Genomic DNA, 57,671 nt, shown 5'->3' with positions numbered 1-57,671 from the left:
AGGTGTCGTGTTCTTGGCACTATCTTTTGTCGGCATCCGTTCGATTTTGACGTTTGCAGGCATCTTGTAATTAGGGGGAATTTTACATGGCAAATCAAAGTTTGATCGTCATCGGTGGCGGTCTAGCTGGACTCATGGCGACAATCAAGTCGGCAGAGATGGGTGTTCCGGTAAAACTATTCTCGCTTGTACCGGTCAAGCGTTCACATTCAGTTTGTGCCCAAGGTGGCATCAACGGGGCCGTCAACACGAAAGGGGAAGGCGATTCTCCTTGGCAACACTTTGACGACACGGTCTACGGAGGCGACTTCCTCGCCAACCAACCACCTGTTCAAAAAATGGCAGAGAATGCACCGAAAATCATCCACATGTTCGACCGGATGGGTGTCATGTTCAACCGTACGCCAGAAGGTCTCTTAGACTTCCGTCGTTTCGGTGGAACGCTTCACCACCGTACGGCATACGCTGGAGCGACAACAGGTCAACAACTTCTCTATGCACTCGATGAGCAGGTCCGTCGCTATGAAGCACAAGGTCTTGTCGAGAAATATGAGGGATGGGAATTCCTTCGTGCCGTCATCGATGAAGAAGGCATCTGCCGCGGTGCGGTCTGTCAGGATTTGCGCTCGATGGAAATTAAAGCGTTCCCATCGGACGCGGTGATTTTGGCGACAGGTGGCCCAGGGGTCATCTTCGGTAAGTCGACAAACTCGGTCATCAACACAGGACAAGCAGCGGCAGCGGTTTACCGCCAAGGTGCTGTCTACGCGAACGGGGAGTTCATCCAAATTCACCCGACTGCGATTCCTGGGGACGACAAACTTCGTCTCATGAGTGAATCGGCTCGTGGGGAGGGTGGACGTGTCTGGACATACAAAGACGGGAAGCCATGGTACTTCCTCGAAGAGAAATATCCAGCATACGGAAACCTCGTACCGCGTGACATCGCGACACGTGAGATCTTCGATGTATGTGTTAACCAAAAACTCGGCGTCAACGGCGAGAACATGGTGTACCTCGACTTGTCTCACAAAGATTCGAAAGAACTCGACATCAAACTTGGTGGGATCCTCGAAATCTACGAGAAATTCGTAGGGGACGACCCGCGTAAAGTACCGATGAAGATCTTCCCGGCAGTCCACTATTCGATGGGCGGACTGTGGGTCGACTACGATCAAATGACAAACATCCCTGGACTCTTCGCAGCCGGTGAATGTGACTACTCGATGCACGGTGCGAACCGTCTAGGTGCGAACTCACTTCTCTCAGCCGTTCACGGCGGAATGGAAGCAGGTCCTGCAGCAGTCAACTATATGCGTGGTCTCGACCAAGCGACAGAAAGCGTCTCAGACGCACTCTTCAACTTCAACGAGCGTGAAGAGATCGAACGCTTTAACGACATCCTTGCGATGGACGGGACAGAGAACGCGTATCAAATCCACCGTGAACTCGGTGAACTCATGACGGACAACGTCACGGTCGTCCGTTATAACGACAAGCTCGAAGCGACGGATAAGAAAATCCAAGAATTGCGTGAACGTTTCCATAACATCTCGGCTACGGATACGGCACGCTGGAGCAACCAAGGGGCATCGTTCATTCGACAGCTCGACCACATGCTCGACCTCGCACGCGTCATCACACTCGGCGCACTTAAACGGGACGAGAGCCGTGGAGCCCATTACAAACCGGAATTCCCGGAACGTAATGACGAACAGTTCATGAAGACGACGATGGCACGTTACAAAGATGGGGAAGTCGATATCTCGTATGAAGACATCGATGTTTCGTTAATCCCGCCACGTAAACGGGATTACTCGAAGAAAGGGGCGAAGACGAAATGACGACGCCAATGCAATCTGAACAAAAAGACATCCGCTTCATCATCGAACGCCAAGATGGACCGGATCAAGCGACATATACTGAAGAATTCACGGTGCCGTACCGTCCGAACATGAACGTGATTTCGGCATTGATGGAAATCCGCCGAAACCCGGTCAACGCGAACGGCGACAAGACCACACCGATCAACTGGGACATGAACTGTCTCGAGGAAGTGTGTGGTGCCTGCTCGATGATCATCAACGGGAAGCCACGCCAGTCGTGTACAGCGCTCGTCGATAAACTCGAGCAACCGATTCGCCTCGCGCCGATGAAGACGTTCCCGGTCATCCGTGACCTTCAAGTCGACCGTCAGCGTATGTTCGACGCGTTGAAAAAAGTGAAGGCATGGGTTCCGATCGATGGAACGTATGACCTCGGTCCAGGACCGCGTATGCCAGAAAACAAACGTCAATGGGCGTACGAGTTATCAAAATGTATGACATGTGGGGTTTGTCTTGAAGCGTGTCCGAACGTCAACGACAAATCGGACTTCATCGGTCCAGCGGCAATCTCGCAAGTCCGTCTCTTCAACTCGCATCCAACAGGTGCCTTCCACGCGGAAGACCGCCTCGAAGCACTTATGGAAGACGGCGGCATCATGCAGTGCGGAAACGCACAAAACTGTGTCGAAGTTTGCCCGAAAGGCATTCCGCTCACGACGTCTATCGCTTCGATGAACCGTCAAACGACGCTTCACTCGTTCAAACAGTTCTTCGGTAGTGACAAAGGTCGCACCGGTTCTGCGGTCGAGGCGTAAGCGAGCCGATGACCAAGTACTTTCGAGAGCCAGGTTGGGAAACACGTGTCAAAGCAGGGGTCGCGCTCGATGTAAAAGTCCGCTTTTCGGAGTGCGATCCGTACGGTCACATGAATAACACGATCCCGTTCATCTATTTCGAAGATGCGCGAATCGAGTTGCTAGAAGCGACAGGATTCTCCTTAAAGGACGGGTTTGTCGTCGTCGCCGATGCGCAATGTGACTATGTTCGACAAGTCATGCCACGTCAACAGCTGACCGTGCATGCCAATATCTTGACGGTCGGAAACACTTCATGTGATATTCATTACGGGGCATATGACGGAGAACAACTCCTCTTTGCGGGACGAACGAGCCTCGTTCATTTGACGAAGGAAGGTCGTCCAACGGAATGGACTCCGGAATATAAAAACCGCTTGCAGAATTTTTGCGAATCCGCTATCATTTGATAATGAGTTCACAAACAAAAAATATTCTGCCGGTTCGCCTGTAGAATTGAATTTTGAAGGGAGACCATCATCTCATGGAAAAAACGTTCACAGTCGTTGCTGATTCAGGAATTCACGCTCGTCCAGCTACTCAGTTGGTTAACACAGCTTCTAAGTTCCAGTCAGACATCAACCTCGAGTACAATGGTAAAACAGTTAACTTGAAGTCGATCATGGGTGTACTTTCACTCGGTATCGCAAAAGATTCTACAATCAAGATCACTGCTGAAGGTGAAGATGCAGAAGAAGCGATCAACACGCTTTCTGACATGCTCACTAGCGAAGGTCTTGCTCAGTAATTCGGGTAAGGGACGAGGCGCCACTGGCGACCTCGTCTTTTTTTGTCATGGGAACGTTTCTTTTTCCGTCTGATGTTTTTTGGTAAGATAGGTGAGAATGGAAGTGATGCAAATGAAACGAGCGATTGGAGTCCTCGATTCAGGAGTCGGCGGGTTGACGGTAGTCAAAGAATTGATGCGCCAGCTCCCTAAAGAAGAAATTATCTATATCGGGGATACGGAACGCTGTCCATACGGGCCGCGTCCGCACGATGAGATTGAAGCTTATACATGGGAACTCATTGAGTTTTTATTGAAGAAAGACGTCAAAATGATTGTCATCGCCTGTAACACGGCGACGGCGGTCGTTTTGAAAGAGGCGCGGAAACGCCTCGATATCCCGGTCATCGGTGTCATCGACCCAGGTGCCCGCGCGGCCGTCAAAGGGACGCGAAATAAACATATCGGTGTCATCGGTACGAAGATGACGATTGAGAGCGCTTCGTATGAGAAGGCGCTTCGTCACGTAGCTGGTGAGGTCGACGTGTACTCACTCGCTTGCCCACCTTTTGTCCCGCTCGTCGAAACGGGGGACGTGTCGGGAGACCGCGTCCGTCAAATCGTGGAAGAGACGCTGCGTCCGCTACAACCTTCCGAGATGGATACACTCATTCTCGGTTGTACGCATTATCCGATCCTTGCGCCTGTCATCCAGGACGTGGTCGGACCGAACGTGCACCTCATCTCGTCGGGTGACGAGACGGCGCTCGAAGTCGCAGCGATGCTTGATTATCAAGAGCTCGAGAACGGATTAGATACCGTCCCATCCCATGCCTTTTATGCGACGGGGGATATTGAACTATTTGACCGATTGGCGAGCGAATGGCTCGGTCGTCCGGTCCATGCGGAGAAAGTCGAGGTGACCGGCATTGCGTGATACGAGACGATTTGATGAATTACGAACAGTCGAGATCGTACCTCATGTGAATAAGCATGCGGAAGGGTCTGTCCTCATTTCGATTGGTGATACGAAAGTGATTTGTACAGCGACTGTCGAAGAACGTGTTCCGAACTTCCTTCGCGGGAAGAAGCAAGGCTGGATCAATGCCGAGTATGCGATGTTGCCACGTGCGACAGGTGACCGGACTGTCCGAGAAGCGGTACGTGGGAAACAATCGGGTCGGACGATGGAGATTCAGCGTCTCATCGCCCGATCACTCCGCTCGGTCGTGGACTTGGAACGTCTTGGCGAACGAACGATTTGGATTGACTGTGACGTCATCCAAGCGGATGGCGGTACGCGTACGGCATCCATCACGGGTGGTTTTTGTGCCCTCGTCCTCGCTGTCGACCGTTTGATCCGTCAAGGGAAACTCGATGATACACCAATCAAAGAAGGTGTCGCGGCCATCTCGGTCGGACGGACCGATGAACTCGTTCTCGACTTGGACTATATGGAAGACGCGGCGGCTGAGGTCGACATGAACGTCGTCATGACGGCGAGCGGTCGGTTCGTCGAAGTTCAGGGGACAGGTGAAGAGGCGACGTTCACGCTTCAAGAGATGAACGAGATGCTCGCGCTTGCACAACACGGAATCGAATCATTATTCAAGACGGCTGAAGAGGCACTCGGTGCTTCTTGGTGGTACGTCGGAGAACGTTCGGAGGAGACATTATGAAGTTGATCATTGCGACACACAATCCCGGGAAAGTAAAAGAACTAGAAGGGATGTTGACACCGCTCGGATTTGAGGTCGAATCACTACTCGACTATCCGGATGCGCCGGAAACAGATGAGACAGGTACGACATTTGAAGAAAATGCGGCATTAAAAGCGACGGAAGCTGCTGCCTATTTCGGGCATGCCGTACTCGCGGACGACTCCGGTCTTGAAGTTGACGCGCTCGACGGAGCACCTGGTGTATATTCGGCTCGCTTCGCCGGTCCTGAAAAGTCGGATGAGGCGAACAATGCGCTTCTTCTTGAAAAATTGAACGGCGAAACGAATCGCGTGGCCCGCTTCGTCTGTGCCCTCTGTCTGGCGAAACCGACAGGAGAGACGTTGACCGTTCGTGGAACAATTGAAGGGACAATCGGCTATTCTCCACGTGGCGAGAACGGTTTCGGATACGACCCGCTCTTTATCGTTCCATCGCTCCACAAGACGGCGGCCGAACTAGAACGTGAAGAAAAAGCGGTCGTCAGTCACCGTGGACAGGCATTACGAAAACTGGAGGCAGAAATCATTCCATTCATGAAAGGATGAAGCTTATGCGTTTTCTAATAGTGAGTGATAGTCATGGTCTGACGGAAGAATTGACAACGATTTTTGAACGACACGAGGCGGAGATTGATGACGCGTTCCATTGCGGCGATTCACAACTCGCACTTGTCGATGAACATCTATTGCCGTATCGAACGGTCCGTGGGAATTGTGATTTTGGTGGAGACCTTCCGCTCGAACGGATTGAGACGACGGATGCCGGTACGATCCTCATCGTCCACGGGCATCATCACGACGTCAAATTCGACTTGAATCGGCTGCGTTACCGGGCGGAAGAAGTTGGCGCGAACGTTGTCTTGTTCGGTCACTCGCATGTGGCGGGTGCTTTGATCGAGGACGGGGTCGTCTACATCAACCCGGGTTCGATTCGGATGCCACGGGGACGTTCCGATAAAACGTATGCGCTTCTTGACTTAGAAAACGGGGAAGCAGCGGTACGTTTTTATCGCTCGGAAGACGGTTCTCACGTCGAAGATTTGGACATCGCAGGAAAACTATGAGTTTCGAATGGGAAATCGATTGACAGGAAACCATTTTTCTATTATAGTTTTCATGTCAATGTCCCAATAGCTCAGCAGGATAGAGCAACGGCCTTCTAAGCCGTCGGTCGGGGGTTCGAATCCCTCTTGGGACGCTTCCATTAAAATAGAGACGCTCTCTACGGAGAACGTCTCTTTTTTCATTTTCCGGGAAATCGATTGACAAGGAATCGCGTCCTAACGGAAGATGAAAGGGAATGGAAGAGAGGGTGAGGGAAGATGGAGAAGGAAAAGGACCAGGACTATCCGTTCCCTGGGAATTGGTCGCGTCTGCATAAGATGATTCAAGAAGCAGATGCTTCTGGGGAGCGACAGCGGATCGAACCGATTTTATGGGATTGGTATCAGGCGATTCCAGGTGACCCGTTTATTTTCATGGAAATCTTCCAATGTGCGATGGAAAAACCGGACGACCCAGAAACGCTCGAGAAGTTGCAGGAACTCGTCGCCATCCAGATGGCGGAAGCGGAAGAACCGGCTTCGGGCGGATTACAGATCGCGCAGTATTACATCATGCGAGACCAGCCGTTTGAAGCGGCGCACTGGATCAACCAGTACCTCGAATGGCAAGACAAAAAAGATACGGTCAACACACAGGCACATCAAGTGCTTCAAGTGTTGAAGATGACGGAGTTTCCGGCGGCAATCGCCAAATTGAAACGGACGTTGACGCGAGGCAGTACAGGGGAACAAATCGAGGCGTTGCAACATGTCCATTTCAATATCGATTCGGTACTCGACAATGTGCTGCATGAGCTACTCGTATCCAAGCGACCGAAGCTCGTCAAATTAATCGTGTTAGAGAAGGCTTTTGCCGAACTTGCGGTCATCAAGTGGTCGGATGGGGATTCGACGAACGAGATGTCGCAAATGGAGGCAACATCGCACATCGAGACGTGGGAGAAGACCGTCCTCTCGCTTCAGAAATCAGTAGAGGGCGATGAGATCGGGACTCAGTTGTTGATGAACTATATGTATACGCATTATCCGTATGTGCCGGCTGAAAAAGCGGACGTGGAACAGGCGCTCGTACAGGCGAAACAAGCGATTTTGCATGACGAGGCAGTCGACGGTTTGGCAGCTGCGATTTTAGAGGCGGATCTGCGCTTCACACAGGCGTTATTAGACTAAATCCTTGTGTGCATACCGAGGATTTATGCTATAATACGGATTGTTGTACATTTTTGTACGGTATAAACGAATTGTTGGAGGGACTTAGCATGACAGCAAAATGGGAAAAAACATCAGGTAGCCAAGGCGTACTCACGTACGAAGCTCCTGCAGAAGCTTTTGATAAAGCAGTTGACGCCGCATTTAAAACAGTCGTCAAAGACTTGAACGTGCCTGGCTTCCGTAAAGGGAAATTGCCACGCCCAATGTTCAACAAAATGTATGGAGAAGAAGCACTCTATCAAGATGCGCTCGACATTCTCTACCGCGACACAATCCAAGGTGCGGTTGAAGAAGCTGGTTTCGAACCAATCGCGCTCGAAAACATCGATGTAGACGGCACGCTCGAGAAAGGCAAACCAGTCGCTTTCAAAGTGACATTCGTGGTTGAGCCAGAAGCTGAGCTTGGCGAATACAAAGGCCTCGAGTACGAAGCTGTTTCAACTGAAGTAACAGAAGACGAAGTAACAGCAGAACTTGAAGCACTTCAACAGCAAGGCGCAGAACTCGCTGTTAAAGAAGGTGCAATCGAAAACGGCGATACAGCTGTATTTGATTTCGCAGGTTTCGCTGACGGTGAGCAGTTCGAAGGCGGCACAGCTGAGAACTACACACTCGAAATCGGTTCTGGTCAATTCATCCCAGGATTCGAAGAGCAAATGGTCGGCATGACTGCTGGTGAAGAAAAAGACGTTGAAGTAACATTCCCTGAAGAGTACCACGCTGAAAACTTAGCGGGTAAACCAGCGACATTCAAAGTCAAACTTCACGAAGTGAAAACAAAACAAGTTCCTGAACTCGACGACGAGTTCGCAAAAGACATCGACGAGTCTGTTTCGACACTCGACGAGTTGAAAGCGAGCATCCGTGAGCGTTTAGAAGCTGGTAAGAAACAAGAAGCTGAAGGTACAATGCGCGACCAACTCGTTGAGCAGGCAACTGCTAACGCGACAATCGACGTACCACAAGTTCTCGTTGACCAAGAAGTAGACCGCATGGTACAAGAGTTCGGTTCACGTGTATCTTCACAAGGAATCGACCTTAACATGTACTTCGAACTCACTGGTACTTCTGAAGAAGCAATGCGCGAAGAGATGAAAGAGCAAGCTGAAGAGCGCGTTAAAGCTCGTCTCGTCTTGAAAGCAATCGCTGACAAAGAAGCAATCGAAGTATCTGACGAAGATGCTGAGAAAGAGCTTGAAGAAATGTCTAAACTTTACAACATCGCACCGGACCAACTCCGTACGATGCTCGCTCCACAAGGCGGTCTTGAGACACTTAAAGGTGACCTCAAATTCCGTAAAGCGATCGACATCCTCGTTGAAAACGGTAAAGCGAAGTAAGTTGATTTTTAGTGGGACGACTGCTTAGCGGTCGTCCTTTTTTCTGTCACAACACTTTGGATGTGTAATTCTTTGAAGTCGCAATATGTTCATGCTACAATTATTTCAACGCAGAGATGTAAAATGTCTTTTCACGGTGCATCGCACCAGAAAATACAAATCGCGATTTATCGCACTTACATCCATTTTCACCACAGAAGGGGTGTATCGAATGTTCAAATTTAACGAGGAAAAGGGGCAACTCAAGTGCTCGTTTTGCGGAAAATCGCAAGAACAAGTTCGTAAGTTAGTCGCCGGACCAGGCGTATACATTTGCGATGAGTGTATCGAACTTTGCAATGAAATCGTTGAGGAAGAGCTCGGTGTAGAGGAAGAAGTCGAATTCAAAGACATTCCGAAACCACAAGAGATTCGTAACATCCTAGACGATTATGTCATTGGACAAGACCGCGCGAAACGTGCGCTTTCAGTCGCTGTCTATAACCACTATAAACGCATCAACGCCGGCGGTCGTTCGGATGATGTCGAACTTGCGAAGTCGAACATCGTCATGATCGGACCAACTGGTAGCGGGAAGACGCTTCTCGCCCAAACGATGGCTCGCGTCTTGAACGTCCCATTCGCAATTGCGGATGCGACGAGCTTGACGGAAGCGGGTTACGTCGGCGAAGACGTCGAAAATATCTTGCTCAAATTGATTCAATCAGCTGACTACGATGTCGAGAAGGCTGAAAAAGGAATCATCTATATTGATGAGATCGATAAGATTGCTCGTAAGTCTGAAAACCCATCGATTACGCGCGACGTATCCGGTGAAGGCGTTCAGCAGGCACTCCTTAAAATTCTTGAAGGCACGACAGCAAGCGTACCGCCACAAGGTGGACGTAAGCATCCGCATCAAGAATTCATCCAAATCGATACGACAAACATTCTCTTCATCGTCGGCGGAGCATTCGCTGGGATTGAATCGGTCGTCAAACGCCGAATCGGGAAGAAAGTCATCGGTTTCGGAAACGATCAAGAGAATCGCGAGTTGACGCAAGAAGACTTGCTCGCCCGCGCACTTCCTGAAGACCTTCAAAAATTCGGTTTGATTCCTGAGTTCATCGGTCGTTTGCCAGTCATGGCGACGCTCACGACACTCGATGAGGAAGCACTCGTTGAAATCTTGACGAAGCCGAAAAATGCCCTCGTTCGTCAGTACGAGAAAATGCTCGAGCTTGACGATGTCGAATTGACGTTCACAGACGAGGCATTGATCGAAATCGCCAAACTTGCGATCAAACGTAAGACTGGCGCGCGCGGTCTCCGCTCGATTATCGAAGAAATGATGCTCGATGTGATGTTCACCGTCCCATCGCGTGACGATATCGAGAAAGTCATCATCACAGATGAAACGATTACGGGTCTTGCCGGTCCGAAATACGTCCTTCGTGATGGTACTGTCGAACAGACAGGGGACAACAAAGAGACAGCATAATTTGTTAACGAAGAAGGCTCAAACACTCGGCACACTCCGAGTTTTGGGCCTTTTTGCACAGGAGGCGTTGTAGATGGAAAAATTACCAATCCTTCCGTTGCGAGGAGTCGTCGTATATCCGCTCATCGGTGTGACAATCGATGTCGGACGCCCGTTATCACTTCGGGCGCTCCTTGCTGCAAAGGAGCATGAGACGGATTTAATTGTCGTCACTCAAAAAGAGACCGGAAACGAATCACCAGAACCGGAAGACTTGTACACGATTGGAACGCGTGTCCATATCGCCAAGATGAGCGAATTGTCGAACGAGACGATTCGGGTTCGCATCGTCGGGAAAGAGCGAGTCCGCGTCGACTCGGTCGAATCGACGGATGAAGGCTGGTTCGCCAACGTCGAACCACTCGAGCTTGCTGAAGGGGAAGAGGTCGAGCGTACGGCGCTCGTCCGTCTGTTGAAAGAGCAGTTCGGAAAACTTGTCGCCAACATCAAAGGCATGTCCCCGGACGAACGTCGTCGTTTCGAGATGTATGAGCGACTTGAGTCGCTCACGGACTATATCACGTCGAAACTTGATGTCGATGTCGAACTTCGCCAAGCGATGCTCGAAGAAGCAGATGCGGTCAAACGAGGGCTAGAACTGCTTGAAATCATCGCACATGAGGTGGAAGTGATCGAACTCGAGCAAGAGATGCGTGAGCGGACGAAGAAGTCGATTGAGCAGTCGCAGCGCGAGTATTACTTACGGGAACAGATGAAGACGATTCAACAAGAGCTCGGCGACCAGACGCAAGAGTCTGAGCCGAACCGCCTCCGCGAGAAGTTAGAGGCGCTCGACTTGCCAGAGACGACTCGAAAGAACGTCATGCGTGAAGCAGAGCGATTGAACGTCGTCCCACAAACGTCGCCGGAGTATGCGGTCATCCGTAACTACCTTGACTGGGTCGCATCCCTTCCATGGGGCATCGAGACGGAAGACAAGCTCGATGTGAAACATGCGGCAGACGTCCTTGACGATGACCATTACGGTTTAGAGTCAGTAAAAGACCGAATCCTCGAATACTTGGCCGTCCGTCAGTTGACGAACTCGCTTCGTGGACCAATCCTTTGTCTCGCCGGACCTCCAGGGGTCGGGAAGACTTCGCTCGCCCGTTCCATCGCCTCGGCGCTTGAACGTCACTTCGTTCGTGTCTCACTTGGTGGGGTACGCGATGAGGCAGAAATCCGTGGTCACCGCCGGACGTATATCGGCGCGATGCCAGGACGTGTCATCCGCGGGTTGAAGCAAGCGGAAAGCAAGAACCCCGTCTTCTTACTCGATGAAATCGACAAGATGGCTTCTGACTTCAGAGGAGACCCGGCGTCGGCGATGCTCGAAGTACTCGACCCAGAGCAAAACGTATCGTTCTCGGACCACTACATCGAAGAACCGTTCGATTTGTCGAACGTCCTCTTCATCGCGACAGCGAACGATGTCTCGCAAATTCCGGCACCGCTCCTTGACCGGATGGAACTCATCCAAATCGGTGGGTATACGGAGCTCGAGAAAGTCGAAATCGCGAAGCGTCACTTAGTGCCGAAACAGTTGAAAGAGCACGGATTGAAGAAGAGCCAATTGACGATCAAAGAAGATGCACTCTATGAAGTCGTACGCCGCTACACACGTGAAGCGGGTGTCCGAAACTTAGAACGCGTCATCGGTTCGCTCTGCCGTAAAGCAGCAAAACAAATCGCAATCGGTGAGAAGAAACGGGTCACGATTTCGAAGAAAGCCATCAGCACGTATCTCGGAAAACCGAAGTATCGTTACGGAAAAGGGGAGACCGAGGATTCAATCGGTGCAGTGACAGGTCTTGCCTACACGGCGTTCGGTGGAGACACGCTCACAATCGAAGTGGCGCTCGCGCCAGGGAAAGGCAAACTTCAGTTGACGGGTAAACTCGGTGACGTGATGCAGGAGTCTGCACAGACAGCATATAGCTATGTCCGCGCGAATGCGGAGCGATTCGGGATTGACCCGACGTTCTATGAGCGACAAGACATCCACATCCACGTTCCGGAAGGGGCCGTACCGAAAGATGGACCATCGGCCGGGATCACGATTGCGACAGCACTCATTTCCGCGTTGACCGGGAAGAAAGTCCATCGTGATGTCGGGATGACAGGCGAGATCACGCTCCGTGGACGCGTCTTGCCGATTGGTGGATTGAAAGAAAAAGCGCTCGCTGCTCATCGGGCCGGGTTGACGACCATCGTCATTCCGAAAGATAATGAGCGAGACATCGATGACATTCAAGAAACGGTGCGTGAGAAACTGACGTTCGTTCCCGTGACGACACTCGATGAAGTACTAGATGTAGCATTTGGAGGAAATTAAATGAAGATCAACAAAGCAGAATTCGTGACGAGTGCCGTCGCGCCAGACCATTATCCGGTCCATGAGTTGCCGGAAGTGGCGCTTGCCGGACGGTCGAACGTCGGGAAGTCGTCGTTCATCAATAAGATTTGCCAACGGAAGGCGCTCGCACGGACGTCTTCGAAACCAGGAAAGACTCAGACCCTCAACTTCTTTAACATCAATGATGAAATCATGTTCGTTGACGTTCCAGGATACGGTTACGCGAAAGTATCAAAGACGGAGCGTGAGAAGTGGGGCGTCATGATGGAGCAATATTTGACGAGCCAAGAGGCGCTTCGCGGCGTCGTCTTACTCGTCGATATCCGTCATGAGCCGACGGGTGACGATGTGACGATGTACAACTTCTTGAAGCACTATGAGATTCCGGTCATCGTCGTAGCGACGAAGCTCGATAAGATCAAGAAGAGCCAGCGTCAAAAGCACGAGGCAGCGGTAAAACGTAAGCTTCAGTTCGATCCATCTGACCGTTTCGTCGCTTTCTCAGCCGAAACAGCAGAAGGAAAAGACGATGCGTGGAAAGCAATTTATGCACTCATCACGGAAGGTGAATGAAGTATGGGCGAAGGGATTCCTTCGCCTTTTTGTTTTTCTCATCCCGCAAGCGGGTAATTATCGTATAATCATAGTTAGTACATAGTCATAATCGTAAACGAGGTGGAGAAATGCAGCGCATGTTTGAAAACAAATGGTACCGCGCCCTCTTTTGGACGCTGACCATCTTTTTAGTCATTTGGGTCGGAACAGAGATCTCATTCGTGTTTGAACCGATTCAAGTCATTTTGGCACTCGTCACGGTCCCACTCATTGTGGCCGGACTCTTCTTTTATTTCTTGGTCGGCATCGTCGACTTTTTAGAAAAACGGTTGAAAGGGAAACGCGCACTTGCGGTCGCGATGACACTGATCGGTCTCGTACTCATCTTTACCATCGTCTTCAGTATTCTCGGACCGGTCCTTGCTGAACAGGTTACGTCGCTCATCAATGCGATGCCGAGTATCGCGAAAGAGCTTCAGCAACAAGCGTTCGCCGTTCGTGACACGTTGCTCCAAAATGAGTTCTTGTCGCGCTTCATGGCACAAAATGATGAGATGTTCCGCAATTTGACGACGAACATCACGTCGTATTTAGGAGATTTGTTCGGAAACATCGCGTCGTCATTCGGGCAAGTCGTCGGATTCGTGACGTCGGCGGTCATCACAATCGTCGTCATTCCGTTCATGCTTCTTTACATGTTGCTTGACGGGAAGCGTCTACCGGACGCTATCGTCAAACTCTTGCCATCGAGCTATGAGAAAGAGACACGCCACATCTTGCATGACATGCACGAGACGGTGCGAAGCTATGTCAACGCACAGTTGCTCGTCGCGTTCTTCGTCGGGATCACGTCGCTCATCGGACTTTGGATCGTCGGGGTAGATTATGCCATCTTGCTCGCGCTCTTCATGATGGTGACGAACATCATCCCATACGTCGGACCGTTCTTAGGTGCCGTACCGGCTGTCATCGTGGCGTTCATTCAAGATCCGATTAAAGTCATCTGGGTCATCGTTGTCATCATCATTGTGCAGCAAATCGAATCGAACGTCATCTCACCGCTCATTCAAGGGAAGTCCTTGAAAGTCCACCCGCTCACGATCATCATCGTCTTGCTCGTGGCTGGGAATTTGGCTGGGATCATCGGGATGCTCATCGCCGTACCGTTCTATGCGGTCGCCAAAACGGTTGTCCAGAATATCGTTCGCATCTATAAACTAAAAGAGCGCGAACAATATTTAGACAAAGAAGAGACGGAAAGCTCTATTATTACGGATCCAAACTCACCACATTCATAAGAAGAAGGGTAGAAATGGGGTTTCGCCATTTCTACTTCTTTTTGTCACAAAAAGTTCTTATTTTATTTCAGGAAAATCAAACAGAAGATTATAGTTACCAGATAAGAACTGTTATAATGTACGGTAGAGATTGAAAAAAGAAGAGACAACCGTCGGTGGATTTTAGATGAGGGGAAGAGATACATGCATATTGTCGTCGTTGGACTAAATAACAAGACAGCCCCTGTCGCGATTCGGGAGCAGTTCTCGTTTGGGGAGCAAGAAATCGTGGATGCGATGATTGCACTTCGCGAAGAGAAGAGCATTTTCGAGTCGGTTATTTTGTCTACGTGTAACCGGACGGAGCTGTACGTCGTGACAGATCAACTCCATACTGGACGTTATTACACGAAACGTTTCTTGGCGAACTGGTTCAACCTAGAGATGGAGCAGTTCACACCATACTTGTCGATTCGAGAAGGGGAAGAGGCGATTCGTCACTTATTCCGTGTCACATCGGGCCTCGACTCGATGATCATCGGGGAAACACAAATTTTAGGTCAGGTGAAGACAAGTTTCTTCCGTGCCCAAGAGCATGGAACGACAGGAACGGTCTTCAACAAATTATTCAAAGAAGCGGTCACACTCGCCAAGCGCGCCCATACGGACACGCAAATTGGGGAAATGTCTGTATCGGTCAGCTCGGCTGCCGTGACGCTCGCACAAGAGATGTACCAACAGCTCGACGATAAGCAAGTTGTCGTCGTCGGAGCCGGAGAAACGGGTGAATTGACGACACTCAATTTGTTCGAGGCTGGTGCGAAACAAATCGCCGTCTTCAACCGAACGGAGAGCAAAGCGAAAGCTGTTGCGGATAAGTTCAAAGGTCGTGCCCATTCGATTCGTGAAATCGCATGCGGCTTACTCGATGCGGATATTTTGATCAGTTCGACCGGAGCGAAAGACGCCGTCATCGGATATGACGATGTGGCAGCGGCACAATTGTTGCGCCGTGAACGTCCACTTCTTCTCATTGACATTGCTGTGCCGCGAGATATCGATCCAGCGGTCGCGACACTTCCAGGTGTTCATTTGTTCGATGTCGATGATTTGAATGGAATCGTCAACAAGAATCTCGAAGCTCGTCTCCTCGAGGCCGAGAAGATCGAGATGAAAATCGATGAAGCGATTCAAGAGTTCCAAACATGGCTCGTCACACTCGGTGTCGTACCGATCATGAACGAGTTGCGTGCCCGTGCTCTTGATATTCAAGAAGACACGATGACGAGTCTAGAGCGTAAGCTCGATCACTTGTCGGCGCGCGACAAGAAAGTCATCGGGAAGCACATGAAGTCGATCATCAACCAGATGCTTCGTGACCCAATCGACTACATCAAAGACGCAGCGGCACAGCCGGACGCGAACGTTCGGATCGCCCAGTTTGTCGAGACGTTCGGACTCGATGTCGAGTTACCAGAACAGCCGGTAGACGAAGTGGAAGAAACGGATGCCACTTCTGCCAAAGCACCACTTCGCGCATTGATGCGCTAACAAGATATAAAAGGCGACGTGTGTCGCCTTTTTCTATGAAGGAGAGACTCAACATGCGAAAAATCATCGTCGGCTCACGCCGTTCCCAACTCGCCATGACTCAAACGAAATGGGTCATCGAACAATTGAAGAAAGCCGGAGCACAAAACGAGTTCGAAATTAAAGAAATCGTGACGAAAGGGGACCAAATCGTCGACGTACAATTGTCAAAAGTCGGCGGGAAAGGTCTATTCGTCAAAGAGATTCAACAACAGATGCTCGACGGGGACATCGACTTCGCCGTCCACAGCATGAAGGACGTTCCAGCCGAACTTCCGGAAGAACTCTATATCAGCTGCATGCCGAAACGAGTCGACGCGCGTGACGTCCTCATCTGCGAGAACGGCTACACGTTCGAGACGCTTCCGAAAGGTTCAATCGTCGGAACGAGTTCACTCCGTCGCGGTGCACAGATTTTAGCGGCACGTCCTGACCTTGAAATTCAATGGATTCGCGGAAACATCGACACGCGTCTGAAGAAGTTGGATTCGGAGAACTACAACGCCATCTTGCTCGCGAAAGCCGGGCTCGAACGGATGGGTTGGACGGACCGTGTCGACTTCGAAGCGCTTGACCCGGACGTCATGGTACCTGCTGTCGGACAAGGCGTTCTTGCGATTGAGAGCCGAAAAGACGATGCAGAAGTAACGGCAGTGCTTCAGTTGTTACACGATGATGTGACGGCAAAAGCCGCGACAGCGGAACGGACTTTCTTAAAAGCCATCGAAGGAAGCTGTCACGTCCCAGTCGGCGGTTACGCGACGGTCGACGGTGACGAAGTGACGCTCACGGGCCTCATCGCGTCAGTGGACGGGAAAGAAGTGCTTCGTGTGACGAAAACGTCAACGGACGGAGTCGCACTCGGAATGGACGTCGCAGAAGAATTGCTCGGACGTGGCGGACGTGAAATCCTCGCCTCGGTCAATGAGTGACGTCTGGTACACGGGAACGAAACGAATGACCGCTTCGCAACGGGCGCTGCTCGAGGCGAGCGGTCTTTCCGTTCATCATGTCCCGCTTATTCAGACGAGAGAGACGCACGTCCCACCACCCGTGGAACGATTCGACTGGCTCGTCGTCACGAGTCAAAACGCGGTGCCCGCGCTTCGAAATCTGATGCGTGACGTCAAAGTCGCTGCTGTCGGTGAGAAGACGAAACGGGCGCTTGAAGCGGAAGGATTTACCGTCTCGCTCATGCCGGAGACGTATACGGGTGAGGCACTCTTTGAGCAGTTACGCGATGTCGTTTCCGCCGATGAGGTCGTCTTGTTCGCGCGTGGGAATTTGGCGAACACGAAGCACATGACGATGCTCTCTCACGTGCAGGACTGGGTCGTCTACGAGACGATCCCCGTGCCGTTGACACCGGCGCAACAGCAACAACTCGAGACCGTGAAGGCGCTGCTCGTCTTGAGCCCGTCGGCCGTCGAGGCGCTCACACCGCACTTGTCCCGCTTCAATGGGACGTGGTACGCCATCGGCGAAGTGACCGAACGTGCCGTCCGACAAGTGTCGACGTTACCGGTACGAGTGCCAGAATGTTATACTATGGATGCATTAATACAGTGTGTAGGGGAGGATTTTTCATGAACCAGTTTGACCGTCACCGTCGTCTTCGCTCATCGAAGTCGATGCGTGCCCTCGTACGTGAAAATCATGTTCGGAAAGAAGATTTGATTTACCCACTCTTCATCATTGAAGGGACTAACATTAAACGTGAAGTCAGCTCGATGCCTGGCGTCTTTAATTATTCACTTGACCGACTCGAAGAAGAGATCAAAGAAATCGTCGACCTCGGTCTCCAATCCGTGCTCTTGTTCGGCGTGCCGGAACATAAAGACCCGGAAGGCAGTGAAGCGTATCACGACCACGGTATCGTCCAAGAAGCGATCCGTAAAGTGAAAGAGTGGGCGCCACAGCTCACAGTCATCGCCGATACGTGCCTGTGTGAATACACGTCTACAGGTCACTGTGGTCTCGTGAAGGACGGGGACGTCGATAACGACGCATCGCTTCCACTTCACGTCCAGACAGCGATCACGCAAGCACAAGCGGGTGCCGATATCATCGCGCCGAGCTCGATGATGGACGGATTCGTCGCAGCCATCCGTGAAGGTCTCGACCAAAACGGATTCAGCCACATCCCAATCATGAGCTATGGCGTAAAATATGCGTCGGCGTATTACGGACCGTTCCGTGACGCTGCCCAATCGGCTCCAGGTGAAGGCGACCGTAAAGGCTATCAGATGGACCCGGCGAACCGTCGTGAGGCGTTCCGCGAGTCACAATCGGACGTCGAACAAGGTGCCGACTTCATGATCGTCAAACCGGCTCTCGCGTTCATGGACATCATCCGTGATATGCGCGACTCACTCGATATGCCAATCGTGGCGTATAACGTGAGCGGAGAGTACGCGATGATCAAAGCCGCGTCACTCAACGACTGGGTTGACGAAGAACGCATCGTCATGGAGACGATGGTCGGATTCAAGCGTGCCGGTGCCGATCTCATCGTCACGTATTTCGCAAAAGACGTCTGTCGCTATTTGGAAGGAGACTACGCATGACATACAACCAAACACGCTCACAAGAAGCGTTCGAACAAGCCCGCCCACTCATGCCAGGCGGTGTCAACAGTCCGGTCCGTGCCTACAAATCGGTCGGTATGACGCCGATTTTCGCCGAACGTGGTGAAGGTTCACGCGTCTATGACATCGACGGCAACGAGTATATCGATTACGTCCTCTCATGGGGACCCCTCATCCTCGGTCACCGTGACCCTGTCGTCACGAAAGCGATTCAAGAACAAGCTGAAAAAGGCTGGACGTTCGGTACGCCGACCGAGCTCGAGACGAAGATGGCAGAACTCGTCATCGACCGCGTCCCATCAATCGAGATGGTCCGCATGGTCAACTCGGGTACGGAAGCGACGATGGCGGCACTTCGCCTCGCACGCGGCTATACAGGGAAGACGAAGATCTTGAAGTTCGAAGGATGCTACCACGGACACGGCGACTCGCTTCTCATTAAAGCCGGTTCTGGTGTCGCAACACTCGGTCTCCCGGACTCACCAGGTGTACCGAAAGAGCTCGCGAGCCATACGCTCACCGTTCCTTACAACGACTTGGACGCTGTCCGCGTCGCGTTTGAGAAATACGGTGACGACCTCGCTGGTGTCATCGTCGAACCAGCAGCTGGAAACATGGGCTTCGTGCCACCACAACCAGGGTTCCTCGAAGGACTTCGTGAAATCACGGAACAAAATGGCGCGCTTCTCATCTTTGATGAGGTCATGACGGGCTTCCGTGTCGGGTACAACTGTGCACAAGGATACTTCGGTGTCACACCGGACCTCACATGTCTCGGTAAGGTCATCGGTGGTGGACTTCCGGTCGGTGCTTACGGCGGGAAACGTGAAATCATGGAACAGATCGCGCCGCAAGGTCCGATCTATCAAGCGGGTACGCTCTCAGGTAACCCACTCGCGATGATTGCCGGTTACACGACACTCTCTCAACTCAAACCAGAGCACTATGCGGAGTTCGAGCGTAAGGCAGACCGTCTCGCGGAAGGTTTCACGCAAGCTGGTGAGAAATACAACATCCCGCACGACACGAACCGTGCCGGCTCGATGTTTGGTTTCTTCTTCACGAATGAGAAAGTGACGAACTTCGAGAAAGCGAAATCGGCGAACCTCGAGATGTTCCGTTCGTACTATCAGAAGATGGCAGCGCGCGGCGTATTCTTGCCACCATCACAGTTCGAAGGATTGTTCCTCTCGACGGCGCATACGGATGAGGATATCGAGAAGACGATCGCAGCGGTCGAAGCGACGTTCAAGGAGCTTCAAGAAGAGTTTTCACTCTAATCTTGACTGCTGACGTTTCTGTCGCTACAATTATTTAACAGATATGATGAATTGCTTTGATGAGGAGTAGTACGCATCATCCATTCCTTTTTAGAGACGCGACCGCTTGGTGAAAGGTTGCGAGGGATGGACGCGGAAGTCGCCTCGGAGCTGACTTTCTGAATGGAGTAAGAAAGTTCGGTCCATCGACCGTTATTCGATTTTGAGTGCGCCACTTGTTGGCGAACTAAGGTGGTACCGCGGAAGATCACGGCTTCTTTCGTCCTTAGCGTATAGGACGAGAGAAGCCGTTTTTGTGTTCATTAAGAAATAGAGGAGGCGCCACACATGGCCCATGAGACAAATGAAATTACCATGCCGACGAAGTACGACCCAAGTGCGACGGAGTCAAAATGGTACGACTACTGGTTAGAAAACGATGTATTTAAAGCAGACGAGGACGATTCGAAACAACCGTACACAATCGTCATCCCACCACCGAACGTTACGGGGAAACTACACCTCGGTCACGCTTGGGACACGACGCTCCAAGACTTGTTGACGCGCCTCAAGCGCATGCAAGGTTATGACGTGCTCTGGCTTCCAGGGATGGACCATGCCGGCATCGCGACACAGGCGAAAGTTGAACAAAAACTCCGCGAAGAAGGCGTCATGCGTTACGACCTCGGACGTGAGAAATTCCTCGAGAAGACGTGGGAATGGAAAGACGAGTACGCGAAGACGATTCGTGACCAATGGTCTAAACTCGGTCTCGGCCTCGACTATTCACGTGAACGCTTCACACTCGACGAAGGGCTCTCAAAAGCCGTTCAAGAAGTATTCGTTCGCTTGTATGAAAAAGGTTTGATCTACCGTGGCGAATATATCGTCAACTGGGACCCGGCTCAAAAGACGGCCGTTTCGGATATCGAAGTTATTTACCAAGAAGTCGAGGGTGCGTTCTATCACATGAAGTATCCACTCGCTGATGGTTCAGGTCACATCGAAATCGCGACGACACGTCCTGAGACGATGCTCGGGGATACGGCGGTTGCCGTCAACCCGAAAGATGAGCGTTACACACACCTCATCGGCAAGACGATCATGCTTCCGGTCATGAACCGTGAGATTCCGATTGTTGCGGACGACTACGTTGACATGGAGTTCGGTACAGGTTGCGTGAAAATTACGCCAGCCCACGACCCGAACGACTTTGAAATCGGAAACCGTCACGAACTTCCACGCATCCTCGTCATGGACGAAGGCGGGAAGATGAACGAGAACGCTGGCAAGTACGAAGGGCTCGACCGCTTCGAGTGCCGCAAGCAACTCGTCAAAGACTTAGAGGCGGACGGCACACTCGTGAAGATTGAGCCGCACACGCACTCGGTCGGTCACTCAGAGCGTTCAGGCGCAGTCATCGAGCCATACCTTTCGAAACAATGGTTCGTTGATATGGAGCCACTCGCGAAAGCGGCACTTGAAGCACAAGGAAACGCCGACACGAAAGTCAACTTCGTCCCAGAACGCTTCGAAGGCACATACCTCCGTTGGATGGAGAACATCCGCGACTGGTGTATCAGCCGTCAACTTTGGTGGGGCCACCGCATCCCGGCTTGGTATCATAACGAGACAGGCGAAGTGTATGTAGGAAAAGAAGCACCAGCGGACAGTGAGAACTGGACACAAGACGAAGACGTCCTCGACACATGGTTCTCGTCAGCGCTTTGGCCGTTCTCAACGATGGGCTGGCCGGATACGGACGCACCGGACTTCAACCGCTACTTCCCGACGAGCGCGCTCGTTACGGGATACGACATCATCTTCTTCTGGGTATCACGCATGATCTTCCAATCACTCGAGTTCACAGGGAAGCAACCGTTCAACGATGTCCTCATCCACGGTCTCATCCGTGACTCGGAAGGACGCAAGATGTCGAAATCACTCGGTAACGGCGTTGACCCGATGGAAGTCATCGACCAGTACGGAGCCGATTCACTCCGTTGGTTCCTCCTCACAGGTTCGACACCAGGGAACGACCTTCGTTTCTATTGGGAGAAGATCGAGTCGACATGGAACTTCGCGAACAAGATTTGGAACGCGAGCCGTTTCGCTCTCATGAACATGGATGGACTCAAAGTGGAAGAGATCGACCTCACGGGCGAGAAGACGCTTGCCGACAAGTGGATCTTGACACGCTTGAACGATACGATCGACCAAGTGACACGCCTCGTCGACAAGTACGAGTTCGGTGAAGCAGGTCGCTACTTGTACAACTTCATCTGGGAAGAGTTCTGTAACTGGTACATCGAGATGGCGAAACTCACGCTCTACGGTGAGGACGAAGCAGCGAAGCACACGACACGTTCGGTCCTCGCGCATACGCTCGATTCAATCATGCGTCTCATGCACCCGTTCATGCCGTTCTTGACAGAAGAAATCTGGCAGCACTTGCCGCACGAAGGCGATTCAATCGTTCGTGCAAGCTACCCGACGCGTCGTGACGACCTTCACTTCGCAGATTCAGTTCCAGCGTTTGAAGCTGTGATGAACGTCATCCGCTCGGTTCGTAACATCCGTGCCGAAGTGAACGCACCGATGTCGAAACCAATCCAGCTCTTCATCTCGACGAGCGACGATGCGACACAAGGTTACTTGAGCGCGAACGAAATGACGATCGGCAAGTTCACGAACGCGACAGAGCTCGAAATCGGACGTGGCCTCACGGCTCCGGATAAGTCGATGTCAGCGATCATGACAGGCGCGGAGCTCTTCATCCCGCTCGCAGACCTCATCAACTTCGAAGAAGAAATCGCGCGTCTTGAAAAAGAAGTGGCGAAGTATGAGAAAGAAGTCGAGCGCGTACAGAAGAAACTCGGAAACCAAGGCTTCATCGCCAAGGCACCGGCTCACGTCATTGACGAAGAAAAAGCAAAAGAAAAAGACTACCTCGACAAGCGTGACGCGGTCCGCGCCCGTTTGGAAGAGTTGCGTAAATAAGACATGGACCTTCTTTGGAGATTAATTCTCTGAAGAAGGTTTTTTTGTGTTTTGGTAGAATTTGGAGAGGTAGATGTAGAAAAGGGGATACAAGATGAAACGAATCGGGTTAATGTGTGTTCTTGTGTTGGGGCTGACTGGATGTACGACATCAGAAGAGACGAAGTCTATAAAGAAAGACAGAGATGAAGTTGAGACGATTGAAGTGACCACCTCGCCTGAATGGGTAGGTACGCTAGTTGAAGATGTACCAAAAGGCACCGAATCGCTATCAGATGCGGTGGTTCAGCAAATTACACTTCAATACAAGGACGGGTCAGAAGGACACCTTTCTAAAAACGATGTCATCTATGAGACGACAGTCGGAGACATCGGATTGATCGCGATTGGTCATCCGAACCAAACACCTTCCTTCGGGGTATATCACTATTCACGTGACAAGGAATGGGTCATGCACGGGATGAAGCATTTTGGGATTACTGACGCTTCTGATAAAAGACGTCACGACTTGGCGCTCCCACAAGATTTGATGTATACAATCGATAGTGAAATCGATGACGTGGAACGACCTGTAAAACTGTGGACGTTATATGATGAGACGCAACTAGTCACCATTTTGATGACCGATGCATTCAGTGTGGGAGACGGTGAGCGAATCAATCGTCATGCAGATGGAGTGGAGTATGATCGATTGAACCAGCCGAGCGGCAATGGAATCTACTACATCAGTCAAGACAAACTGATTCTCGTGACAGGAAACCTCTCGGAAGAAGAGCTGTTGACACTAGCTGATTCTTTACCGGAACCTTCATCTGTGTCGTTTCCTTTCGATGATACAGAATAAAGATCCTTTATGTACAAAAGAGATTTTGTGTTGGTGCTTTGGTGAAAGTAAACATTAGCAATCATTGAAAAGGGGCTACGAGATGAGAAGAATTGGGGTAATGTGTGTTCTTGTATTGGGATTATCGGGGTGTACGACACCTGAAGAGACGAAGTCTGTGGAGACGGGTGAGGTGGAAAAAGTAGAGCAAGTGGAAGGAATCGATGAATCACAATTTCCCGACGCAGAAGTGACAGGGACGATGATTGCCGAAGTACCACCAGGGACAGAAAAGGTCTCGGACGCGGTCGTAGCACAAATCACTCTTCAATATGAAGATGGCTCGACAAAACAGTTGTCGAAGGATCACATGTTAACGGAGACGATGGTCGGAGGAATCGGTTTAGTTGCGATGACCGTCCCAGACCGTGCGAACCCGTTTGGCGTATTCATTCATGATGGTAAGAAGGGATGGGCGCAACGCGGGATGCAACGCTTCGGGGTACCCGATACGTCCAGTTCGTCTACTCAGGGATTAAATCTTCCAGTCAAAGAGATGGAAGTCATCAGCTCTGACTATTCAGTTAACGATTGGCCGGTGAAGCTTTGGACGTTATACGATGAGACACACCTCATCAGTATCATTGAGACGGACAATTTCACTGAAATCGAAGGGGAGATGTCGGATCAGCCAAAACCATACCTACTGGAGCAAGCATATGGGAACGGCTTATATTACTTATCTCAAGGTAAATTGATCATCGTAACGGGAAATATCTCGGAAGAAGAGTTGTTGACACTAGCTGATTCTTTACCGGAACCTTCATCAGGATCGTTTCCTTTTCGGGATTCAGAATAATATCAAGGCCCGAGCGTTAAGAGCGACGTTCGGGTCTTGTTTGTACGAGCCACCAGACGATGATTCCAATCCCCAATAGCATTGGGAGTTGAGTATACAGTGGGGTGGTGAAACCGATTCGAAACAGGTGGACGATATACGTGGAATATAGAGCCGCACCAATAACCAAGAGAGCGATATAGATGCGTTTCATGCCTCTTCCTCTTCACTCCAAAACGGCACACGGCCTGTTGTGATGTAGTATGAAGACGTGAAAAGAAGACCAATCGCCACACCGGTCAATTGTGGCTGAATCGGTTGATCGACTAAAGTTAAATAAAGACTATAAACTACATAAGATGCTGAAGTGGTGATGAGGATCATCAATGGAATCAGTTTTTTCATTTTGTGTCACTCCATTCCGACTCATTCAGATGTTTCATGTACTGGACGAACGACACGCTCAAGAAAAAGACGGGCATCGCCCAAACGATATTGCTTAAGTATGGGGCTTGCCAAAGTTCGAGTGCGAGTAAACAGGCAAATCCTAATGAGACGAGTGAGGTGAGTAAGCGCATATATAAGTACCTCCCTTTTGGAATACCTTATCCTACGTTAAAAGATTGGAAAATGATTCAAAAAAACCATCTCGCAAATGCGAAATGGTTCATGTGCCACAAAACGTTTGATACGGATACGTCCGAGTTGGACCTGCCGATACGTATTCAGATGGTTGGTCGTAGTTATAAGGGTCACGCAAAATCGTGAGTAGCGCCTCGGTCGGACCGAAGTCGCCTCGTTCTGCTGCTTGGATTGCTCTCTCGACGTGATGATTACGTGGAATGACGGCCGGGTTGTATTGGCGCATGATTCGACTTACGTCCTCATCCGGCAAACCTTGTTCGCTTAGGCGTTTTTGCCAAGCATCGATCCATGCCTTCCCATCTTCCCGAGTTACGAATGAAATCGAATCGATTTCACCGAGCGTCAACGAGCGGAACGTATTCGTATAATCTGCTTCTGTCTCCATCATCAAGCGGAGCAGATCATCGGTTAGTGCATCGTCACCGTCTTTTCGGACGTATATGCCGATCTTGTGCGCGAGTCCGGTAAAGTAGGCTTCTTTATATAGCTCCGTATAGCGGGTGAGCTGTTTGTTTGCCACATCGACTGCTTCTTCTTTCGTCTCCCCAAGGAGCGGCAGTAATGTCTCTGCGAGTCGGGCAAGGTTCCAAGACCCGATGTACGGTTGATTTCCGTAGGCGTATCGTCCTTCCCGGTCGATTGAGCTGAAGACGGTCTCCGGGTGATACGTATCCATGAACGCACACGGTCCGTAATCGAGACCTTCTCCACTGATGAACATATTGTCCGTATTCATCACCCCGTGAATGAACCCGACGAGTTGCCAGTTGGCGATGAGTCTCGCCTGTCTTTCGACGACGCGTCCGAGAAACTGTTCGTAGCGATCGGGTGCATCAATCAAGTCTGAGTCGTGACGTTTGATCGCAAACTCCGCGAGCGCGATGACGTCATCGATGGAGCCGGCACCTGCCGCGAATTGGAACGTCCCGACACGCAAGTGACTCGAGGCGACCCGGGTCAGGACGGCTCCGTGCTTAGGACCTTGACGCATGATGGCTTCCCCGGACTGCACGACGGCGAGTGCCCGGTTCGTCGGGATGCCAAGCGCATGCATCGCCTCGCTGATAATGAATTCCCGTACCATCGGACCGAGGGCGGCCCGTCCGTCGCCACCTCTCGAGTACTCCGTCGGTCCAGAGCCCTTCAGTTGCACATCGACACGTTTCCCGTTCGGGGTCACGTGCTCCCCAAGCATGAGGGCCCGTCCATCCCCAAGCATCGTCAAGTTGCCGAATTGATGTCCGGCGTAGGCTTGCGAGAACGACGTCTCGGTTTGACGATTGCCTGCAAGTAATTCGATGTCTTGTTTAAGTGTTTCTGTATCAAGCCCGAGCGAGGCGGCTAATGGATCGTTAAACAAGACGAGTGTCGGATTGTCGACCGGATGGATGGGTCCACGGTCATAAAAAATGTCACGCAGTTCGAGGTACGTCGCCTCGAAGTTCCAGTCAGTTGTCATGGCGCATGCCTCCTTCTTCGCTTCGAGTATAGCACAGACTGTTTTCCATAACGGCTGTCGTGAATTTTGATAAGATGAAACAGAAGTGTAAACAGTAGGAGTGTGGAAGATGAAGACGAGACAAGATGTATTTGATTGGTTGAGTGGACAGCTTCGCTTCGGGATCAAACCGGGTCTCGAGCGGATGAACTGGATGATTGAGCAGTTAGGATTAGAAGAACGTCCATCCATTCATGTGGCAGGGACAAACGGAAAAGGGTCGACTGTGGCCTTTTTACGGGCGATGGCGATGGAGAATGGATTATCCGTCGGAACGTTCACGTCGCCTTATATCATTCAGTTCGAGGAACGAATCATGTTGAACGGGGAACCGATTCAAGAAGACGCGCTCGTCGACGTGGCGAACCGAATCAAAGCGTGTGCGGACACGGCACCGGAGACATTGACGGAATTTGAGCTCTTGACGATGATGGCCTGGTGCTATTTTGATGACACACGTCCTGATGTGATCATTTGGGAAGTCGGTCTCGGGGGACGACTGGACTCGACGAACGTGTTGACACATCCCCTTGCGACCGTCGTGACGTCGATTGGTCATGATCACCAAGGGATTCTCGGCGATACGCTTGAAGAGATTGCGATGGAGAAGTACGGCATCATGAAGCGTGACGTGCCGATGTTCCATAGTGTCGGTGAGGAAAAGTTGATTGAACTGTTGCTTCAAAAAGGAGAAGACGTAGGCGCTTCGATTCATGATGTACGAACACTTGTGGCAGAAATCGAGGACGGGGCTGGGACTGTCGTTACATATGAGGGTATGCCACCTGTCGTACTCGGGTTGACGGGTCATCATCAAGCTTATAACGGGGCATGTGCCGTCGCCGTAGCGCGTCATCTCGGTTGGAAGGAAGAGGCGATTCGGTCGGGTCTTGAGCGGGCACAACATCCGGGGCGATATGAACTCGTCTCCAAACGACCACGAGTGATCTTGGATGGGGCACATAACCAGGAAGGCATCGAGGCGTTGGTTATGCAAGCCAAACAAGAGACAGATGTGACCGTGCTGACAGCGATATTAGCAGATAAGGACCGTGATACGATGATTCACGCCCTTCAAGGGATTGGCGACGTGTACGAGACGACGTTCGATTTTCCACGTGCGAGAACGAAAGAGCAGCTTATAAAAGATGGGGCACGCTTCGTTGAATGGAAAGAATGGCTAAACGATTGGATGGAAGCGCCGACGAGTGAGACGTTGATTGTGACCGGGTCTCTGTATTTCATCAGTGAAGTAAGAACTCATTTCCAAAGTTTGAAAAAATGAACTTGTTAAATGGGATTGGAAAGGGTATGAATTAACTGAAGAAGTGTGACGACAAACCGACTGGAGGACTTTCCATGTTCAAGCAACCGAGATCCAAGTACGGCCTGATCATATTGATTGCAGCAGTATTCATCCTTTCTATTTACTCCTCAACGTTCGCTAAGAAAAATAGCGATTATCCGATCACGACACCAGTTAAAGGTGAAGTCATTCGAACGATATCTCCAGACGAAGATTGGGTGCAATCAATCTTTACGTTGACGTATACCTTTGACCTCCAAAAAATTCTAAATGAAGTGAAAGGCCGTCCTAGTCTAAATTCATATGAATTAATCCAATGGAATGTAGAAATTGTGGAGAAGATTCCTAAGGAGTTTACGGTACCTGATAATAAAGACTTACCTGAAGGTTTTGCTTTCAATAAAGAGACGCGAGAGTTAACAGGAAAGTTTTCGCTAGAATGTATGAAGGAGAAGGGGAAGAGTGATAATAAATGTAACAAAGTACTGAATAAAAACTCAGTGATTTCTGAATTCTCCATTCCTTTAACCGCGACAACACCTGGAACATTTACATTTAAGCCAGGTAAGTTTGCGTATACCTTTTATGCGGAGCATTCTGGACAAGGTACAACGAAGCATGATCGTGACATAAATCGAAGTCCAGGAACATTATCATCTCAAACCGTTACGGTAAAAGGAACGACTTTAACCGTTCCGAAGACGTTGACGTTGTATATAGGTGAAACGGCATCCGTGAAAGTAGACGCCACAGGTACCATTGATTCTACTAAGGTGAAATGGGAGAGCGATCAAGACGGTGTTGTTGAACTGAAGGAAGATGAGACAACAGTCTCGATCACTCCAAAAACGGTAGGTGAGACTTCAATCCGGGCGACGTATACGTATCCGAATGGTCATGTCGTGAAGTCGAATGATTTAAAAGTAATCGTAAAGTTGCCCAATCTCTCATTGAATCCGAATCCGAATGAACTATGGGTATATCAAGATACGCAAGGAAACCTCATCCAACAATCGGTAACCATTACTCTGGATCAGACGAAATCAGATGGGGCTACACTGGTAAAATCGTTACCTGTCGATTGGACGTCCGCATCGAGTGCATTGACGGTTACTGGTGGAGATTCAAACGTTGCGACCATTCGCGCTGAACATGGAAGCCAAGGTGGCGTAGTCATACTCGGCAAACTGAAAGGCTATTCGGAACAATCAAAACAAACCTTGATTAATGTCAAAGAATACCCGCAGTCGATTAAGACGCCGAACGTCATTCTGTATATGAGTGACAGTCCGTATTCGTATAGCGAACAAATCAACTTCTATCCAGATACGGCAAACGTAACGGGCTACGGATTGACGGTATTGGAAGGAACAGATGTGATAACGGTTGAGCAGGGAGAACTCAAATTGTTGAAACCGGGGCTTGCAAAAGTAGGAATCGTCACACAAGATGTTAGTGCCTCTTTCCCGGAAGGTAAAGGGCCAAAGCCGATTTCTCAGTTTTTCTACGTCCAAGTGAAGGATGGTACCGATCCAAACCCTGGTGTCGATACGCCGGCGGGTGATTTTTACTAAGTATACGAAAAAGAAGCCGATTTGATTCGGCTTCTTTTTTATGTTCATTGTTTGACAGGACGTGCCGTGAATAGTTGAAGCTGGTCGGAAACAGGTAACGTATTGATTTGTTCAAAAACACCTTCGTTATATGTCATAATCAGGCGTGATTTTTCGATATCATCGGTCTGAGTCCGGTTACCTGGTGCAAACTGGGCCTCTTTTGCACTTTGGGTTGGTAATGGGCGGAACGTTCCCCGGAATGTATTGATTTCTAGTGGACCACGACTGTAAAGACCACCTTTTATATTGATGATGGAGCCAACCGCGTACAGTTTACTCTTCTCCTCTGAGTCACTATATAGAAATGCCTGGAGCGGTGTCGTCGCGTCTTCAAATTCATTGATTCGATTTAACAACACTTTTCCTTTCGCTAACAGAACGAGAGAGCTGTTTTGGGACTGACTGACCCCCGTAATGGACGCACGGTCAATAAAGGCATCTTTCAAGGTATATACGGTCGTGTTGAATGCAACATTTCCTCGGATTGTGAGGTTTCCGTTCACAATAAGTGGTCGACTGATTGTAATTGGACGTACCGCATCGATGATGACATCCCCATCGAATAAGAGTGGCACATTCGAACTTGCAACTGATTCGCTGATGATGGATGGAGAAGACACGGGTGATGTAATGATTTTAAGAGAATCAATCGCATCGATTTGTTGTTTATCGATATATTCAGTCAAACCGAGGTTAGGCTGCTCTAAATAAGGAGGATTTTTGATTGGATTTATTCTTCCACTTTTAAAAATGGAAGTAGGGGGTGCCTCCTTATAGTCTAGCTCTGTACCTGATTGAAAACGATTGACGTATTGAATAATCGAATAGTCAAAATTGAATGGTGAGAAGGATGAATCAGTCTCACCAATTTGCGGTTTTTCTCCTGCAATCGGTGTCGCGTCACTCGTGAAATATTCGTTTAAGTCGCAACCATCACATGTCGCTCCAGGTGCTAAATCGATTTTTCCGTCCAAATAAAATCGACTTGTCGAACTATTTTCAAGTGATTTCTTTGTTGAACCTAGTTGGTAGGATGCGGTTCGTTGAACGTTCAATTCGTTCGTCGCGACATCACTGTTTCCGACAAAGATGTTTCCAGTGATTTTAGGTGGACCATTGACTGACAATTGCTCGTCAGACCCGAGAACGTAATACAAAAAAGATGGCAGGGCGGTCACATATACTTCTTGTGTATACGTAGCCGTTTGTTTTGGTTGCTCGGCTTTTGGGACGGTCGTTCCCGTTGCTGTCAGTGTGAGGACAGTCGTGAATGGGGCATCGGTTCGATCTGCAGTAGAGCGTTCAATCGAATAGACGATATCGTTATCTCCAGACAATTGGTTTCCGGTATACGGTTGATTACTCACGAGTAACGAAGTGATTTTGTCTTGAAAGGCTTGCTCTGATTTCATGTAATTGGGCACAACTGTCTTATCTTGAATCTTAAATGTTGTCTTTAACTCAGCAACTAGCAGATTTAACGTACTTTTGACGTCGGCATCGAGTTGTGTCTCGTCGACGCGAATGATGGTCTGTTTATTTGTCGCCAAGTTGACTTGGATGGCAGCAAGTGACAAGACGGCTAATGCCGCCATGGTCACGAGGACAAGAATGAGGACGTAACCTCGTTCATCTTGCTTCATAGGTACAAACTCCTTTTCAGAATGGGATGGCGCTCTTGAACGTCTTCGTCTCAGATGGATCATTGGCTGGAGATAGTGTGATTGTCAGTTCAATCAAGCCAGACTTATAGTAGGATGGCTGATTGACTCTCGCTTCGACGGCACCGTCAACAATCGAAATGTCCATCGATTGGAGTACGACATCATTCGAAGAAGAGGAGAAGGAAGCAGCGGATAATGTTTTGCCGGTATCGAGATAGCCGCTTTCACGATACAAAATCCCATTCGCCGATACTTTCGGGTCATTTAAGACGTGAAACGTATAGACCCCATTACGTTCAGTCATCGCATCAAATTTCGTTTGGTTCAAGTCCTGCATGACCGAGGCAATCAAATAGTCCGCTTCTGCTCGAAGGGAACTCGAATCATTCGTCAAACGAAAGCCAAGAGTACCAGATAAAAATACCGTGATGATGATTCCAGCGAAGATGGTGGAAATAACGAGCGCCAACAACAATTCAACGAGTGTGACACCTTCTTCAGAGCGTTGTAGCTTCCGGATTACTCGTTTCAGGGAACTTTTCATGGAGACTCGCATCGGTTACGACTCCTTTCAGCGTGATTGGTTGGAGTAACGTATCGGAATCAACGATGATGGTTACGTCCATGACGTTCGAAGAAGTTTGAACGGAATCAATGTCGATCGAATAGTCGCGACCGTTGATTGTGGCCGAACACAAATCACATGTGCCATTGACATCTTTTTTAAGCGTATCAAGAGAAAATAAAGTATCGGCCTCCTTCGCTCGGCGTTCGATTGTATGTAATGTGTTTTGTGCAATTTGATTTGCAACCGTTCGATCTAAATCAGAAGAGGTAATTCGAAGACTTTGCGAGAAGATACTCATCATGGCTCCTGCCAAGATGGAGACGACGACAATAGAGACCAGTACTTCGACGAGCGTAAAACCTTTTTCGTTATGCGACAAGACATTGACCTCCTATTCAAAAAAAGTAAAACAATCGGTAAATAACGTATGGAATAATGAATAAATTGTTATTTTTTGTACAATACATATTATACTAAAGTTACACACTGAACGGATACATAGAATAGAAGACATATGAAACATAGGGGGATTTTTACATGAAGCGGTATGGGATGCATCTTTTCATTTTGATCGGACTCGTCATGCTCGTGACGCTACCGACCATCGGACTCGTCAATTACTTAGATGCGTCCGCCGAGTCAAGTACTACATATACAGAAACAACAGTCGCAGGCGTCGATGTTTCCGGGATGACGAAGGAAGAAGCTGACGTTCGTCTCGATAACGCCATCAAAGATTTCAACACGATGCCGTTTTCGGTCAATCTGATGGACGGGACCGTCATTGAAATCGGAAAAGAAGTCGTGACGTTCGATGTACCGAACACGCTCGATGCCATCACGGATGAGGGCGAATACCCATTGTTGACCGCAATCGATGAATCTAAAGTTGAACCGTATCTCGAAGGTCAACCTGTGACGATGACGATGATTGCCCCGGCATTGATGGAAGCGGCATCGATGCTTGAGTCAACGGTCGCACTGGAACAAGTCGCGGCGGAGAGTGAAGTCGTCGCTTCGTTTACCGTGAGCCCGACTCCGGCGATGCAGTCCACGCTCGATCGAATGAACGGATTCGAGATGGCAGCAGGTGATATCTTTAGTCTCAAATCGTTCGGGGAAGACTTTGAGGCGCTCACGACGCTCGGCTCTTCGTTCTATCGCATGTTTGCTGCCACACCGTTCGCCATTCTTGAACGTGTGCCGCATGAGACGCTCCCGTCTGGTGTCGAACTCGGGTATGACACGAAAGTGGACGCCCGCTCGAATTTTGCGGTGCAAAACCGTGAGAAGTCATCATATGCCATTCTCGTTTTAAATGAAGGGAATGCGGTGACCGTCCAATTACTCGGGCAACCGTTTGAATCGGCTTACGAGGCGCGAGTGGAAGAAGTGACGTCGGTTCCTTATCAAAAAGTCGTCCGATTCTCGTCATCGCTTCCTTCAGGCAGTTCATCAGTCACACAATCTGGACAATCTGGCCAGTCAGGGAAGTTGTATCGCGTCAAAGTGACGGAAGAAGGAGAAACGATGGAGTTGCTCGGTTTTGATTTTTATGCCCCGACACCGGAAATCGTGACGAAGAGCTCGGTCCCACTTCCGCCACCTGAACCGGTCGAACCGGTCATTCCAACATTCCCTGATGAAGAGGTGGAAGAAGACCCGGTTTTTGACGATGAACTAAATGACGACTTTGAAGAACCGCCCGTATTTGAAGAAGACCCTGCAGATCAGGAGGCAGTCGGATGATTGGTTATATGATTTTACTTGGTTTTTGGGTATTGGCCACATTGACGTTGTTCGCCTTGTCTGTCCCATCGATGAAGAAGCGTGAAACGAAATTACTCATCAGTATCTGGACAGCACTTCTTTCAGCAGGAATTTACTACATGGTGACGGAGTCGTTGACGCAAGCATGGTGGGCGTGGTTCCTACTCGTTGTCATATTGATTGGTGGAGTGACGGCTAGTACTTTCGTTGAAGAGAGGGAAGTCGAGCAAGAGGAGGCTCCTCAAAGGATGGTGAAGTAACGTGAGACGAACGAAACGAAGACTCGGCGAGATGCTCATCGAGGCCGGACTCATTACGCCGAGTCAGCTCGATGAAGCGCTCGAACAAAAACGCCCAGGTGAAAAACTGGGGGATACGCTCATTCGGTTGAACCACATTACCGAAACGCAATTGATTCAGATGATTCATGAACAGTTACACGTTCCCATTATCGAGCTGTATGCACAGGACATTAACGTGACGGTCACGAAGCTCGTGCCGAAAGCATTGGCACAAAAACATGACGTCATGCCATATCAAGTGATTGGAAACACGCTTTATATTGCAACGGCTGACCCACTCGATTTGATTGCGATCGATGATGTCCGTCTGCAGACCGGGATGAATATCGAGATTGGTATTTCGACACGTGAACAGATTCGGAAGACGATCAGTCGTTATTATGAGATGGATCATTCACTCGTCGAGATTTTAAAAGAAGATGCACCGGAGATGGATCAACAAGAAACGATGAATCGGGACGATGCACCAATCATTCGCCTCGTGAACCAAATCTTTTTGAGCGCAATCGATCAACGGGCTTCGGATATCCATTTCGATCCGCATGAGAAACAACTTCACGTCCGGTTCCGGATCGACGGAGATTTGCGTACGGAAACGATTTATCCGAAGAAAATTCAAAGTGTCATGCTGACGCGCCTTAAAGTCATGAGTAACCTCGACATTACGGAAAGTCGTCTCCCGCAAGATGGGCGGATCAAGTATACGTTACGCAATCGCGCCTATGACTTCCGTGTCTCGACGCTCCCAACGATGTATGGGGAGAAGATTGTTATTCGAGTGCTCGATTCGTCGCAAGGGCTGACAGATTTGACGAAGCTAGGGTTTGGGGAACGGAACGAGCAAGCATATCGCGAAATGCTCAAACGTCCGAACGGCATTATTCTCATTACCGGTCCGACCGGTTCAGGGAAGTCGTCGACTCTCTATGCCTCACTAGTAGAGTTGAATGACGAGACGAAAAACATCATTACGGTAGAAGACCCAGTCGAGTATCAGCTCGATGGGATCAACCAAGTTCAGGTCAACTCTAAAGTCGGCTTGACGTTCGCATCTGGTCTTCGTTCGATTTTACGACAAGACCCGAACATCGTCATGGTCGGGGAGATTCGAGACACGGAAACAGCGGAGATTGCCATTCGGGCCTCACTTACGGGCCACCTCGTCCTATCGACACTACATACAAACTCGGCCATCAGTTCCATCACCCGTCTCGTCGATATGGGTGTCGAACCGTTCCTCGTCGCCGCTTCGACGACCGGGCTTGTCGCGCAACGTCTCGTACGACGTGTCTGTCGTGACTGTGGTCAGGCAGAACCGGTCTCGAAAAGTGAGCAACGCCTCTTCGAAGCAGAAGGCATTCACATCGACCGAATTGTTCGTGGAAAAGGATGTTCTTCATGCAACTCGACAGGATATCGTGGGCGTCTCGCCATTCATGAAGTGATTCCAATCAACGAAGGGTTACGACGGATGATCATGAATCAGGCGACCGAGTCTGAGATGGTGGAATATGCGAAGTCGCAAGGCGCGACGTTCTTACTGGCTGACGGATTAGAAAAAGTCGCAGCCGGGTTGACGACGACTGAAGAAATATTACGAACTGTCATTACGGAGAGTGCTTATGATTAATCAATCGATTGAAGTCATCTTGACGAATGCGGTCGAGCGACGCGCATCAGATATTCATTTGACGGCGGGTTCTCCACCAATCATCCGGGTGGATGGGAGTCTGATCACGATGGGTGAGGAGAAAGTATTGCCTCAACATCTTGAAGGATACTTAAAAGAAATTATGACGGAAGACATGCGGGAACGCCTCGAGCATGAGCGCGATCTCGACTTCTCGTTCGGGGTGCCACGTGTTTCGCGCTTCCGTGTCAACGCCTACTATCAACGGGGAACGATTGCAATCGCATTCCGTTCGATTTCCGGGGAAATCCCGACATTAAATGAACTCAACTTGCCGACGGTATTGAAGCGATTGATTGAGAAGCCGCATGGTCTTATCCTCGTGACGGGGCCGACCGGTTCAGGGAAATCGACAACGCTTGCGGCGATGATCCACGAGATCAACCGGACGCAACGGAAGCGAATCATCACGTTAGAAGATCCAATCGAATATTTGCATTCACATGATCAAAGCATCGTCGACCAACGCGAAATCGGCTCGGACGTCATGAAGTTCGTGAGCGGTCTACGAGCCGCTTTGCGCCAAGACCCGGACGTCATTTTGCTTGGGGAGATGCGTGACTTAGAAACGATTTCGACGGCGATGACAGCTGCCGAGACGGGGCACCTCGTCATGGCGACGCTCCACACGTCGAGTGCGATGTCGACCGTGAGCCGAATCATCGATGCCTTCCCGGCGGAGCAGCAAGATCAAATCCGGACGCAGCTCGCGAACGTCTTGCTCGGCGTCGTCAGTCAACGGTTGTTCCCGCGGATTGACGTGCCGAAAGGCCGTGTCGCCGCCATGGAGATCATGTTAGGGAACCCGGCTGTCGCCAACTTGATTCGAAACGAAAAAGAGTTCCAGCTTCCGACCGTCATTCAGACGAGTCGCCAGCATGGCATGCAGTCGATGGATGCCGCGATTGAACAGCTCGTACGACAAGGAATCATCAATCCGAACGCCGTCCCGACAGAAGAGATGAGGTGATGAGTGATGGCGATATTTCAGTATGAAGGAAAGCTCCTGAACGGGAAGCGCAAGAAAGGTCGCATCACGGCCGTCTCGCTTCGGGAGGCGAAAGATAAGTTACGCCAAGAATCGATTCTCGTGACGGACTTGTCCGAACTCGAATCGACCGGACTAAACAAAGAGGTCAATATCCTACCGGAACGCGTCAAAATCGAACATCTGATCATGTATGTCAGACAGTTCGCGACGCTCATCCGGGCGGGGGTGCCAATCGTCCGCGCGACGTCGATCTTGCGTGTACAGACCGAATCGAAAGTCTTGAAGAAGACGCTCAGTCAAGTCGAGGACGATTTGAAAGAAGGGATTGCCTATTCCGAGGCGATCAAAAAGCATCCACGCGTCTTTTCGAACTTCTTCAGTTCGATGGCACTTGCCGGGGAGACGAGCGGGAACTTGGAGGAGGCGCTCGACCAGATCGGACTCCAACTCCAAAAACAATATGACGTGAAGCGGAAAGTTATCTCCGCGCTGACGTATCCGTTGGTCGTCTCGATTGTCGCCATCGGCGTCGTCGCCTTCTTGATGGTGAACGTCGTTCCGACGTTCGCAAGCATATTTGGTCAACTCGGTGGTGAGCTCCCGCTCATCACGAGAATCGTCGTCGCCGTTTCAGACTTTATCGCGGCGTTCTGGTGGCTCTTACTCGCCATCGCCATACTCGGGGTGCTTGTGTTCACGTGGATGCTGAAGCGGGACCGGGAACGATTCGTCATCGACCGGTTGCTGCTCAAGATGCCGATTTTCGGACCAATTGTAACGAAATCGCAAATCGCGCTATTGACGCGAAGTTTAGCCGTCCTATTACAGGCAGCGGTTCCGATTTTAACGGCCATCGAGATCACGGAACGCATCGTGTCGAACCGCGTCATCCGGAAAGGATTGACGGAAGCACGGGAAATGATGGCGCAAGGGATCCCACTCCACGAGCCACTCATGCGCAACTCGAACTTCCCACCACTCATGACGCAAATGATTGCGGTTGGGGAAGAAAGTGGGGATTTGGACTCGATGTTAAACGAAGTCGCCGAGTTTTATGAGACAGAGGTCGAGACAACGACGGACCGACTCAAGTCAATCATCGAACCGCTGTTGATTGTCGTTTTGGCGAGTGTCGTTGGTGTGATTGTCATCTCCATTGTCGTTCCGATGTTCCAAATCTATGGTGATATTCAAAATCAGTAAACGAAATATGCAGAGTTTTGAAAATATACCTTTTCAATACTATATTTAGAAGGTATAGTAAAATTGTTCTACTTCTAGTTTAGGTATTTTGTAATACATCTAGCTTACATGCAGCACATCACACAAAAGGGGAGAATGAATCATGGTAGAGAAGTTGAAAATGATTTGGCAAGATGCCAAACAATTAAAAGATGAGCGTGGACTTACACTCGTCGAATTGCTCGTCGTCGTTGTTATTTTAGGAATTATCGCAGCCATCGCGGTCGTTGCGATTGGTGGGATTATTGAGAACTCGAAAAAGGATGCAATGGTTGCTGATGCGAAGCAAATGGTGAGTGCGGCGAAATTGCATACGGCTTCTAATCCTGAAGCAGGTACATTAACTTTCTTATCTACATCTAAGGACGCAGACGATAAAGAAGTAACATCTAAGGGAGATGGAGCAAACTATCTTTCAAATTTAAAAGATCCATTTAACAATAAAGAATACAAAACAGCTCAAGTAGTTATCAGTGAGGATGAAGCAGGTAAGTTTGGTTACCAAGTTGTTTTAGTGGGTTCAGAGTATGAATTAAATGGTGTTGATGAAAACGATATTTCAAAAGATGAATTAGAACAATAATATCCTCCGGCTGGCGCTGGGCACTCGCTCAGCCTAGCCGGTTTTCTGTTTTTGGCATATACTGACAAAAGGAGGATCCCCCCTTGATTGAATTCATTGGATTCTTATATAGCATCGTCCTCGGGGCGGTTATCACGTCGTTCACCAACGTCGTCGGGCTCCGCGTGCCACGCAAACAATCCATCGTGACACCGCGTTCACATTGTCCGTCTTGCGGTCACGAATTGTCACCGTGGGAACTCATCCCGATTTTTGGCTATCTCGCTCTCAGAGGGAGATGCCGTGGGTGTGGCGAGCGGATCGCGCCGACGTATCCGATTTTTGAATTGCTCGGAGCCATCGGATATGGCTATAGCTATACACTTTACGGATTTAGTATGACGACGCTCCTCGCGTTCGCTTTCTTATCGACGTTGTTGGCGCTCGCAGTATCTGATTTATCGACGATGCTCGTACCGAACGTCATCTTGCGTATCACGGCACCGATACTACTCGTCCTTACCTATGTGGCAGGGGCCACGTGGTGGTCACCGCTTGCTGGGGCGCTCCTCGGATTTTCTCTTTTAGCGACTGTCTTTTTCGTCTCAAAAGGGGGACTTGGGGCAGGGGACGTCAAATTGTTTACTATGATTGGTCTCGTACTCGGCCCTCGTGATGTACTCGTCGCTTTGTTCTTGTCGAGCTTGATCGGTGCGGTTGTCGGAGTGGGTTTGATTGCTTCAAAGAAAATTGGACGAAAACAACCGATTCCGTTCGTGCCATCGATCGCGCTCGGGACGATGTTGACGTTTTGGTTTAGTGAAAGCTTTTTTGATTGGTATTTTGAGTTGATGTAGGGGGAAAACGATCATGAGTCGTGGGATAGAGAAAGGGACGGTCACCTATTTTTCGTTTGATGCACTCAGCATCCACGGGGCCGTTATCAAACAAGGTGTGTTCAAACGAAGCGCCTCGGTTCAGTTGGCGAAAGACGCGTACGGAGAAGGGAAAATCTTAGACGAGACCGCGTTCAGTCTCGCTTTCGACGAACTCTGTCGCAAGTTGAAAGTCCGTCGTGGTATGACGTGTGCGGTCGCGTTGGATGAGACAGAAGTGTTGTCACGGAAAGTCGAGATTCCTTCTACGATTCCGAAAGATGAGATCCGTGGCTACTTGTTCATGGAGATCGGCAGTTCCATCATCTTACCGTTCGACGATGTGTCGTTCGATTATGAAGTGTTAGGCGAAGATGGGGTCAAGACGGACGTCATGCTTCATGCCGTATCGATTGAACTGACGAAGTCGCTCCGCTCGTACATGAAAAAACGCGGTCTCGCGTTGAAAAAAATCACGCCACGCTCGGTCGCAGTCGCAAACGGCGTCATGCGCTTATCAGACATCGATTCGCTCCACTCGACGCTCATCTGGCACGTGACACCATTCTCGCATCAATTGTTGGTGTTAGAAGAAGGGCAGATTCGTTTCATTCGTTCCATCGAGTCAGACCTTCCGTACCAAGTCGGGACGAAAGACGGTGTCGTGACGTATACATACAACGGGACGGATGAGATGAAAGCGAACCAGATGGATGACTGGTTGAACGAACTCGCCCGCTTCCTCGATTTCTATCGTTACTCGCTCCGGACGGATGGTCGAGCGATTGATCACTTATACGTCTCGGGAACGGTTCCTGAAGTAGACGATCTTGTTCACATGATTCAATCCGAGTCCCTCGTCTCCGTCACACGGGTCGAACAACCGCTCGCGATTGCCCATGGGACACCGCTATCGCATCAGATGCTTCCATTACTCGGGATGGCGACCCTTCAACGTGACCAGGATACGAACTTTATCAACTCGACCGATGTGACGCTACGTTGGCCAATCGTGACGGGACTCGTCGCACTCTTCCTCGGAGGAGGCGCGGCCGGTTACCTGTACTACGAGGTGGGGCAATTGGAAGCGGAACAAGCACGTATTGAAGAGGAACTCCAACTTGTCGAGATCTATCAAACCGAACAGGTGAACTCGAAAGCACAACAAGTGCTCTCGCTCGACCAGACCGTGACGGCGTTGACGGACATGGAAAAAGATGCGGTGCCGGCACTACGGGCGCTGACTGAACAATTGCCTCCGACGGGTTACGTGTTGACGTATAACTACGCGGACGGCTCGATTATGAGCGTGCGGACACAATTTGAGACGCTCGAGGATTTGAACGCCTTCCAACGTTCACTCATGACAGATGAACGCTTCCTTGATGTGAAGCTCCTCGGCGTGACGACCGAATTGAAGGCGGCAGAAGAGGAAGAAGAAAATTCATTCGAAGAAGACCCGCTTCCACGCTACATCGGAGAATTCACGTTCATGTTCCAAGACGTGGAGGAAGAATTGACTGAAGAAGAGGAAGCAGATGCGGAGGTGGTGAGTCAATGAAGCGTTCGACAATTTATGCGTTATTTGCGATTTGCCTCCTCGCAGCCATCGTAGCACCGGCTTACTTCGGATATACGTACTTCATCAAACAAGGAGAAGTCGAGGCGCTTGAACGTGACCTCTCGCTCGAACGGACGAAGCTTGAACTGTTGCGTCAGAAAGGGAAAGCCGTTGACGTGGCAGACTCACAAACGCTCCAGACGCGCGTTCCGACGGCACCTGCACTCGATACGGTCGTCGAGGCGTTGTCACAGGCAAGCTTGCTCGCTGGCGTCGATGTGACAAGCATCGCCTTCGCGGACGGCTTGGTGGCCGAGTCAGAGGTGCCAGAGACAGTCGAGCCGTTCAATCCGGCCGACGTCAGTGAGACGAATGAACCGGCTGAACCGACAGACGTCGCACCGGTCAACGCCTCGACAATTCGTTCGACCGTGACCCTTCAGGCTGAGACGTATGATGCCCTCGTCTCGTTCTTGAAATCGATTGAGTCGATGAACCGCATCCATGTGTTGCGGACGATTCAATTCACGGGACCAGCCGAGACAGGACCGAATACGGTCGAAGAAGTACAGGCGCTTGATTTTACGGTCGAGCTAGATGCCTTCTATCGCCCGGACCTCGATCAACTCGTTCCGGACCGTTACATCCCAGAACCGGCGTTCGAACAAAAGGATATCCCGGTCTATGATTACACGACACCATGAGTCGACACGTCCCTTCACAAAATGAAGGGGCGTTTTTTTCGACCCGGGTGATTGTGTTTACGACGCGTGTTGCCTACAATCAACAGAGAAGTGAGAAACGGAAAGGAAGCCCGTTTCAGAAGAAGAGAAGGAGTCGATACAATGAATACAACACAGAAGCGTGTCATCCTCGCCTCGATGTCACCACGACGTACGGAGTTACTGCGTAAAGCGGGAATCGAGCATGAGATCATCCCATCAAACGTGACGGAAGGGACGGACGGCAAAGAGTCTCCGAGCGATTACGTTGCCCGTCTCGCGCGTGAGAAAGCGATGGATGTGGCACGGAATCATCGAGATGCTATCGTGATTGGTGCGGATACGGTCGTCGTCTTAGACGGCGTCATCTTGGAGAAGCCGGCGGACCGTGAGGATGCGAAACGGATGCTCGAACGCTTGTCCGGCTCGACCCATGAAGTGCTCACAGGCGTGAGCATCATCGGTGCGACGCAGGACTTGTTCGTCACGACGACGCATGTGACATTCGATGTGATTCCGGAGAGTTGGATGGAAGATTACCTTGATTCCACAGAACCGTACGACAAGGCGGGAGCATATGGCATCCAAGGGTCGGGTGGTCTTTTCGTTGAGAAAATCGAAGGTGATTTTTATAACGTCGTCGGCTTACCGATCCATCCGCTCGTCAAGACGCTCGACCGGCATGGGGTGACGCCTCGCTTCCTGTGAATGCCTTGAAAGTAGGTGAAGGAATGACCATGGTGATTGACCGTAGTGTAGAGACCGCCATCGCGAGATTGCTTCAAATCGGAGGACGGGGACCGGACCCGATGGAGACGGCGCGCCGTATCTCGGACGTGTATCCGACGTTACGGGCGCTGTCACAGGCGTCCGTCCAAGACTTGTGCAAAATCGAAGGAATGACGAAGAAGAAAGCAGAGCAACTCCTGGCCGCATTCACGATTGGGATTCGATACGTCGAAGAGCCGAAAGCGAGTATGCCGACGATTCGATCGCCCCAAGATGCATATGAGCTGTTGCGAGATGAGTTGAGGCTACTGAATCAGGAGCATTTCGTTTGTCTGTATCTCAACACGAAAAATCAACTGATTGCCCGGAAGACGCTCTTTGTCGGTGGGCTCAATTCATCGATCGTGCATCCGCGCGACGTGTTCCGCGAAGCGCTCAAGTTGTCGGCGGCGTGCTTTATCGCCGTGCATAATCATCCGAGTGGGGACGCGACGCCGAGTCGGGAAGATATCGAGGTGTCCGAACGGTTGGTCGAAGCAGGGAACATCGTCGGCATCGCTTGTCTCGATCACGTCATCATCGGGGAAGACCATTACGTCAGCATGAAGCAGCGAGGATATATGAATGGATGAGAAGTGGGAAGCAGGCATCGTGATGTCTGCTTTTTGTATGTGGGTATCTGTAATTTATTTCTCGTTCCATCTACAGATGGGAAGACTTAAATAAGATTTCAAATTGTATAAAAACTTCCTAATTCAAACTTTACGTAATATAGTTCTATTGGCTCAAACTCCTTTAGATTTATGTGCAAGTGTTACTTATTATTCTTTCTGAAGAGGTAAGGATTAAGAGATGATTATTCACCTTGTTGCGCTTTTGATCGTACATGTTCAACTAAGTTTGCCAATTCCAATTCCGCAATAGCTCCTACAATTGCAATGAACATTCGACTCATAGCTGTTGATGAATTATATACTTCAATCGCAGGATGGAACTCACAATTTTGTTTTTTGGGAAAGTTTAAAATGACATGTATATCACATACACTTCGAGTAAGTGTTTAAAGATTATAAACTAATAGTAAATCAGTCAAACTATCCTCGTCTACATAGTACTTAATTGTCTACCGGGTTTGAGCAATACAAAATGCTTTTAAAAGATCGCGTTGACCTGAAATATAATAGCCTTCTACTGGTTGCTCTTCTGTTGACATTAAGATATACAGCCCTATATGTTTTGACACTTTGTAAAAAAAAATCCTTTATTGAAGTTGTTTGATATTGATACATAGGATGAACTTGAGATGTAGTGTATTCTAATATAAGAACATAAGTTCTTTTTTAATGATTGGATACTGAAAAAATTGGGAAAAGGTACATTCGAAGAGTTAAGTGTGGTAAATTATTCTAAAAGGGTTAAGAAAACCCCATTTTATTTACCTCCTCTTAATTTACCTTTCATGAAAGGGTGAATTCCGTGAAAATAAATTCGTTATTTAGAAAGAACAAACAATTAATCTACTGGTTTGCATTTACAATTATTATGGCAATTTCTATTGTTTTAGTAGGAAAGTTCTATACTTTTATTATCGATAATTGGTATAGCACTCTATTGACTGTCATCGGTACTCTGGGAGCTATTGTTACTGCAAAAGATATATCCACAAAATTTAAAAAAACATTATACAAAACTAAAACTACAATGATGAATAAACAAGTTTCTTGGTCTTTATCTTGCAATTATAAGGGAGAGGACATAAAAGATTCTACTTTTAAAACTATCAAAGATAAATTGAAAAGTATTGGAGATAATAACCGAGTTATTCATGAAAATAGTTGGAAAATTTCTTTAACCGTTGACGGTGTTTTAATTGAGTGTAGTTACAAGAATTATGTTAATCCAGACGTTTATTCTAGTAACGAATATCTTGGGGAAATCTATTTGTATATACCGGAATACCATGCTCCATATTTAGAAGCAAGTGACTTATTAGAAGTAAGGATTTTTCCTATCCTAACTTATATGCATAAAGAAATTGGGAATTGTCATGAAGCATTTTCTTTTGATGTGATTTTCAAAGACTATCATCCTTATTTGGGGTTGTACGTAAAGGATTTTAGAAAAAAAGAACATTTTACTTTTACGTGTGATTTTTCTGAAGAGTCTCCTATCAAAGGATTAGACCCTATTGGAAAAGTGACAATTACTAATAAAAAACTAACGTTGCGAGCTCAAAATTTAAATAGTTTTTCGGGTTTAATTAAGAAACATCTTTTTCTTGCAGGAGGATAACAGTTTGGGTAAAACATATTATTTTATCAACATGAAAGAATTTAATATCCCGGAGAATGGTTTTTTTACAGATCAACAACTGACTTTTGGAGAGTCTAGGGTTGACCCTGATCCAATAAGCTCTTTAGAAGTAGTTGAGGAAAATTATTATAAGGGTTGGACAAAGTTAAAAGGTATTCATGAAATGATTGATAAAACCCCAAGGAGAATGGCTGGAGAAGATGAATATTTACCCCAAACAATTGTAGGTGGGGATTCGGCATTTAATTGCTTTTACAATCCAAATGATAAGATTATGATTATGAACACTTCAAAAAAAGTCGTATTAGATTTTCAGAGGAAACTTATTAATAAAAATCCTAGAGACTTTAAACCAATACAAAAGGAAGTTGATTTCCAGCGTTTAATTTCTATGTTAAGTGACAATCAAATTGTAAATTCATGGTTCAATAATATTGATGGCCAGGTTAAATCTGTAGGTTTGTTTGGAGAGCGCGTTAACTTAGATGATACATTTCGACGGTTCAATAACTTAGGAAATTTATCTGCAATTACAGTGGAATGGACTTTTGCGGATTTTGATTATCCTATAAACATAATGATTACCAGAAACTGTGGAATCGTCATTCATGCTAACTGGGATATCAAGCGGGATTTAGATTTCTTATTTGACATGAAAAACATTATTTTTTCAACAGAAAGCGTACCTATAGAACTATAATTGATATTTTGAATTTTCATGCATACGTAATGAAAACATTGATTGTGGAATGAGCGAAAATCAGGTGAAGGGAATCATTGGAAATTCGCACACTTTAGCAGGATACATATTGAGTGATAAACTGTACAAGGTACTTACTTATAGTGATATGGATTCGAGACTCCTATATAATGTTTGAATTACTCTCATTGACAAACGTTTATATAAAGATGAAAAAATGAATTTGAGAAGAGCTGTTGATTAAGATGAACGTGTTGACGAATGATGAATTAAACGCAATCCTCCGCATGATGAAAGATGGAAATCTGACGTATTACGAAAAAAATAAAGAAGCCATTCTCACAAGTATGGTTCAGCATATCGGATCACCGGACGGCGAACTCCGTGATCGACTCATATACACAATGTTCTTTCGCCTCATCGTTGAACAAAAAGACATCGAAATTGACAAGATGAGTGAGCTACTTGAAACGTCCGTTGAGTCTCTTCTATTTCAGGGAATCGAGGAAACGAAGTCAGACGATGTTTTCACTAGAGCGTTCACGACCTTACTGATAGCATTGATCCTCCATCGAGATATAGAAGAGAATTTTTTGACAAAGGAGCAGTTCAAGCGTACAAAGACTGCTCTTATTCAATACTTAACATTAGAGAAAGACACAAGAGGATACGTAAATGGGCATGGGTGGGCTCATTCGATCGCCCACGCTGCAGATGCGGTAGACGAGCTCATCGCAAATCCCAAACTCAATCCAAAATCATTTCCTGAACTGTTCAATATCATCATCGTACAAATCATGCGTTCTGACATATTGGCGCATGACGAGGAGGAACGTCTCATCAACCCGCTCCTTCGATTACTCGATCGTGGGATGGATATCGGAGCTGTTCATCGCAAGCTAGAAAGTTTGCCGCAGGATGTCTCGAATCTCAAGCCACACCTTGATGATGAACAATACTGGTACGTCGTTCATAACGTGAAATCATTTTTGAAAAGTCTGTACATCCGATTAAACGAAGGCAATCTTCACGTTTCCTTGCAACAATCCATCCTTCATTCATTGAAGAAATGGTGACGTGGGATAAAAAATATACAATTTCCTCCAATTGAATCAGAGACTTTGGTAAGATATCAGGTGAGGTGTTCAACATGGAAAAAATCATCTGGTTGTTAATGCTCGGCGTCTCGCTCCTCGTGAGCTACGTCCATCTAGACACAACCATCTTCTCGCTCGTCCTATTCGTCTTATTTTTATTCGTGAGTACGGCACTATTCCTTCGGTTCGACGAGGACCATTGGCTCGATCGCGTCTCACCGCTCGTCGGCGTCGGAGTGGGCGTCCTATCGCTCATCGCCTACCTAGGTCTGATCGTGCTCGCATTCAACGAACTCGACCAACTCGGCATCTGGACGGTGCTCGTCCGCTTACTGCTCATGTACGTCGGAATCTACATATTCGTTATGACGACGACGAGCTTTTTAGCCGGAGCGACGCGCTTGAAGCCGTCCCGCTTCTTTCGACCGGTTCTCATCTTCTCAGTCTTCTTTTACGGCGCGATGTTACTACTTCCGCTCCAACCTGGTTTGTAACCGTTCTCTCTTAGGCAGACGCCCACTCGCGTCTGCTTTTTTGATTTGCCTTTTTCCTCAAAAGAAGGCAAACTAGTAGACGGTGAGACAGGACTGAGATGCGGTTATTGTAAATAACCTGTAATCGAATGAACGTTTTCAAACATGATTTTTCCGTTATAATAAAAAATAGTGTAACGAAGAGAGGAGCAACACCTATGTTTCGTAGTTTTAACCGAGAAATCGGAATCGACCTTGGAACGGCTAACACGCTCGTTTACGTAAAGGGTCAAGGAATTGTTGTTCGTGAACCGTCCGTTGTGGCGTTCCGCACAGATACAGGTAGAATTGAGGCCGTTGGTAACCAGGCCAAAGATATGATTGGACGTACACCAGGGAACGTCTCTGCTCGTCGTCCGATGAAAGACGGCGTTATCGCTGACTTTGAAACGACAGCAACGATGATCAAATACTTCATGGAGCAAGCTCAAAAATCAAAAGGCGGTTTGTTCTCATCGAAGACGAACGTCATGATTTGTGTACCAAGTGGCATCACGTCTGTTGAAAAACGTGCTGTCGAAGACGCTGCGAAACAAGCAGGCGCTCGTGAAGCTTATACAATCGAAGAACCGTTCGCGGCAGCAATCGGCGCAGGTCTCCCGGTTTGGGAACCGACTGGCTCGATGGTCGTGGATATCGGTGGTGGTACGACCGAAGTCGCAGTGATCTCACTCGGCGGCATCGTGACAAGCCAATCGATTCGTGTCGGTGGTGACGAAATGGATGACGCCATTATTCGTTACATCAAAAACAAGTACAACCTCATGATTGGGGAACGTACGGCCGAGACGCTCAAGATGGAAGTCGGTTCAGCACGTATCGACGCATCAAACGAGGCGGAGAAGATGGAAATCCGTGGTCGCGACCTCGTAACAGGACTTCCGAAACAAATCGAAGTGTCGTCTACAGAAGTGTGCGAAGCACTCTCGGATACAGTCGAAGCGATCTTGGCAGGTGTCAAGCAGACGCTTGAACAAACACCACCAGAACTCGCGGCTGACGTGATGGACCGTGGAATCGTCTTAACAGGCGGCGGCGCGCTCCTCAAAAACTTGGACGACGTCATCTCAGACGAGACGCACATCCCGACACTCGTTGCGGACGAGCCGCTCGACTGTGTAGCAGTCGGTACAGGAAAATCTCTTGAAATGATGGACGTCCTCCGTTCGAAATCAGGCATCTCGTCACGTCGATGAGAGGTGAGACACGATGAGCCGATTCGTACGTAATAAAAAGCTCATCATCACGCTAATTGTACTGATCTTGTTTTTCGTCATTTTAGGGGTTTCGATTCGAGGACGATCGGAATCAGCCTGGTACCAAGACGTCACGCGTGATGTGGTCGGCACGTTCCAGCGAGTGTTCGCGGTACCAATCGGATGGATGGACTCGACCGTCTCATCCATCTCGGACGTCCGCGACATCTACGAAGAGAACCGTCAACTGAAAGAACATTTGGCGAAGTATGCCGAGGTATCGGTTGAGGCAGATGATTTGCGCCGTGAGAATGAGGAGCTTCGGAAAATGGTCGAAGCGAAAGACGAGTCGTTACGCGACTTTGACCTCATTCCGGCGGAGGTCATCGGGCGGACACCGAACGATTGGCAACGCTACGTCACCATCAACGTCGGTTCTGAAAGCGGCGTTGAGAAGGGCATGGCCGTGACCGCGGCGAGCGGGATGGTCGGTCGTGTCATTCAAACGAGTGCCTATACGTCACAAGTGCAACTGCTCAGCGACAACAACCGGACAAACAACGTCTCGGCTGTCGTCAAAGATGCGGACGGCAAAGCGACGTATGGGACGATTGACGGCTTCGATACGGAGACAAACGAGTTGTTCTTCACGAAAGTATCGAACAGCGTCAAGCTGAAAGAAGGAGAAATCGTATCGACCTCTGGACTCGGGGGACGTTACCCGGCCGGACTCGTCATCGGTACGATCGAGTCGATCGAGACGGACGAATATGGCGTCTCTCAAGTCGCCCGGATCAAACCGGAGGCCGACTTCAATGAGTTCTCACAAATGTACGTGATTGATCGGACACTAGACGAACCGTTTCTAACGGGTCCCGAGGAAGGAGGAGCAGCGGGTGAGTAACATGAAAGTGTTCATCGCCCTGTTCCTCCTTTTTCTTATTGAAGGAACATGGGCATCGATTTTCTCGTGGCACTATGCCACGCCGTATCTTTTATTGACGCTAATCGGGCTGATGTTCGTCAGTCTGTACGGTCGATGGGAGACGGCGCTTGGGTTCGGTCTTGTATTCGGATTGCTGTATGACATCGTCTACACCGACTTGCTCGGAATTTATGTATTTACTTTTTCACTCATTCCTCTCTTAGCCAGCTTCGTGTTAAAATATATAGGTGAGAACTTCTTCTCCGTCACCATCACCTTCACGTTCATGATTGTCGTATTCACAGTTGCGATATACGGGATCATGGCAGTGATTGGCGGGACGTTGATGACGATTCAAACACTATTGATTGAACAGATTCCAGGGACCGTGCTCGTCAATGCCATCGCCATCGTGATTCTTTATTATCCGATGATGCGGTATGTGACGATCCGACCTGTTGTGAAAAGAGGGTAGCCATGATGGAGCGTAAACGACACATTACGATTAAAGGACATCGCAACGGAATTGCCATCCACTTCAATCCGAAGAGTGGCATCGACGAGGTGCTTACGGACTTTGAAGCGACATTACAAGAAATGGAGCCGCCGTCCGGTAAGATTGCCCTGAAGTTGCACGCGGGTACTCGTTATCTTGACGAGGAGCTGACACGTCAAATTCGTGAGGTCGTCGCTCGTCATGGCGTTTTTTATATTGAAGACTTGTCGAGCGATGTCATGTTGACGAAAGAAGCGAAAGCGACGTACGGCAGAAAGACGTTCCACTATCATAGTGGGACGATTCGCAGTGGACAGGTCCTCGCGTTCGATGGCTCGGTGCTTGTAATTGGGGATATCAACCCTGGTTCTGAGGTACGGGCGACAGGAAGTATTTATTGTTTGGGCACGATACGAGGAAATGTGCGTGCGGGTGTCGAAGGATGGGAAGAAGCGGTCATTACCGCGAGCCTCCTCCATCCGAAGTTTTTGGCAATCGGCGAACACGTTCTCACGTCCGACGATGAGGAAGAACTTCCTGAGATTGAGATGGGTTGTGCGTATCAGACGAATGACGGGATTGAGATGACACGTCTCCGCCACGTCATGACCGGTCTGAAAGACGCATATGCAATGGAATTACAGAGAGGGTGAGTGGAATGGAGCAAGTAGTGGAGCCTGTACATACAGAAAAAGAAGTGAAAAACGGCAGAGCCATCGTCGTGACATCAGGAAAAGGGGGCGTCGGGAAAACGACGACGACCGCCAACATCGGGACGGGGCTCGCCTTGTCTGGACACTCGGTCTGTCTCGTCGATACGGATATCGGGTTGCGTAACCTCGATATCATTCTCGGACTCGACAACCGGAGCATTTATAACCTCGTCGACGTCATCACGGGACAATGTAAGTTGAATCAGGCGCTCGTTCGCGACAAACGGTTTGAAGAGATGTACTTACTTCCGGCCGCGCAGTCGAAAGACAAGACGTCGGTCAATCCTGAGCAAGTGAAAGAGATTGTCGACCAATTAAAGACGGAATATGATTTCGTCTTGATCGACTGTCCTGCGGGGATCGAGCAAGGGTTCATGAACGCGATCGCCGGAGCGGACGAGGCGATTGTCGTCACGACGCCTGAGAAGGCGGCCGTCCAAGACGCGGACCGCATCATCGGGATGCTCGAGCAAGCGAGTCACATCGAAGCACCGAAGCTCGTCGTCAACCGGGTGAAAAATCACCTCGTCGAATCGGGCGATATGCTCGATATCGATGACATCATGCGCATCTTGTCGATCGACCTCCTTGGCGTCGTCATCGATGATGAGGAAGTCATTGCCGCTGCGAACCGCGGGGTGCCGGTCACGATGAACCCGGACAACAATGCCGGACAAGCGTACCGCAACATCACGCGTCGCATCCTCGGCGAATCGGTCCCGCTCATGTCGATTCAGACAGAGACGGCGCCGGTCGGCTTCTGGGCACGACTCATGATGAAATTTGGAATGAAAAAAGCGTAAAGGCAACGAAAGTTGCCTTTTTCTGTCGAAAGGAGAGGTGCACATGAAGTTAATCTACGAACGAACACCTTCCATTGAACGGGCGATGCTCGTGGACGGGGAACGGTTACTCGAGGTCGAAGAACGCTTCGTCGACCAATTGTCGGTCGGTACGATTGTCGAGGCTGCGATTGAACGGATCCACCCGTCACTCGGCGCGGCTTTTTTGACGGATGGGGAGACGACGTTCTTTTTACCGATTGCGGAGACGCTTCGCGCACTGACCTCGTATCCGGACGTGCCTGCCATCGGACAAGCGGCTGTTGTCGGGGAAAAACGACTCGTGCAAGTGACGAAAGAAGGCATCAACGGCAAGCATCATAAAGTGACCGAAAACATTCGGTTCGGTGGACGCTATCTCGTCTACTTCCCGTACGGTCGTCGTAAACTGTTCAGTCGGAAGCTCGACCTCGTCACGCAGGACCGTCTCTCGAAGTCGATTGCCCTTTCAGAAGAGGAAGGGGTCCTGTTTCGGACGGAGGCGGGACAAGTGGCACCAGACGCCTTACAGGAAGAACTCGATCTACTTCGAGACCGTGCGAAAGCTGTGATCGAACAACGGTACGGGCAAGACGAACTACTGTGTGAACACTTCGTGCGGCGTCATGCGGTCGAATCGGTCCTCTTGAACGACAAGGAAGGACAAGCTCGCGTCGAACGCTTGGACGTTCCCGTGAAACGTCACATCGGCAAAGGTCGAATCCCGGAGGCGAAGCGTCTCGACGAGGCGATTGAAAAGCTAGAGAGTCGTGCCGTCTGGCTAGATGGCGGGGCGTTCGTCTTGATCGAACAAGTCGAGACGATGACCGTCGTCGACGTCAACAGCGGGAAGAACGTCGCCGTCAAAGACAAGGGGCGCGCGGCCGACACAATCAATGAAGCGGCGCTCTATACGATCATGGAGCAGTTGCGCTTACGTAACATCGGCGGCATGGTCGTCATTGACTTTCTGCGCGGTTCGAAAGATGGTCAGACCCGTCTCCTGAAAAAGATGAAAGAGCTCGGGGCACGTGACCCACGACGGGTCGAAGTGTACGGATTCACACGGATGGGCTTATTCGAATTGTCACGAGAACGGACCGGACGCTCGATCCAAGACCGGATGACATATGGAGGCAAGCCATCGAAACTGGCCGTCTTCTCGCAGTTTGAACGAGCGCTCCTCGACCTTAGCGGGCAATACGAGGCGGTCGTGCTCGCACTACCGAAAAAGTGGCATGCCGCTTCCTGGCATGAATTTGACATCGACGTACACCTCGTCGAAGGAGAGCCGGAGTTCGCCTTTTACGGAACGTCTAAGGAATGTCAGAATTTCTTATCTCGGCGTTGACAATGAATATTTGAGAATGGTATTATCTATAACGTTAGTTCGTTTGGAAGCACCCAAATGGCTACAACCGCACAGAACGGGTTTTAAAGGTATTTGCCCTGCCCAGGATGGCGAGTCTGAGTTTAACAAGGAGGTGCACGTATATGTACGCAATCATCAAAACTGGTGGTAAGCAAATCAAAGTTGAAGCAGGTCAAGAGATCTACATCGAAAAACTCGATGCTGATGTCGAAGGTACTGTAGAATTCGGTGAGGTTCTTTTCGTTGGTGGTGACGATGTTAAAGTCGGCGCTCCACTCGTAGAAGGCGCTAAAGTTGTCGGTACTGTGGTAAAACACGGCCGCGCTAAGAAGATCACTGTCTTCAAAATGAAAGCTAAGAAAAACTACCGTCGTAAGCAAGGTCACCGTCAGCCTTACACGAAAGTTCGCATCGAGAAAATCGAAGCGTAAGCTATGATTCGGGTCAAGGTGAGACGAGACGAGGCGAACTCGATTCGCTCCGTCGAAGTGACTGGTCATGCCAACTTTGCAGAACCTGGTTCTGACTTGGTGTGCGCCGGTGTTTCAGCCATCATATTTGGTGCCTATAACGCCGGCGAAACGCTTGCGGGTCAATCGCTTCTTGTAGAAATGGCAGATCAAACAGAGGGTGGTTACTTTTATGTCGAGACGTATCCTGACTTATCACCGCAGGATATGGAACGCACCCAACTGTTATTAGAAGGGATGCTCGTGCAGTTAGACACGGTCGCCCAAAGCTACGGTGAATATATCCAAATTGAACAATAGGAGGTGGACCTCATGTTACAATTGAACCTTCAGTTCTTCGCTTCGAAAAAGGGAGTTGGTTCGACTAAAAACGGTCGTGACTCAATTTCGAAACGTCTCGGTGCAAAACGCGCTGACGGACAAACAGTTTCAGCTGGATCAATCCTTTACCGCCAACGCGGTACAAAGATTCACCCAGGTGAAAACGTTGGCCGTGGTGGCGACGACACTTTGTTTGCGAAAGTTGACGGCGTAGTACGCTATGAGCGTCTTGGTCGCGACAAGAAACAAGTGAGCGTTTACCCAGTCGCGTAAGTTGAACGACGCAGAAGACTCTAGCCACTTTTTTGGTTAGAGTCTTTTTTTCTAGGAGAGGATCAAATGGATTCAGAACAGACACTCGAGCTCTTATCGACCGTCCGTCACGAATGGATGAATCGGCTTCAATTGATCTCGCTCTATGCGGCACTCGATCCGAATAAGCTCGAGGAACTATACGAACGCTATCGGAAACAGGCCGACGAGGAGAGTGCGCTCGTTCGTTTGAACGTGCCACAGACGAGCCTTATCGTGATTCAAGCGAATTGGGAAGGACGGATGACGTATACGATTTCGACCGACCAACTCGCCATCGATGATGCGCGAGTGGCAGAGATGCTTGTCCGCTTGTTGAAAGACACGGACGGGCCGATTCATGTGACGTTCACGGACGGACTGATGGTTCGCGTCACGGGCACTGTCCCGGAAGACGTGTTCACGTCAGCCGATGTGTACGAACAGAACGTAGAGATGACTACGTTTCACATAAAGGAGGGGAAATAAATGTTTGTCGATCAGGTTAATATTTTTGTAAAAGCTGGAGACGGCGGAAAAGGGATGGTTGCCTTCCGTCGCGAAAAGTATGTCCCAGATGGTGGACCTGCAGGTGGTGACGGTGGTCACGGTGGAGACGTCGTCTTCGAAGTAGAAGAAGGATTGCGCACACTCGTTGATTTCCGTTATTCGAAGAAGTTTATCGCCCATGATGGCGAAAAAGGAATGTCAAAAGGGATGCACGGACGTAAAGCGAAGCCGCTCATCGTCAAAGTCCCACCTGGCACAATCGTATTCGACGCAGAGACGGATACAGTCATCGCCGACTTGACGGAGCACGGACAACAAGCGACAATCGCTAAAGGTGGACGTGGTGGACGTGGGAACTGTCGTTTCGCGACACCAGCCAACCCGGCTCCAGAAATCGCGGAGAACGGTGAACCAGGTCAAGAGCGCGAATTGCGTCTTGAATTGAAACTCCTCGCAGACGTCGGACTCGTCGGTTTCCCGTCTGTCGGGAAATCAACATTGCTGTCGGTCGTTTCTTCGGCACGTCCGAAAATCGGGGCGTACCACTTCACGACGATCACACCGAACCTCGGTGTCGTCAAGACAGCGGACGACCGTAGCTTCGTCATGGCCGACCTTCCAGGTTTGATTGAAGGGGCTAGCCAAGGCGTCGGTCTCGGTCACCAATTCCTTCGTCATATCGAACGGACGAAAGTCATCGTTCACATGATCGATATGAGTGGAATGGAAGGACGCGACCCGTTCGAAGACTACACGACGATCAACCGTGAGCTCGAGTCGTATAACTTACGTCTCCTCGAGCGTCCACAAGTCGTCGTCGCAAACAAAATGGATATGCCAGACGCAGAGGAACATCTTGAAGAGTTCAAGAAGAAAGTAGGAGACGATGTCAAAGTCTTCCCAATCTCCGCCCTCGCACAAGATGGCCTTCGTAACTTGTTGATCGAAGTGGCGAACTTTGTCGATACGACACCTGAATTCCCACTTGATGAGCTTGAAGAGAAGACAGCGACGCCTCGTGTCGTGTATCGTTATGAGAAGGAAGAGAAAGGCTATCAGATCCACATCGATGAATACGATCGCTTCGTGATCACGGGCCCTCGCATCGAGAAGCTCTTCAAGATGACGAACTTTGACCATGATGAGTCGATCAAACGATTCGCTCGTCAAATGCGTCAGATGGGCGTTGATGATGATCTTCGTAAGCTCGGTGCCGAAGACGGCAGCGTCGTTGCGATTCTCGACTTCGAATTCGAGTTCGTGGAGTAAGAAAAAAATTATTTGTTAAGAAGAAACGGAGTGTGAAGCTAACGTGGACCCTGTGCCCTCGTCAAGTTTAATTCTATATGTAGTTCTCATCATGTTGTCAGCGTTTTTCTCATCAGCAGAAACGGCGCTTTCAAGTGTAAACCGTGTTCGGATGATTCGGATGGCAGAAGACGGCGATAAAGCCGCAAAACGCGTCCTTAGTCTCGTCGACCGCTTTGATGATACGCTCTCGACAATCCTCGTCGGGAACAACATCGTCAACATCGGTTCGGCGACGGTATCAACCGCTATCGCCACATCGATTTTTAGTGGCGGTACGGGTCTTCTCGTGTCGACGTTCGCGACGACGGTCATCATTTTGATCTTCGGTGAGATTTTACCGAAGTCGCTCGCTAAAGAGTTTGCGGAGAAATATTCGCTTCTCATCAGCGGGATTCTCGTCTTCCTCGTCAAAGTCCTCAAACCGGTGACGATGATCTTCACTGGCTTGAAGAAGTTGACGCTTCGGATAATCGGGATGAAAGACAAGGAACCGTCCGTCACGGAAGAAGAGTTGAAAGTGCTCGTCGATATGGGAGAAGAGGAAGGTGTGCTTGGTGAGACGGAAGCTGAACTCGTCCATAGCGCCTTCGCCTTCAACGATATTACCGTCGATGACGTCTTGACGCCGCGAATCGATATTTTGGCTGTCGACATCGACGATTCGCTCGATGAAATCAAAGACACGATTTTCAGTGGGGGACATTCACGTTTGCCGGTCTACAAAGACTCGATTGACAACGTCATCGGTGTCTTATCAGAACGTGACTTCTTACGTTCGATGATGAAGGATGAAGTGACGGATGTCCGTTCGCTCATCCGACCGCTCACATACGTGTCACCACAGACGAAATTGATTGAACTACTTCCGATTCTCCAACAGAAACAATCTCACATGGCTGTCGTCCTCGATGAATTCGGGGGCACGGCGGGTCTCATCACGTTAGAAGACATGCTCGAGGAACTCGTCGGCGACATCTGGGATGAGCACGACGAATCCGTCGTCTATCTCCGACGTCTCCGTGAAGGAGTCTACGAGTGTATGGCTGACATGAACGTCGATGAATTCGCGGAAGAGATGGGGATTGCGGAACCAGACGTCGATTCCAACACGATGGGCGGTTGGTTCGTTGAATTACTCGGCGACATTCCGGAGAAAGGTGCACAAGTCACGTATCAAGACATGACGTTCACCGTTCTCCACGTAGAAAAACGCCGTGTCCGGAAACTGTTAGTGGAGACTGGACAATCACTGCAAGAAGATCTACAAGAAGAAGCATAAAGAAAAGGGATGATTCGCACGTAGCGGATCATCCCTTTTTGCGTTACACCGATTGGCGCTCGATGCGCTCAATCAATTCGTATGGACGTACTTTGTAGATGGCGTATGGCATATATACAGGGTCAATCGCATCGAGGAAGCGCATCTGGAAGTGCTCCCGTTTAATATAGTCACCGACGTTACGCGAGTCGACTTTGTAGAATCCGACTTCCTGTGTTTCCCCGGCTTGTGGTCTGAGGTCCCCCGATACATATTTTGCACGGAACGTGACGCAGAGGACGCGGGACGACACGTTTTGATAAATTCCCGTGATGCCTTCGACCTCGATTTTCACGCCTGTCTCTTCGTCCACTTCACGGTGGATGGCATCGACGAGCGACTCGTGCTCTTCCACCTGTCCGCCCGGCATCTCGAAGGAGTCGTTTCGGTGCATGTTTTTGACGAGGAGGACCTCACCTGCTTCATTCGTGATATACGCTGTCACACAGACGATCGCACGCGGCGGTGTATAGTGACCGGTCGGCATCATGAACTCTTCGCTCGACTTGATATACAGGTCTTTTCCGAGGCGGGCTCGCTGCTTCATGGCGTCCCGTCGTAACGCGCTACCACGGTAATCTCGCTCGACTTGTTCATAGTGTTCACGGTCCCGGTATTCCCATAGTGCCATGACCTCCGACTTGTCTTCGGTCACCCAGCGTCCGACGAGTCGGGCGCCATGGGACGCTTGAATCGGATAGATGTATGTATGGAAGAAGTCGGTGAATTCTTGCAGGCGTTCAGGTCGAATCGTATACGTTTTACGGCGATGGAACATGGTGATTCCTCCTTTTTCGTTGTGCGGTGTCCTATATGTGTGACCGCGATTCGCTTACATGGTTCTTATTCGACAGATGATAGCGTTTCCCTTTCTGACAAAAAAAGAATCAGCGCTAATTACGCTGATTCTTTCAGACTGTAGACAAAACGCCCGTTTCATTTCGTCTGAAACGGGCGTTTTGTCGTATTTTGGGCCATGAGGCGCTCTGACCGAG

60 protein-coding genes, 1 tRNA gene, 1 pseudogene and 2 other annotated features (1 of these 64 running past the window's edge) are annotated in these 57,671 nt (G+C 49.5%); of the genes and pseudogenes, 53 read left to right on the top strand and 9 right to left on the bottom strand.

Features of this window, described 5'->3' with window-relative positions; all coding sequences use genetic code 11:
- The 24 genes from KNO99_RS13955 to KNO99_RS13840 form a co-directional block, all read left to right on the top strand.
- Positions 1–70, top strand: the 3' end of a protein-coding gene (locus KNO99_RS13955) for a succinate dehydrogenase cytochrome b558 subunit (RefSeq protein ID WP_015881102.1). 548 nt of this gene lie to the left of the window's left edge; 70 of the gene's 618 nt are visible here — the last part of the coding sequence; its start codon lies beyond the left edge, outside the window; it ends in the stop codon at positions 68–70.
- 16 nt (positions 71–86) lie between these two features.
- A complete protein-coding gene (gene sdhA / locus KNO99_RS13950) occupies positions 87–1,844 on the top strand; it encodes a succinate dehydrogenase flavoprotein subunit (protein ID WP_074032768.1) in 1,758 nt (585 codons plus the stop codon).
- 8 nt (positions 1,845–1,852) lie between these two features.
- Positions 1,853–2,641 carry a succinate dehydrogenase iron-sulfur subunit gene (sdhB, locus tag KNO99_RS13945; protein WP_193343274.1) on the top strand — a complete coding sequence of 263 codons (789 nt, stop codon included), beginning with the start codon at positions 1,853–1,855 and terminating at the stop codon, positions 2,639–2,641.
- A gap of 8 nt (positions 2,642–2,649) precedes the next feature.
- Entirely contained in the window at positions 2,650–3,090 is a 441-nt protein-coding gene (locus tag KNO99_RS13940; protein ID WP_074032771.1) for an acyl-CoA thioesterase, read from the top strand.
- 74 nt (positions 3,091–3,164) lie between these two features.
- On the top strand, positions 3,165–3,428 hold the full coding sequence (locus KNO99_RS13935; RefSeq protein WP_015881106.1) for a phosphocarrier protein HPr: 264 nt from the start codon (positions 3,165–3,167) through the stop codon (positions 3,426–3,428).
- 112 nt (positions 3,429–3,540) lie between these two features.
- A complete protein-coding gene (gene racE / locus KNO99_RS13930) occupies positions 3,541–4,344 on the top strand; it encodes a glutamate racemase (protein ID WP_305794033.1) in 804 nt (267 codons plus the stop codon).
- Complete coding sequence (rph, locus tag KNO99_RS13925) at positions 4,337–5,086, top strand: ribonuclease PH (protein WP_074032777.1); 750 nt, start codon at positions 4,337–4,339, stop codon at positions 5,084–5,086. The genes racE and rph overlap by 8 nt, the downstream gene beginning before the upstream one ends.
- A complete protein-coding gene (locus KNO99_RS13920; RefSeq protein ID WP_214695264.1) occupies positions 5,083–5,673 on the top strand; it encodes an XTP/dITP diphosphatase in 591 nt (196 codons plus the stop codon). The genes rph and KNO99_RS13920 overlap by 4 nt, the downstream gene beginning before the upstream one ends.
- A gap of 5 nt (positions 5,674–5,678) precedes the next feature.
- Positions 5,679–6,191 carry a metallophosphoesterase family protein gene (locus KNO99_RS13915; protein WP_074032782.1) on the top strand — a complete coding sequence of 171 codons (513 nt, stop codon included), beginning with the start codon at positions 5,679–5,681 and terminating at the stop codon, positions 6,189–6,191.
- 60 nt (positions 6,192–6,251) lie between these two features.
- Positions 6,252–6,325 (top strand) — tRNA-Arg (locus tag KNO99_RS13910).
- Between the two features lie 124 nt (positions 6,326–6,449).
- Complete coding sequence (locus KNO99_RS13905; protein ID WP_214749751.1) at positions 6,450–7,361, top strand: hypothetical protein; 912 nt, start codon at positions 6,450–6,452, stop codon at positions 7,359–7,361.
- A gap of 89 nt (positions 7,362–7,450) precedes the next feature.
- Entirely contained in the window at positions 7,451–8,743 is a 1,293-nt protein-coding gene (gene tig, locus KNO99_RS13900) for a trigger factor (RefSeq protein ID WP_214749748.1), read from the top strand.
- A gap of 211 nt (positions 8,744–8,954) precedes the next feature.
- A complete protein-coding gene (gene clpX, locus KNO99_RS13895; RefSeq protein ID WP_015881113.1) occupies positions 8,955–10,223 on the top strand; it encodes an ATP-dependent protease ATP-binding subunit ClpX in 1,269 nt (422 codons plus the stop codon).
- Positions 10,224–10,296: 73 nt separating this feature from the next.
- The gene (gene lon, locus KNO99_RS13890) at positions 10,297–12,597 is read left to right on the top strand and encodes an endopeptidase La (protein ID WP_214749745.1); all 2,301 of its coding nucleotides are present in this window, start codon (positions 10,297–10,299) and stop codon (positions 12,595–12,597) included.
- Positions 12,598–13,191, top strand: a complete 594-nt coding sequence (gene yihA, locus KNO99_RS13885; protein WP_214749742.1) for a ribosome biogenesis GTP-binding protein YihA/YsxC — start codon at positions 12,598–12,600, stop codon at positions 13,189–13,191.
- Between the two features lie 110 nt (positions 13,192–13,301).
- A complete protein-coding gene (locus tag KNO99_RS13880; RefSeq protein WP_214749739.1) occupies positions 13,302–14,471 on the top strand; it encodes an AI-2E family transporter in 1,170 nt (389 codons plus the stop codon).
- 183 nt (positions 14,472–14,654) lie between these two features.
- A complete protein-coding gene (gene hemA / locus KNO99_RS13875; RefSeq protein WP_214749736.1) occupies positions 14,655–16,001 on the top strand; it encodes a glutamyl-tRNA reductase in 1,347 nt (448 codons plus the stop codon).
- A gap of 53 nt (positions 16,002–16,054) precedes the next feature.
- Positions 16,055–16,972 (top strand): hydroxymethylbilane synthase, encoded by a 918-nt coding sequence (gene hemC / locus KNO99_RS13870; RefSeq protein WP_214749734.1) that lies wholly within the window; start codon positions 16,055–16,057, stop codon positions 16,970–16,972.
- A complete protein-coding gene (locus KNO99_RS13865; protein WP_371743098.1) occupies positions 16,935–17,630 on the top strand; it encodes a uroporphyrinogen-III synthase in 696 nt (231 codons plus the stop codon). The genes hemC and KNO99_RS13865 overlap by 38 nt, the downstream gene beginning before the upstream one ends.
- Entirely contained in the window at positions 17,627–18,607 is a 981-nt protein-coding gene (gene hemB, locus KNO99_RS13860; protein ID WP_015881120.1) for a porphobilinogen synthase, read from the top strand. Before KNO99_RS13865 ends, hemB begins: the two co-directional genes overlap by 4 nt.
- Entirely contained in the window at positions 18,604–19,908 is a 1,305-nt protein-coding gene (gene hemL, locus KNO99_RS13855) for a glutamate-1-semialdehyde 2,1-aminomutase (protein ID WP_031421390.1), read from the top strand. Before hemB ends, hemL begins: the two co-directional genes overlap by 4 nt.
- 47 nt (positions 19,909–19,955) lie before the next feature.
- Positions 19,956–20,178: a binding site (T-box leader), on the top strand.
- A 57-nt stretch (positions 20,179–20,235) separates the two neighbouring features.
- Complete coding sequence (locus tag KNO99_RS13850; RefSeq protein WP_214749731.1) at positions 20,236–22,887, top strand: valine--tRNA ligase; 2,652 nt, start codon at positions 20,236–20,238, stop codon at positions 22,885–22,887.
- Positions 22,888–22,981: 94 nt separating this feature from the next.
- Positions 22,982–23,731, top strand: a complete 750-nt coding sequence (locus KNO99_RS13845; protein WP_214749728.1) for a hypothetical protein — start codon at positions 22,982–22,984, stop codon at positions 23,729–23,731.
- An 82-nt stretch (positions 23,732–23,813) separates the two neighbouring features.
- Positions 23,814–24,569, top strand: coding sequence for a hypothetical protein (locus KNO99_RS13840; protein ID WP_214749725.1), 756 nt, complete (start codon positions 23,814–23,816; stop codon positions 24,567–24,569).
- 16 nt (positions 24,570–24,585) lie between these two features.
- Here KNO99_RS13840 and KNO99_RS13835 read toward each other — a convergent pair whose 3' ends face one another.
- From KNO99_RS13835 to KNO99_RS13820, 4 genes are all read right to left on the bottom strand, one after another.
- The gene (locus KNO99_RS13835; RefSeq protein ID WP_214749722.1) at positions 24,586–24,762 is read right to left on the bottom strand and encodes a hypothetical protein; all 177 of its coding nucleotides are present in this window, start codon (positions 24,760–24,762) and stop codon (positions 24,586–24,588) included.
- Positions 24,759–24,953 (bottom strand): hypothetical protein, encoded by a 195-nt coding sequence (locus KNO99_RS13830; RefSeq protein ID WP_214749719.1) that lies wholly within the window; start codon positions 24,951–24,953, stop codon positions 24,759–24,761. The genes KNO99_RS13835 and KNO99_RS13830 overlap by 4 nt, the downstream gene beginning before the upstream one ends.
- Positions 24,950–25,126: a hypothetical protein gene (locus KNO99_RS13825; protein ID WP_158024788.1), complete on the bottom strand. Its 177-nt coding sequence runs from the start codon at positions 25,124–25,126 to the stop codon at positions 24,950–24,952. The genes KNO99_RS13830 and KNO99_RS13825 overlap by 4 nt, the downstream gene beginning before the upstream one ends.
- Before the next feature lie 89 nt (positions 25,127–25,215).
- Positions 25,216–26,652: a protein adenylyltransferase SelO gene (locus tag KNO99_RS13820; RefSeq protein ID WP_214749716.1), complete on the bottom strand. Its 1,437-nt coding sequence runs from the start codon at positions 26,650–26,652 to the stop codon at positions 25,216–25,218.
- Between the two features lie 109 nt (positions 26,653–26,761).
- Here KNO99_RS13820 and KNO99_RS13815 point away from each other — a divergent pair, with 109 nt between their 5' ends.
- Together KNO99_RS13815 and KNO99_RS13810 are read left to right on the top strand one after the other, a co-directional pair.
- Positions 26,762–27,976: a bifunctional folylpolyglutamate synthase/dihydrofolate synthase gene (locus tag KNO99_RS13815; protein ID WP_214749713.1), complete on the top strand. Its 1,215-nt coding sequence runs from the start codon at positions 26,762–26,764 to the stop codon at positions 27,974–27,976.
- Positions 27,977–28,050: 74 nt separating this feature from the next.
- Positions 28,051–29,571 (top strand): hypothetical protein, encoded by a 1,521-nt coding sequence (locus KNO99_RS13810; RefSeq protein WP_214749710.1) that lies wholly within the window; start codon positions 28,051–28,053, stop codon positions 29,569–29,571.
- Between the two features lie 44 nt (positions 29,572–29,615).
- Here KNO99_RS13810 and KNO99_RS13805 read toward each other — a convergent pair whose 3' ends face one another.
- The 3 genes from KNO99_RS13805 to KNO99_RS13795 are packed head-to-tail and all read right to left on the bottom strand — an operon-like array spanning position 29,616 to position 32,224.
- Positions 29,616–31,256 (bottom strand): hypothetical protein, encoded by a 1,641-nt coding sequence (locus KNO99_RS13805; RefSeq protein ID WP_214749707.1) that lies wholly within the window; start codon positions 31,254–31,256, stop codon positions 29,616–29,618.
- A 16-nt stretch (positions 31,257–31,272) separates the two neighbouring features.
- Positions 31,273–31,833 carry a PilW family protein gene (locus KNO99_RS13800; protein WP_214749704.1) on the bottom strand — a complete coding sequence of 187 codons (561 nt, stop codon included), beginning with the start codon at positions 31,831–31,833 and terminating at the stop codon, positions 31,273–31,275.
- On the bottom strand, positions 31,775–32,224 hold the full coding sequence (locus tag KNO99_RS13795; protein WP_214749701.1) for a prepilin-type N-terminal cleavage/methylation domain-containing protein: 450 nt from the start codon (positions 32,222–32,224) through the stop codon (positions 31,775–31,777). The genes KNO99_RS13800 and KNO99_RS13795 overlap by 59 nt, the downstream gene beginning before the upstream one ends.
- A 158-nt stretch (positions 32,225–32,382) precedes the next feature.
- Between KNO99_RS13795 and KNO99_RS13790 the strand changes: the two genes are divergently transcribed.
- The 11 genes from KNO99_RS13790 (at position 32,383) to radC (ending at position 42,921) form a co-directional block, all read left to right on the top strand.
- Complete coding sequence (locus KNO99_RS13790) at positions 32,383–33,594, top strand: G5 domain-containing protein (RefSeq protein ID WP_214749698.1); 1,212 nt, start codon at positions 32,383–32,385, stop codon at positions 33,592–33,594.
- Positions 33,591–33,875, top strand: a complete 285-nt coding sequence (locus tag KNO99_RS13785; RefSeq protein WP_214749695.1) for a hypothetical protein — start codon at positions 33,591–33,593, stop codon at positions 33,873–33,875. Before KNO99_RS13790 ends, KNO99_RS13785 begins: the two co-directional genes overlap by 4 nt.
- 1 nt (position 33,876) lies before the next feature.
- Entirely contained in the window at positions 33,877–35,547 is a 1,671-nt protein-coding gene (locus tag KNO99_RS13780; RefSeq protein WP_214749692.1) for a GspE/PulE family protein, read from the top strand.
- Positions 35,540–36,577: a type IV pilus twitching motility protein PilT gene (locus KNO99_RS13775; protein ID WP_214749689.1), complete on the top strand. Its 1,038-nt coding sequence runs from the start codon at positions 35,540–35,542 to the stop codon at positions 36,575–36,577. The genes KNO99_RS13780 and KNO99_RS13775 overlap by 8 nt, the downstream gene beginning before the upstream one ends.
- A 6-nt stretch (positions 36,578–36,583) precedes the next feature.
- Positions 36,584–37,801 (top strand): type II secretion system F family protein, encoded by a 1,218-nt coding sequence (locus tag KNO99_RS13770; RefSeq protein ID WP_214749686.1) that lies wholly within the window; start codon positions 36,584–36,586, stop codon positions 37,799–37,801.
- Between the two features lie 142 nt (positions 37,802–37,943).
- Positions 37,944–38,423 carry a prepilin-type N-terminal cleavage/methylation domain-containing protein gene (locus KNO99_RS13765; protein WP_214749683.1) on the top strand — a complete coding sequence of 160 codons (480 nt, stop codon included), beginning with the start codon at positions 37,944–37,946 and terminating at the stop codon, positions 38,421–38,423.
- A gap of 83 nt (positions 38,424–38,506) precedes the next feature.
- Positions 38,507–39,259 (top strand): prepilin peptidase, encoded by a 753-nt coding sequence (locus tag KNO99_RS13760; RefSeq protein WP_214749680.1) that lies wholly within the window; start codon positions 38,507–38,509, stop codon positions 39,257–39,259.
- Positions 39,260–39,272: 13 nt separating this feature from the next.
- A complete protein-coding gene (gene pilM, locus KNO99_RS13755; RefSeq protein WP_214749677.1) occupies positions 39,273–40,838 on the top strand; it encodes a pilus assembly protein PilM in 1,566 nt (521 codons plus the stop codon).
- Positions 40,835–41,542: a hypothetical protein gene (locus KNO99_RS13750; protein ID WP_214749674.1), complete on the top strand. Its 708-nt coding sequence runs from the start codon at positions 40,835–40,837 to the stop codon at positions 41,540–41,542. The genes pilM and KNO99_RS13750 overlap by 4 nt, the downstream gene beginning before the upstream one ends.
- A gap of 141 nt (positions 41,543–41,683) precedes the next feature.
- Entirely contained in the window at positions 41,684–42,268 is a 585-nt protein-coding gene (locus KNO99_RS13745; RefSeq protein WP_214749671.1) for a Maf family protein, read from the top strand.
- A gap of 23 nt (positions 42,269–42,291) precedes the next feature.
- Positions 42,292–42,921, top strand: coding sequence for a RadC family protein (gene radC, locus KNO99_RS13740; RefSeq protein ID WP_214749668.1), 630 nt, complete (start codon positions 42,292–42,294; stop codon positions 42,919–42,921).
- A 224-nt stretch (positions 42,922–43,145) separates the two neighbouring features.
- On the opposite strand, the pseudogene KNO99_RS15520 reads toward radC, so the two are convergent.
- Positions 43,146–43,334, bottom strand: a pseudogene (locus KNO99_RS15520) (recombinase family protein); the annotation flags it as partial.
- A 431-nt stretch (positions 43,335–43,765) separates the two neighbouring features.
- Between KNO99_RS15520 and KNO99_RS13730 the strand changes: the two are divergent.
- From KNO99_RS13730 to KNO99_RS13655, 16 genes are all read left to right on the top strand, one after another.
- Positions 43,766–44,581 (top strand): hypothetical protein, encoded by an 816-nt coding sequence (locus tag KNO99_RS13730; protein WP_214749665.1) that lies wholly within the window; start codon positions 43,766–43,768, stop codon positions 44,579–44,581.
- Positions 44,582–44,585: 4 nt separating this feature from the next.
- A complete protein-coding gene (locus KNO99_RS13725; RefSeq protein ID WP_214749660.1) occupies positions 44,586–45,302 on the top strand; it encodes a hypothetical protein in 717 nt (238 codons plus the stop codon).
- A gap of 245 nt (positions 45,303–45,547) precedes the next feature.
- Complete coding sequence (locus tag KNO99_RS13720; RefSeq protein ID WP_251131076.1) at positions 45,548–46,378, top strand: DUF2785 domain-containing protein; 831 nt, start codon at positions 45,548–45,550, stop codon at positions 46,376–46,378.
- 74 nt (positions 46,379–46,452) lie between these two features.
- Complete coding sequence (locus tag KNO99_RS13715; RefSeq protein ID WP_214749655.1) at positions 46,453–46,893, top strand: hypothetical protein; 441 nt, start codon at positions 46,453–46,455, stop codon at positions 46,891–46,893.
- Between the two features lie 197 nt (positions 46,894–47,090).
- Positions 47,091–48,128: a rod shape-determining protein gene (locus KNO99_RS13710; RefSeq protein WP_214695333.1), complete on the top strand. Its 1,038-nt coding sequence runs from the start codon at positions 47,091–47,093 to the stop codon at positions 48,126–48,128.
- 13 nt (positions 48,129–48,141) lie between these two features.
- Positions 48,142–49,032 (top strand): rod shape-determining protein MreC, encoded by an 891-nt coding sequence (mreC, locus tag KNO99_RS13705; RefSeq protein ID WP_074035245.1) that lies wholly within the window; start codon positions 48,142–48,144, stop codon positions 49,030–49,032.
- A gap of 1 nt (position 49,033) precedes the next feature.
- On the top strand, positions 49,034–49,528 hold the full coding sequence (gene mreD / locus KNO99_RS13700; RefSeq protein WP_214749767.1) for a rod shape-determining protein MreD: 495 nt from the start codon (positions 49,034–49,036) through the stop codon (positions 49,526–49,528).
- A 5-nt stretch (positions 49,529–49,533) separates the two neighbouring features.
- Complete coding sequence (locus KNO99_RS13695) at positions 49,534–50,202, top strand: septum site-determining protein MinC (protein ID WP_251131075.1); 669 nt, start codon at positions 49,534–49,536, stop codon at positions 50,200–50,202.
- Positions 50,203–50,207: 5 nt separating this feature from the next.
- Positions 50,208–51,065, top strand: a complete 858-nt coding sequence (gene minD / locus KNO99_RS13690; RefSeq protein WP_214695335.1) for a septum site-determining protein MinD — start codon at positions 50,208–50,210, stop codon at positions 51,063–51,065.
- A 43-nt stretch (positions 51,066–51,108) separates the two neighbouring features.
- Positions 51,109–52,434: a ribonuclease E/G gene (locus KNO99_RS13685; RefSeq protein WP_214749650.1), complete on the top strand. Its 1,326-nt coding sequence runs from the start codon at positions 51,109–51,111 to the stop codon at positions 52,432–52,434.
- Between the two features lie 55 nt (positions 52,435–52,489).
- Positions 52,490–52,562, top strand: a sequence feature (ribosomal protein L21 leader region).
- Positions 52,563–52,577: 15 nt separating this feature from the next.
- A complete protein-coding gene (gene rplU / locus KNO99_RS13680; protein ID WP_015881153.1) occupies positions 52,578–52,886 on the top strand; it encodes a 50S ribosomal protein L21 in 309 nt (102 codons plus the stop codon).
- 3 nt (positions 52,887–52,889) lie between these two features.
- The gene (locus KNO99_RS13675; protein ID WP_214749647.1) at positions 52,890–53,225 is read left to right on the top strand and encodes a ribosomal-processing cysteine protease Prp; all 336 of its coding nucleotides are present in this window, start codon (positions 52,890–52,892) and stop codon (positions 53,223–53,225) included.
- A gap of 12 nt (positions 53,226–53,237) precedes the next feature.
- Complete coding sequence (gene rpmA, locus KNO99_RS13670) at positions 53,238–53,519, top strand: 50S ribosomal protein L27 (RefSeq protein WP_015881155.1); 282 nt, start codon at positions 53,238–53,240, stop codon at positions 53,517–53,519.
- Positions 53,520–53,585: 66 nt separating this feature from the next.
- Positions 53,586–54,026: a Spo0B domain-containing protein gene (locus KNO99_RS13665; protein ID WP_214749644.1), complete on the top strand. Its 441-nt coding sequence runs from the start codon at positions 53,586–53,588 to the stop codon at positions 54,024–54,026.
- On the top strand, positions 54,027–55,316 hold the full coding sequence (gene obgE / locus KNO99_RS13660; protein ID WP_074035227.1) for a GTPase ObgE: 1,290 nt from the start codon (positions 54,027–54,029) through the stop codon (positions 55,314–55,316).
- A gap of 43 nt (positions 55,317–55,359) precedes the next feature.
- Positions 55,360–56,637, top strand: coding sequence for a hemolysin family protein (locus KNO99_RS13655; protein ID WP_214749641.1), 1,278 nt, complete (start codon positions 55,360–55,362; stop codon positions 56,635–56,637).
- 43 nt (positions 56,638–56,680) lie between these two features.
- Here KNO99_RS13655 and KNO99_RS13650 read toward each other — a convergent pair whose 3' ends face one another.
- The gene (locus KNO99_RS13650; protein ID WP_214749638.1) at positions 56,681–57,454 is read right to left on the bottom strand and encodes an NUDIX domain-containing protein; all 774 of its coding nucleotides are present in this window, start codon (positions 57,452–57,454) and stop codon (positions 56,681–56,683) included.
- Positions 57,455–57,671: the final 217 nt, after the last annotated feature.

Origin of the sequence: Exiguobacterium sp. s189, assembly GCF_018617615.1 — a bacterium.
In the GTDB taxonomy this organism is placed as follows: domain Bacteria; phylum Bacillota; class Bacilli; order Exiguobacteriales; family Exiguobacteriaceae; genus Exiguobacterium; species Exiguobacterium aestuarii_A.
Note: the sequence above shows the minus strand (reverse complement) of the source record. Positions and strands in the feature narration are given on the sequence as shown.

Coding starts and splice junctions, on each gene's coding strand:
- sdhA (WP_074032768.1), top strand. CDS start 87: ATGGCAAATCAAAGTTTGATCGTCATCGGTGGCGGTCTAGCTGGACTC.
- sdhB (WP_193343274.1), top strand. CDS start 1,853: ATGCAATCTGAACAAAAAGACATCCGCTTCATCATCGAACGCCAAGAT.
- KNO99_RS13940 (WP_074032771.1), top strand. CDS start 2,650: ATGACCAAGTACTTTCGAGAGCCAGGTTGGGAAACACGTGTCAAAGCA.
- KNO99_RS13935 (WP_015881106.1), top strand. CDS start 3,165: ATGGAAAAAACGTTCACAGTCGTTGCTGATTCAGGAATTCACGCTCGT.
- racE (WP_305794033.1), top strand. CDS start 3,541: ATGAAACGAGCGATTGGAGTCCTCGATTCAGGAGTCGGCGGGTTGACG.
- KNO99_RS13920 (WP_214695264.1), top strand. CDS start 5,083: ATGAAGTTGATCATTGCGACACACAATCCCGGGAAAGTAAAAGAACTA.
- KNO99_RS13915 (WP_074032782.1), top strand. CDS start 5,679: ATGCGTTTTCTAATAGTGAGTGATAGTCATGGTCTGACGGAAGAATTG.
- KNO99_RS13905 (WP_214749751.1), top strand. CDS start 6,450: ATGGAGAAGGAAAAGGACCAGGACTATCCGTTCCCTGGGAATTGGTCG.
- tig (WP_214749748.1), top strand. CDS start 7,451: ATGACAGCAAAATGGGAAAAAACATCAGGTAGCCAAGGCGTACTCACG.
- clpX (WP_015881113.1), top strand. CDS start 8,955: ATGTTCAAATTTAACGAGGAAAAGGGGCAACTCAAGTGCTCGTTTTGC.
- lon (WP_214749745.1), top strand. CDS start 10,297: ATGGAAAAATTACCAATCCTTCCGTTGCGAGGAGTCGTCGTATATCCG.
- yihA (WP_214749742.1), top strand. CDS start 12,598: ATGAAGATCAACAAAGCAGAATTCGTGACGAGTGCCGTCGCGCCAGAC.
- KNO99_RS13880 (WP_214749739.1), top strand. CDS start 13,302: ATGCAGCGCATGTTTGAAAACAAATGGTACCGCGCCCTCTTTTGGACG.
- hemA (WP_214749736.1), top strand. CDS start 14,655: ATGCATATTGTCGTCGTTGGACTAAATAACAAGACAGCCCCTGTCGCG.
- hemC (WP_214749734.1), top strand. CDS start 16,055: ATGCGAAAAATCATCGTCGGCTCACGCCGTTCCCAACTCGCCATGACT.
- hemB (WP_015881120.1), top strand. CDS start 17,627: ATGAACCAGTTTGACCGTCACCGTCGTCTTCGCTCATCGAAGTCGATG.
- hemL (WP_031421390.1), top strand. CDS start 18,604: ATGACATACAACCAAACACGCTCACAAGAAGCGTTCGAACAAGCCCGC.
- KNO99_RS13850 (WP_214749731.1), top strand. CDS start 20,236: ATGGCCCATGAGACAAATGAAATTACCATGCCGACGAAGTACGACCCA.
- KNO99_RS13845 (WP_214749728.1), top strand. CDS start 22,982: ATGAAACGAATCGGGTTAATGTGTGTTCTTGTGTTGGGGCTGACTGGA.
- KNO99_RS13840 (WP_214749725.1), top strand. CDS start 23,814: ATGAGAAGAATTGGGGTAATGTGTGTTCTTGTATTGGGATTATCGGGG.
- KNO99_RS13835 (WP_214749722.1), bottom strand. CDS start 24,762: ATGAAACGCATCTATATCGCTCTCTTGGTTATTGGTGCGGCTCTATAT.
- KNO99_RS13830 (WP_214749719.1), bottom strand. CDS start 24,953: ATGAAAAAACTGATTCCATTGATGATCCTCATCACCACTTCAGCATCT.
- KNO99_RS13825 (WP_158024788.1), bottom strand. CDS start 25,126: ATGCGCTTACTCACCTCACTCGTCTCATTAGGATTTGCCTGTTTACTC.
- KNO99_RS13820 (WP_214749716.1), bottom strand. CDS start 26,652: ATGACAACTGACTGGAACTTCGAGGCGACGTACCTCGAACTGCGTGAC.
- KNO99_RS13815 (WP_214749713.1), top strand. CDS start 26,762: ATGAAGACGAGACAAGATGTATTTGATTGGTTGAGTGGACAGCTTCGC.
- KNO99_RS13810 (WP_214749710.1), top strand. CDS start 28,051: ATGTTCAAGCAACCGAGATCCAAGTACGGCCTGATCATATTGATTGCA.
- KNO99_RS13805 (WP_214749707.1), bottom strand. CDS start 31,256: ATGAAGCAAGATGAACGAGGTTACGTCCTCATTCTTGTCCTCGTGACC.
- KNO99_RS13800 (WP_214749704.1), bottom strand. CDS start 31,833: ATGCGAGTCTCCATGAAAAGTTCCCTGAAACGAGTAATCCGGAAGCTA.
- KNO99_RS13790 (WP_214749698.1), top strand. CDS start 32,383: ATGAAGCGGTATGGGATGCATCTTTTCATTTTGATCGGACTCGTCATG.
- KNO99_RS13785 (WP_214749695.1), top strand. CDS start 33,591: ATGATTGGTTATATGATTTTACTTGGTTTTTGGGTATTGGCCACATTG.
- KNO99_RS13775 (WP_214749689.1), top strand. CDS start 35,540: ATGATTAATCAATCGATTGAAGTCATCTTGACGAATGCGGTCGAGCGA.
- KNO99_RS13770 (WP_214749686.1), top strand. CDS start 36,584: ATGGCGATATTTCAGTATGAAGGAAAGCTCCTGAACGGGAAGCGCAAG.
- KNO99_RS13765 (WP_214749683.1), top strand. CDS start 37,944: ATGGTAGAGAAGTTGAAAATGATTTGGCAAGATGCCAAACAATTAAAA.
- pilM (WP_214749677.1), top strand. CDS start 39,273: ATGAGTCGTGGGATAGAGAAAGGGACGGTCACCTATTTTTCGTTTGAT.
- KNO99_RS13750 (WP_214749674.1), top strand. CDS start 40,835: ATGAAGCGTTCGACAATTTATGCGTTATTTGCGATTTGCCTCCTCGCA.
- KNO99_RS13745 (WP_214749671.1), top strand. CDS start 41,684: ATGAATACAACACAGAAGCGTGTCATCCTCGCCTCGATGTCACCACGA.
- radC (WP_214749668.1), top strand. CDS start 42,292: ATGACCATGGTGATTGACCGTAGTGTAGAGACCGCCATCGCGAGATTG.
- KNO99_RS13720 (WP_251131076.1), top strand. CDS start 45,548: ATGAACGTGTTGACGAATGATGAATTAAACGCAATCCTCCGCATGATG.
- KNO99_RS13715 (WP_214749655.1), top strand. CDS start 46,453: ATGGAAAAAATCATCTGGTTGTTAATGCTCGGCGTCTCGCTCCTCGTG.
- KNO99_RS13710 (WP_214695333.1), top strand. CDS start 47,091: ATGTTTCGTAGTTTTAACCGAGAAATCGGAATCGACCTTGGAACGGCT.
- mreC (WP_074035245.1), top strand. CDS start 48,142: ATGAGCCGATTCGTACGTAATAAAAAGCTCATCATCACGCTAATTGTA.
- mreD (WP_214749767.1), top strand. CDS start 49,034: ATGAAAGTGTTCATCGCCCTGTTCCTCCTTTTTCTTATTGAAGGAACA.
- KNO99_RS13695 (WP_251131075.1), top strand. CDS start 49,534: ATGGAGCGTAAACGACACATTACGATTAAAGGACATCGCAACGGAATT.
- minD (WP_214695335.1), top strand. CDS start 50,208: ATGGAGCAAGTAGTGGAGCCTGTACATACAGAAAAAGAAGTGAAAAAC.
- KNO99_RS13685 (WP_214749650.1), top strand. CDS start 51,109: ATGAAGTTAATCTACGAACGAACACCTTCCATTGAACGGGCGATGCTC.
- rplU (WP_015881153.1), top strand. CDS start 52,578: ATGTACGCAATCATCAAAACTGGTGGTAAGCAAATCAAAGTTGAAGCA.
- KNO99_RS13675 (WP_214749647.1), top strand. CDS start 52,890: ATGATTCGGGTCAAGGTGAGACGAGACGAGGCGAACTCGATTCGCTCC.
- rpmA (WP_015881155.1), top strand. CDS start 53,238: ATGTTACAATTGAACCTTCAGTTCTTCGCTTCGAAAAAGGGAGTTGGT.
- KNO99_RS13665 (WP_214749644.1), top strand. CDS start 53,586: ATGGATTCAGAACAGACACTCGAGCTCTTATCGACCGTCCGTCACGAA.
- obgE (WP_074035227.1), top strand. CDS start 54,027: ATGTTTGTCGATCAGGTTAATATTTTTGTAAAAGCTGGAGACGGCGGA.
- KNO99_RS13650 (WP_214749638.1), bottom strand. CDS start 57,454: ATGTTCCATCGCCGTAAAACGTATACGATTCGACCTGAACGCCTGCAA.